General features: G+C 42.8%; 19 protein-coding genes, 2 tRNA genes and 1 pseudogene (1 of these 22 only partly in view). 7 read left to right on the top strand and 15 right to left on the bottom strand.

Features of this window, described 5'->3' with window-relative positions; all coding sequences use genetic code 11:
• Positions 1 to 701: 701 nt before the first annotated feature.
• The 6 genes and pseudogenes from RMX98_RS10415 to RMX98_RS10390 form a co-directional block, all read right to left on the bottom strand.
• Complete coding sequence (locus tag RMX98_RS10415; RefSeq protein ID WP_322680947.1) at positions 702 to 5,030, bottom strand: amino acid adenylation domain-containing protein; 4,329 nt, start codon at positions 5,028 to 5,030, stop codon at positions 702 to 704.
• Positions 5,027 to 8,437 (bottom strand): amino acid adenylation domain-containing protein, encoded by a 3,411-nt coding sequence (locus RMX98_RS10410; protein ID WP_322680946.1) that lies wholly within the window; start codon positions 8,435 to 8,437, stop codon positions 5,027 to 5,029. Before RMX98_RS10410 ends, RMX98_RS10415 begins: the two co-directional genes overlap by 4 nt.
• Before the next feature lie 60 nt (positions 8,438 to 8,497).
• The gene (locus tag RMX98_RS10405) at positions 8,498 to 9,373 is read right to left on the bottom strand and encodes a TIGR04325 family methyltransferase (protein WP_322680945.1); all 876 of its coding nucleotides are present in this window, start codon (positions 9,371 to 9,373) and stop codon (positions 8,498 to 8,500) included.
• Between the two features lie 66 nt (positions 9,374 to 9,439).
• Complete coding sequence (locus RMX98_RS10400; RefSeq protein ID WP_322680944.1) at positions 9,440 to 14,347, bottom strand: aminotransferase class III-fold pyridoxal phosphate-dependent enzyme; 4,908 nt, start codon at positions 14,345 to 14,347, stop codon at positions 9,440 to 9,442.
• 12 nt (positions 14,348 to 14,359) lie between these two features.
• Positions 14,360 to 16,399 (bottom strand): annotated as a pseudogene (locus RMX98_RS10395) (non-ribosomal peptide synthetase); the annotation flags it as partial.
• A gap of 5 nt (positions 16,400 to 16,404) precedes the next feature.
• Positions 16,405 to 17,583: an acyltransferase gene (locus tag RMX98_RS10390; RefSeq protein WP_322680942.1), complete on the bottom strand. Its 1,179-nt coding sequence runs from the start codon at positions 17,581 to 17,583 to the stop codon at positions 16,405 to 16,407.
• A gap of 352 nt (positions 17,584 to 17,935) precedes the next feature.
• Here RMX98_RS10390 and RMX98_RS10385 point away from each other — a divergent pair, with 352 nt between their 5' ends.
• A complete protein-coding gene (locus tag RMX98_RS10385; RefSeq protein WP_322680941.1) occupies positions 17,936 to 18,205 on the top strand; it encodes a hypothetical protein in 270 nt (89 codons plus the stop codon).
• A gap of 152 nt (positions 18,206 to 18,357) precedes the next feature.
• Complete coding sequence (locus tag RMX98_RS10380; RefSeq protein WP_322680940.1) at positions 18,358 to 19,992, top strand: alpha-D-glucose phosphate-specific phosphoglucomutase; 1,635 nt, start codon at positions 18,358 to 18,360, stop codon at positions 19,990 to 19,992.
• Positions 19,993 to 20,346: 354 nt separating this feature from the next.
• On the opposite strand, the gene RMX98_RS10375 is transcribed toward RMX98_RS10380, so the two are convergent.
• The 8 genes from RMX98_RS10375 to psb34 (RMX98_RS10340) form a co-directional block, all read right to left on the bottom strand.
• Entirely contained in the window at positions 20,347 to 23,019 is a 2,673-nt protein-coding gene (locus RMX98_RS10375) for an alkaline phosphatase family protein (RefSeq protein WP_322680939.1), read from the bottom strand.
• A 427-nt stretch (positions 23,020 to 23,446) separates the two neighbouring features.
• Positions 23,447 to 28,219, bottom strand: coding sequence for an esterase-like activity of phytase family protein (locus RMX98_RS10370; RefSeq protein ID WP_322680938.1), 4,773 nt, complete (start codon positions 28,217 to 28,219; stop codon positions 23,447 to 23,449).
• Positions 28,220 to 28,683: 464 nt separating this feature from the next.
• A complete protein-coding gene (locus tag RMX98_RS10365; protein WP_322680937.1) occupies positions 28,684 to 34,128 on the bottom strand; it encodes a phytase in 5,445 nt (1,814 codons plus the stop codon).
• 109 nt (positions 34,129 to 34,237) lie between these two features.
• Entirely contained in the window at positions 34,238 to 39,193 is a 4,956-nt protein-coding gene (locus tag RMX98_RS10360) for a putative Ig domain-containing protein (protein WP_322680936.1), read from the bottom strand.
• Positions 39,194 to 39,632: 439 nt separating this feature from the next.
• Positions 39,633 to 40,421: a COP23 domain-containing protein gene (locus RMX98_RS10355; RefSeq protein WP_322680935.1), complete on the bottom strand. Its 789-nt coding sequence runs from the start codon at positions 40,419 to 40,421 to the stop codon at positions 39,633 to 39,635.
• A 232-nt stretch (positions 40,422 to 40,653) separates the two neighbouring features.
• Positions 40,654 to 41,400 carry a Uma2 family endonuclease gene (locus RMX98_RS10350; RefSeq protein ID WP_322680934.1) on the bottom strand — a complete coding sequence of 249 codons (747 nt, stop codon included), beginning with the start codon at positions 41,398 to 41,400 and terminating at the stop codon, positions 40,654 to 40,656.
• A 500-nt stretch (positions 41,401 to 41,900) separates the two neighbouring features.
• Entirely contained in the window at positions 41,901 to 42,071 is a 171-nt protein-coding gene (gene psb34, locus RMX98_RS10345) for a photosystem II assembly protein Psb34 (protein ID WP_292736552.1), read from the bottom strand.
• A gap of 237 nt (positions 42,072 to 42,308) precedes the next feature.
• Positions 42,309 to 42,479, bottom strand: coding sequence for a photosystem II assembly protein Psb34 (gene psb34, locus RMX98_RS10340; RefSeq protein WP_322680933.1), 171 nt, complete (start codon positions 42,477 to 42,479; stop codon positions 42,309 to 42,311).
• 459 nt (positions 42,480 to 42,938) lie between these two features.
• Between psb34 (RMX98_RS10340) and RMX98_RS10335 the strand changes: the two genes are divergently transcribed.
• Positions 42,939 to 43,022: transfer RNA gene (locus tag RMX98_RS10335), tRNA-OTHER, on the top strand.
• An 84-nt stretch (positions 43,023 to 43,106) separates the two neighbouring features.
• Here RMX98_RS10335 and RMX98_RS10330 read toward each other — a convergent pair.
• On the bottom strand, positions 43,107 to 43,247 hold the full coding sequence (locus tag RMX98_RS10330) for a hypothetical protein (protein ID WP_180277454.1): 141 nt from the start codon (positions 43,245 to 43,247) through the stop codon (positions 43,107 to 43,109).
• A 94-nt stretch (positions 43,248 to 43,341) separates the two neighbouring features.
• Between RMX98_RS10330 and RMX98_RS10325 the strand changes: the two genes are divergently transcribed.
• The 4 genes from RMX98_RS10325 to RMX98_RS10310 all read left to right on the top strand — a co-directional run.
• A complete protein-coding gene (locus RMX98_RS10325; RefSeq protein WP_012407952.1) occupies positions 43,342 to 43,542 on the top strand; it encodes a hypothetical protein in 201 nt (66 codons plus the stop codon).
• 472 nt (positions 43,543 to 44,014) lie between these two features.
• A complete protein-coding gene (locus RMX98_RS10320) occupies positions 44,015 to 44,737 on the top strand; it encodes a hypothetical protein (RefSeq protein WP_322680932.1) in 723 nt (240 codons plus the stop codon).
• Between the two features lie 32 nt (positions 44,738 to 44,769).
• Positions 44,770 to 44,838 (top strand) — tRNA-Leu (locus tag RMX98_RS10315).
• 535 nt (positions 44,839 to 45,373) lie between these two features.
• Positions 45,374 to 46,594: the 5' portion of a vWA domain-containing protein gene (locus tag RMX98_RS10310; RefSeq protein ID WP_322680931.1), read on the top strand. Its footprint extends 213 nt past the window's final position; 1,221 of the gene's 1,434 nt are visible here — the first part of the coding sequence; the start codon lies at positions 45,374 to 45,376; the stop codon falls past the right edge of the window.

The raw sequence follows: 46,594 nt of genomic DNA, 5'->3' as shown, positions 1-46,594 counted from the left end.
CAAACCCCTCTTCCCCCCACGTTGTAACCCGCCCAAACCCTTATATTTTTGATTCATAATAGGGTATAGCATATAGCTTTTTGCCTTCGGGGCTGACTGTTATTGATTAGTCACTAGCAAGTCCATCGACACCATTTGTATCATCTGTTTGAACTTCTACGAAATTCAGGATTTTCTCCGTCATAATTTTATTTATTAATGCTTACTATTTGTTCGCCCAATTTATTAAATTAAATAAACAATTGACTTCAGTAAATTCACTAGTTTAATTAATATCTAGTCCATCTAATAGCCCAGGATTAAAGAATCCCGTTCCTCTACCATAGTGAGGTTATTTTATTTGGTTAAGTAATTATTTGAATTTAGTTAATTTATTAACAAAGTATAATAAGAAACACAGGTATTGGATAGATCAAGATAATAGCTCAGTAAATCAACTGAGTGAATTCCAATTTAGGACTCATGCAAAGGCTTTATTGGCGATCGCATTGACATATATATCAAGCTATTATCTGCAAATAAAAAACCCCATCCCGCAAGCGAGATGAGGTTGGAAAGCTATAACTAAAGCAGAATTCAGAGATAACTCCGATCGTTTGCTGAAGTTGGGAGAGTCAGAAGTCAGAAGCAAAACAGTCTCTAAATGTGGCTTTGAGACCCAAGCTTTTTAACTTACTGAGTTACAAAATGCTGTATCTGATCTACGAGATCCGGCGCGAAGTACTTAACTGAGCATTATTAAGGCAATCATTTAATTTTTTAGACAAAACTAAAACATGGGGTAATGACATGATGCTATCGTGCGAACCAGGAGTTTTGTAAATTTCTATTCCACCCGTAGCTAATTCTTTCCACTTCTCCATGAGATAATACTCTTCTACGGGTCTTTCCATTGCCCAAAAAAGCGTTACCTTACCATTATAATCTTTAGCTATATAAGCTCTTTGTGCTTGAGTATTAGCATCTCGAACAGCTAAATCTAGCACAGAAATAGGTAAAGGTCGTTGCATCTTCAGGTGAAGCTTGTAAACAATTTCCCTCAGAAAATTTTGCAGTCTGTGATTGACCCGATCAACAAAAAAAGTGAGTTGCTGTTTTGGTTCTAAGCTAACAATGTGACTCGTATTCCTTTTGATTATGTCTTGCCAATTAATTAGGAAATGACTAAAACGCTTTTTCAATTTATCCCAGAAAGAACGTTTAATATTTCCACCTGATTTTACTTGGGGAGGGTAGCAATCAAATAAAGCTAGCAATTCTACCTTTTCGCCTTGTATTTCAAGTTGCCTAGCCATTTCAAATGCTACTGTACCCCCAATACACCAGCCACCTAATAAATAAGGGCCTTGAGGTTGAATAGTACGTATTTCTTTGATATAGTGGGCTGCCATATCTTCTATGCGATTATAAGGAGCCTGTTTTCTATCTAAGCCTTGTGCTTGTAGCCCATAAACTGGCTGATCTAAATCTAAATTACCCAGTAGTTCGCGGCTGTGGAAAAGATTACCGTATAGTGAATGGATATAGAAAAAAGGCAGTTTAGAACCCTGTAGTTGAATAGGAATTAATGAAGACCAAGGTGTTGAGCATCCTTCTTGGCGGAGAATATTAGTTAGTTGCTCAATCGTAGGCGCTTGAAAGAGGATAGCTGTAGGTAGATTTTTGTCAAATATCTTATTAATTTGAGCAAACAAGCGTATTGCTAGAAGTGAATGTCCTCCTAAATCAAAAAAGTTGTCTTTGATGCTAATTGGATGAATGCCTAAAACATTTTCCCAGATTTTAGTTAACTGAAGTTGCAATGAATCTTCTGCTGTGGCAAAGGTTTTTTCTATCTCAACATTAGTGAAGTTAGGCACTGGCAAGGCTTTGCGATCAACTTTGCCATTAGCATTAAGTGGCAGAGAGTCTAGTATGACAAACGCAGAAGGCAACATATAATCGGGCAGCTTTTCCTTGAGAAAGCTGTGTATTTCATCCCTAACAATAGTTTCACCTGGCTGAGGAACAAGATAAGCAACGATCAATTTATTGCCAGGAACATCTTCTCTAACAACAACGACATTTTTTTGTACTGCTGAGTGTTGACCCAGCATTGCCTCAATTTCTCCCAACTCAATACGGAAGCCACGAATCTTTACTTGATGGTCTAAACGCCCGATAAACTCAATATTGCCATCTGGCAAGTAACGAGCTAAATCGCCAGTTTTATACAGACGCTCCGATTGAGATTCTACATTTTTAAAGGGGTTGAAAATAAACTTTTCGGTGGTTAATTCTGGTCGATTGAGATAACCCCTAGCTAAACCATCACCGCCAATATATAACTCACCTGGTATACCAATCGGTACAGGCTGTAAGTTGTTATCCAGTATGTAAGTTTGTGTATTGGAAATAGGGCGACCAATGGGAACCGAAGCATTAATTTTAGTATTGCTGTCTAAAGAATAGCAACAAGTAAAAGTTGTGTTTTCCGTTGGCCCATAGCCATTAATTAGGCGACAATCTCCGCCTGCTTGCAAAAGTTTTTGGATGTGAGGGACAGATAAAACATCTCCACCAGCTAAAAGTTGGCGAACTTGTTTCAATTCTTCAACATACTCATCTACCATCAGGTTGAAAAGACCAGTTGTTAACCACAGTATCGTTACACGGTAATATTTTAGAGCTGCTGCTAATTCTGGTAGTGACACTGCGTGAGGTGGCATGAGTACTAGCTTGGCGCCGTTGAGGAGACATCCCCAAATTTCAAAAGTGGAAGCATCAAAGGATATGGGCGCTAACTGTAAAAATACATTTTCCGCACCTATATTAATGTAATTGGTGTCTTTGACCAAGCGCACGACACCCCGATGTACGACGGTAACACCTTTGGGGATGCCTGTAGAACCAGATGTGTAGATTACATAAGCTAAGTTTTCAGGGGTAGTTTGGGTAACTGTATTCTCCTGACTATATTGAGCGTAGGCGTAGCCCGCACCTCGGCTCATTTCGGCTACGCTCAATGACCAACGCTCAGTGACCGTCGTAGACATCGCTTCAGCATCACTATCTAAATAAACCACCTTTGCTCCACACACAGGTAGTTTTTCGATTAGATGCCGTTGAGTGAGCAAGATTTTTACTTGAGCATCTTCTAACATCAAGCTCAGGCGCTCTTGGGGGTACATGGGATCTAAAGGAACATAAGCTCCACCTGCTTTGAGAATACCCAGTAACCCGACTATCATTTCGAGCGATCGCTCTGCACATAATCCCACCATTACCTCTGGCCCTACACCCAGGCTTTGCAAATGGTGTGCTAACTGATTGGCTTGTTTGTTCAACTGTTGGTATGTCAGTTCTTGTCCTGCAAATACAACTGCTACCGCATCTGGTGTACTTTCAACTTGTGCCTCAAACAGCTGATGAATACAAGCCTGTTTCGGATAGTCGGTTTCAGTATTGTTCCACTCTACAAGTAACTGCTGCCCTTCAGGTGGTGTTAATAGAGGTAACTCCGAGATGCGTTGCTCTGGATTAGCAAGAATACCTGTAAGCATTGTTTGGAAATGTCCAAGCATCCGAGCGATCGTGGCTGCATCGAATAGGTCAGTATTGTATTCAAAGGAAGCTCTCAATCCTTTGCCTGTATCCCGCATCACCAGGGTTAAATCAAATTTCGTCGTACCACTGTGGGTGTATCCAAAGGTGGAGGCAATTTTCAAACCTGGTAGTTCTCGCTCTGCTCCCTTTGTCCAAGGGGGGTTCATGGCGAACATTACCTGAAACAGTGGTGAATGACTGCGATCGCGTTCTGGTTTGAGTTCTTCCACCAGTTTTTCAAAAGGTAAATCCTGGTGATCGTAAGCACCTAATGCTACCTGACGCACTTGATCGAGTATTGCCCGAAAACTGGGATTGCCGGAAAGGTCAGTCCGCATTACCAAGGTATTGACAAATAAACCCATCAATCCTTCGGTTTCTACCTGGTTGCGACCGGCAATTGGGGAGCCAACAAGAATATCCTCTTGTCCTGTATAGCGATAGAGCAATACCTTGAAGGCTGCTAATAAAGTCATGAACAGTGTTACGCCTGACTGCTGACTCAAAGCCTTGAGGGCATCAGTCAACTCTTGTGGTAGCATTTGACGGCAGATTTCGCCTGAGTAAGTTTGGACAGGTGGCCGTGGACGATCGCTGGGCAGTTCTAGTATAGGTATATTGCCACTTAGCTGCTGCTTCCAATAATCAAGCTGAGATTTTAGGACTGAACCTTGCAACCACTGACGTTGCCAGTGAGCGTAGTCAGTATACTGGATAGGTAATTCCGGTAATGGGAAAGATTTGCCAGCAGCAAAGGCTTCATAGAGTGCTGTGATTTCCTGAAAGAAAACCTCTGAAGACCAGCCATCCGCAATAATATGATGCAGGGTCAGGAGCAGTATATGCTCCTTTTCAGTTAGGCGTAGCAGTTGAAAGCGAAACAATGGCCCTTCCACCAAATCGAAGGGTTGTTGAGCTTCCAAGGCAGCCAGTTTTTTGTCTTCAATTTCTCGCTGTTCTAGAGGCAAGTGACTCAAATCGAGAAGCGGCAGATTCAGGGTTATATCTGGAGATATGATTTGGCTGGGCTGCCCATCTGTTGATGTAAAGGTAACTCGTAAGATTTCGTGGCGGCGGACGATTTCAACTAGACATTGCTCCAGTAGTACAACATTAAGTGAACCTGTGAAGCGATAGGCTAAGGGTACATTGTAGAGAGAGTTACCAGGATCAAATTGTTCTAAGATCCATAAGCGTTGTTGAGCAAAAGAGAGAGGGAGTTTATTATCTCTGATGGTCGGTAATATCCGAGGAAGATTGTTACTACTAGCAGAGTTAGCCTGGAGGAGAAATTCTAGGATTTCGGCTTTCCGTTCTCGCATCTGTGCCAGTAAATCTGGTGTCAAGCTCTCCTTAGCGGCTCGATAGCGCAAGCTACCGTCTTCGACCCATAATTTCACATCTAGATGACGTAGTTCTGATAAAAACTGATGAATGGTTTTCATAGTTGTCCCTCTTCATAGTCGCTTATCGTCTCGATCTGAGAAGCTTGAGAATTTTGCGCCGCCCATTGTAGTGTTTCAATTCGTTCAGCTAAATCAGCGACAGTTGGTACTTCAAATAAGTTGAATAAAGGTATTTCTACTTGAAAGGTTTGACGCAACCGCGAAGTAACTTGAATCGCTAGTACTGAATGTCCTCCTAACTCAAAGAAGTTGTCGTGAATGCCAATATTTTCTAAGTTGAGGACTTGTGCCCAAATGCCAGCAATCTGCTGTTCAACCAAGGTGCGGGGTGCAACATAACTCTCGCTCAGTTCTGGACGAGCAAAATCGGGTATTGGTAGAGCCTTCCGATCTACTTTGCCATTAGGAGTAAGGGGCATCGCATCCAGCGTTACAAAGGTTGTAGGCACCATATAATTTGGTAGCTTTTCCTTCAAGAACTGGCGTAATTGTGGAATTAGCTGATTATTTTCTGCTTGCTGTTGTATGGGGCTATTGGCATAAGCATTACCTAAAGTCTGGTCTTGTAAAGATTCTGGTTTAGACAGTAAGTCCCACCTTTGATTCCAAGCTTGAATATGTTGAGTACTGCTAGCAGACTCCGCTAAAGACTTAACTGGCGATGGTGTATTTGGAACTAGATAACCAACTAATGTTTTCTCATTTGGGATATCTTCTCGCACAATAACCACAGCTTCTTTCACAGCAGGATATTGAGCCATCACCGCTTCAATCTCACCCAATTCAATCCGAAAACCGCGAATTTTCAACTGATTGTCAATTCGTTGCAGATACTCAAGATTGCCATCGGTGCGATAACGAACTAAATCACCTGTTCTATAGAGTCGAGCATGAGGTTCTTGGCTGAATGGGTTGGAAATAAAGCGTTCTGTAGTTAGCTCAGGTCTATTTAAATAACCCAGCGCTACACCTGCACCACCGATATAAAGTTCACCAGGAACTCCTACAGGCACGGGCTGCTGATAAGCATCTAATAGATAAATTTCAGTATTGGCGATGGGCTGACCAATCAGAGGGATTCCGTCTGCTTTTATTTGATAACAGGTAGACCAGATTGTTGTTTCGGTTGGCCCGTACATATTCCAGACACTGTGGGCACGATTCACCAGTTCCTTAGCTAAAGTAGGTGGTAATGCTTCTCCACCGCAGAGAATCTTGAGTTGTTTGGAACCTTGCCAGCCAGCCGCCAGCAACAATCGCCAGGTTGCAGGAGTGGCCTGCATGACTGTTATTCCTGAATTGTTGAGAGTTTTGAGCAGTTTCTCGCCATCTGTAGCCACCTCACGGCTGACTATCAGAGTAGTTGCCCCCACGATTAACGGCAAGAATATTTCCAGAACGGCAATATCAAAGGAAAGAGTGGTGACAGATAGCAGAATATCTTGCCGTGTCAACCCTGGTTGCTCACGCATACTTGCCAGGAGATTGACAACATTTTGATGAGAAACTTTTACTCCCTTGGGTGTTCCTGTGGAGCCAGAAGTGTAGATGACGTAAGCGAGATTCTCAGTAGTTGCTAGGTAAGCGGGTTTGTGAGTTGGATAATGGGCAATTTTTTCTTTATCTGTGTCCAAACAAACTACCTCTACCTGATTTTTTACTAAATCAAGTAGGTTAGCTTGGGTAAGTAACACGGAGACTTGAGCATCATCAAGCATGAAGGTCAAGCGTTCTTTGGGATAGGTGGGGTCTAAGGGGACATAAGCGCCACCCGTCTTGAGTACACCTAATAGAGCGATCGCTATTTCTGTTGACCGTTCCAAGGAGATGCCAACTAGCACTCCCGGCTTGACTCCCAAGGTTTGCAGATAATGAGCAAGCTGATTGGCACGCTGGTCAAGTTCCAGATAAGTCAGTTGTTGATTTTGAAACACAACAGCGATCGCATCTGGTGTTTGCTCGACTTGAGTTTCAAACAGCTGATGAATCGATTTATCTTCAGGATAAGCTGTTTGAGTATTGTTCCATGCTGCTAACAACTGTTGCTCAGTTGTTGGCAAGATTGACAATTTGGCAATAATTTGATTAGGGTTAGCAACTATACTTGCTAAGAGAGTATCAAACTCTGCCATTCGGCGACGGATAGTATCAGCATCAAATAAGTTGGTGTTGTACTGACATTCCAGGGTCAGCTGGCCACGTAATTCTGTAGCATTGATAAATATTTCAAAATTCTCAAATGCGCGAGGATTAGAGAAAAACTCTACCTCCAGCCCTGCAAATGGTAAACTGTTTCCGTCCAAGCCCTGATCGAGATTAAAGGTGATAGGTACTAAGGGAATACGACTAGAATCCCGTGGAAACACTAATTTTTTGACCAGACTGCCAAAGGTAAATTGTTGGTGGTCGTAGGCATCTAATACAGCAGAGCGGCGCGTTTGCAAGTAGTCACTAAAGGATTTTTCTCCATTAATCCGGCTACGCAAAGGTAGTAAATTAACACAATGTCCAACGAGATTATACTGTCCTAAAGCAGCTTGTCCTGCTGCTGAAATTCCCACCACTACGTCGTCTTGTCCTGTTAGGCGGTGAAGCCACACCTCGAATCCTGACAAGATGGTAGTCATAAAGCTACAACCAAGTTTTGTTCCTAGTTGTTTCAGTTTGACAACTAGTTCGGGATTTAAACGCCAATCTTCACGCGCAGCATTAAAAGTTCTAAATAATGGACGAGGGTGATCGCTGGGGAAATCTAGCACAGGCACAGAATCGGAGAATTGATCTAACCAGTATTGTTCTATAGCGATCGCTTCTACACTTTGGGCCTCTTCTTCCTGCAAGATCGCATATTCACTGAAGTAGTCTGGTTCTTCCAATTCAGGAACAATACCCTGTTGCAAGGCAGAGTAGAGTTTACCTAAATCTGGCATCAATACTGCCCATGACCAACCATCACAAATAATGTGATGGGCAGTTAAAATGGCTAAATGCTCTTGCGAATGCAATTTGACAATTTTTGCCCGAAATAGAGACCCATGTTCTAAATCAAATGGTTGCTCTACCTCTTGTTGCCAGATACTAGCTATTTTTGTCTCTTGCTCTTGTGGCTCTAAACCAGAAACATCAATGACGGGGATTTCTATTTTCAGGGACGCAACAATGCAGAGTGTATTACCATCTGTGCTAAAGGTTGTCCGTAGTGCTTCATGACGTTGGACTAACTGTTGCACAGCAGACTGGAGAGATTCTACATCAAGGTTTCCTTTTAGTCGCAGAGATTGGGACTCGTTATAAGCACAATTGGCACTGTCTCCCATTTGTACAGAAGCCCAAATTTCTTTTTGAGATTCGGTTGCAGGGGCAGTTAATAATAACTCTCCACCTGAAAATGGATCGAAATCAACAGCATTTAATCTAGATTGGTAATCTACAGGTGATAAGCTCATAAAAATCTCTTATTTTCTCAGTTTATTCAGTGTGGTGCAATTTCAATCTGTCTTGACAAACTATTGAGGTTCAATAAGTCGTAGATAAAAACCGTAATAGTTACGTACAAAACGCTCAGGATGAAACGGAATATAACAGCTACGGTTCAATGTCCAAGTATCGATTAATTCGTAGCCAATTGAGGCTAAAGATGCAATAAACTCAGCGCGATTCTGGATTTTATATGGGCAAAAAGCGTAGCCAATATTTTGTAATGTGATAAACGTTTCCCCATCGTAAAATGGTACTCGGTTAATCAAGATATGCCGTGGTTTTGTCTTCAACTGTCCCAACATTTCAGACAGTGATGGTTCTATATATTGCAAAGTACCGCAAGTGAGTAATATTTCTGCACCTTCAGCATCTGCAAATTGCGCTGTAAAAGACAAACCTGGGTTATCGGCTTTTCTTGCCAATTGTTCTCCCGCTTTAATCACCTCTAATACATCACAGACTTTCCATCGGAGATCATTAGGATATTGCAGAAATTTTTTGTAAGTATAATAAGCATGTCCTACATTACCGCCCAGGTCAAAAATAGTTGAGCTGTTAGCGAATGCAGATGCAAGCCAGATAAGAACCGGATAATCTTGGGGATTGAACTGATCTGGCTCCCAAGTAGTGGTCAACTTTGCTACTGAACGGTGATTATGAATTTCAGGTTGGTTATAGCCAGCCTTAGCACCTTTAGGAGTTGCTTGTAACGCATCTGCAAATGTATTATGTATACCTCGACACGCAGTAATGTTTTGGTTAAATAACCAATAGTATTGGTAGTAATCTGATAAGATTGGGACTTTTGTGACAATTTTTTTGAAACTTTGCTTTAGCTGCTTTACCCTTTTTTGTCTTAGCTGTGTGAAATTATTTTTATCAAACGAAGCTATCAAAGTCATATCAAAACCTTAATATCGGAAAATTTTTTGCTACTGTTTCGAGAAAAATGGCTGTTTCAAAACACTTTAGGAAACACTGGCGACTTGTAGATATTTGCCAGGTCGTTCGGTGTCGGGAATATACCAGGCGGGGTTTCCTTCGGGATCTCGTCCTAATCTGGCATCAGGTTGTGGAGGACGATTACGTAGACTGTTATTGCTAACTTCGCGATTTGTTACTTCTATAGTTGGTGCAGACAAGAAGCCAGCAGACTGCATTTCGGCAATAGTCTCTTTAAAAGCTGCCATTACTAAAGCCAGATCAGCTTCGGAATGGGCTGTGGTCAAGAAGCAAGGACGGTGATCCCAAATATGTACTCCTTTATCCCGGAGCAAGTAATACAGCAAATCTCCGTAGGGGAACTCTGGTAAAGGCTTCACCATAAAGAGGGAGCCAAAATTATAAACTGTGAACGGTGCTTGAACTTGCTGGAAATAACCCATGAGTTCCGCTACAAACTTATCGGTTCTTGCATTGAGATTTTGCTGCAAGCTGGGGCCACTTTGTTTTAAATGTTGAAGTACTGCTTTGGCGGCTGCTAGTGCTAGAGGATGGCGGACGAAGGTGCCAGCAAAGTAAGTCACGCCTACCTCTGGAACGGAGTCATCCCCAAACTGCCAAAACCCACCATCTAGAGCATCCATATATTGTGATTTGCCAGCAATGACTCCAATTGGTAGCCCACCGCCCACAATCTTGCCGTAGGTTGCGATATCAGCCTTTATACCGAAATGTGCTTGAGCGCCACCTTGATGAATTCTGAATCCGGTAACAATTTCATCGAAAATCAGAGCAATACCAGCTTTTTCAGTGAAATTACGCAATTGGTGGAGGAATTCCTTGGGTTGGTATTCAGGGCGACGGCTTTGCACAGATTCCACCATCACTGCTGCTAACTCATCAGCCCGATTTTTGAGGATTTCTAGAGACTCAGGCGAACCATACTCTAACACCAAAATGTTTTCTACCATCTCAGGTGGGATACCAGGAGCAGCTGGAATTGACCGGAGTTTCTTTGTACCCCGAACAATTACTTCATCCAAAATACCGTGATAAGCTCCAGAAAAGATGGCGATTAAGTTGCGTCCTGTGATGGTGCGTACCATCCGCATCGCTCCTAGAACTGCTTCTGAACCTGTGTTGCAAAAGGCTACTCGGTCAAAGTTTGTTACCTCACACATTAGCCGCGCCACTTCTCCAACTAAGGGAGTTTGCGGCCCAATTTCCATGCCGAGTTTCAGTTGTGCTTCAATTGCTTCAGTAATGAAAGGTGGCGACCAACCAAATAAATTCAAGCCAAAGCCGTTGCTTAAATCGACATATTCATTGCCATCAACATCCCAAAGTTTAGAACCTGATGAACGAGACACCACGATGGGATAAACCATCTCTTTCATCGTCGGGTTAAAGCCAGAAACAGTTCTTGGATCTGCTAAATAAGGGCGATGAGATTGAGTAAATTCTTTGGATTTTTGAGTCCGTTGTGTATATCTTTGGATAATCTTGTCTAGATGAGTGCGTTGTTGCGCTGTCAAGGTTTTAGTCTGGGTCTTTTCAATTCGAGCTGCCGCACCAAAGGGCTTTTTAGCACCATTTGACTCTGTATCTACCAATGCTGATTCTTTGCTGGTTTGGGTTGGGAGGATAGATACAGTATTTTGTGGCTTGATATGATTATTTTGAGATGTCGCCGCAGCTACAACTGGAATTGTTACAGATTGACTGTTGTTACCCAATAGCGCCAATTGCTGGCTCATGATTTGTAGCTGCTGATTAATCACGTTTTCTAGAACACTAGATGCAGCAGGTTGGGGAGAAATCTGAGGTGCAGATCCATTGGTATGAACTTCATGCACTACTAAAGTGGGTGATGTGGTTACAGGTTCTGGCAATGGTGCTTCTGGAATGGCGTTTGCAACGGTTTCTGTTAATCCTAGTGCAGATAAAGCTTCAGGAGACAAGCCTTGATTAATGAAGTCAGCCAATGTTCCTAAATTTGGGCAAATTTCTAGTAAATGCCTCAGTGTGACTTTAACTTTAAATTTTTTCTTCAAAGCTAGCCCAACTTGCGTCAGAGATAAGGAATCTAATCCCATTTCTAAAAACGTTGTCGAGTCGTCAACACTAGCAATTTCCAATCCTGAAGTTTCTTCGATAGTTTCTTTGAGCAGTGGAATAAGCTTTTGCTGAGGGGATGTTGTCATAGTTTGAGCCTTTTCTAATAACTGAGGATTTGGAAGTTTAGAAGTTTCTGCACGATTAGGATGAGGTGAAGGATCAATCCAGAAGCGTTGGCGTTCAAAGGGATAAGTAGGCAGAGGAATTCGTTGTCGCGTTTCTCTTTGATAAAAGTTCCTCCAGTCAATAGATACTCCTGATAACCACAGTTGTCCTACTGCCTTGAGTAATGCTGTCCATTCGGCTTCATTCTCAGCGTTATCACTTAAAGAAGCAACTGTAATCTGTTGTTTAATATCTTTTGCTTGTTGGCGGGCTAAGGTCGTCGTTGTGATTCGCGGCCCCACCTCTAACAGCACGCGTTCTGGCTGCTGCCATAGAGTTTGTACGCCTTCGGCAAATCGCACAGTCTGGCGTAGATGTGTAGCCCAATACATCGGATCGGTTGCTTGCTGGGCTGTAATCCAGTCGGCGGTAACTGTAGAAACAAAGGGAATTTGGGGTGGTGATAATTTAACCTTTCCAACTACCTCTGCAAAGGGGTGAATGATGCTATCCATCATCGGAGAGTGGAAAGCGTGGGAAGTGTGTAAATGGCGACAGACAACTTCTTCGCTTTCTAGTTGTTTTTGCAGAGCCGCGATCGCCTCTGTGGGGCCAGAAACTACACACAGGGAAGGGCCATTAATTGCAGCGATCGCAATTTCTGCACTCAATCGCGGCTCTACCTCTTTGGCTGGTAAACGCACTGAGAGCATTGCCCCTGGCGGTAATTCCCACATTAAGCGACCGCGAGTTGCCACCAATGTCAGCGCATCTGCTAAGGTAAATACACCTGCTATACAGGCGGCAACAAATTCGCCAATACTGTGCCCAATCATGGCTTGGGGCTTGACTCCCCAACTTTGCCATAGTTGCGCTAATGCGTATTCAATGACGAACAATGCTGGTTGGGTACAGCAGGTTTGCCGCAGAGAAATAGCCGCAGTTTCGCAATCGCTTGCGACTGGATACAGTATTTCTCGTAAATCCTTGCCCAGCAAAGGTTTAAGGATTTCAGCACATTCATCTACTGCCTCCTGAAACACAGGTTCGCGGTTGTAGAGATTCAGTCCCATGTTCACATATTGCGACCCTTGTCCGGGGAACATGAAAACAACGGCTGGATTGCGGATTTCTAGATGACGGGTATTTACTTGATTTGGATCTAAAGATTGCAGGGCTGTGATCGCATCTGTGATATCGTGACAAACTATACTGCGTCTGTAGTTAAAAGCTTTGCGCCCTCGCTGTAAAGTATAAGCAACATCAGCTAAATTAATTTCGGCATTGTATTGTAAATGCTGCTGCAAATTTACTGTTGCAGTTTCTAAAGCTTTACTAGTTTTTGCCGAGAGCAACAATAGCTGTTGTGGGCGAGAAGATCCTGAACTTTGGGTTTGTGGCGCTTCTTCTAGCACAATATGAGCATTAGTCCCGCCGACACCAAAGGAACTCACGCCGGCTCGTCGCGGAGTTTCACCCTCTAACCATTCAGCTAGTTCGGTATTTACATAAAATGGGCTGTTGGCAAAGTCAATCTTAGGATTGGGAGCCTCAAAATTTAAACTAGGTGGAATCTTTTTATAATGCAGGGCGAGAGCGGTTTTAATTAACCCTGCGACCCCAGCCGCCGCAACTAAATGCCCGATATTGCTTTTAAGAGAGCCGATTGCACAAAATTGTTTAGCATCTGTATGTATACGAAATGCTTGCGTCAGCGCTTCAATTTCAATCGGGTCGCCTAAAGGTGTAGCTGTACCGTGAGCTTCAATATAAGAGATAGTTTCTGGGTGAAAGTTGGCATAAGCTTGCGCCATTGCAATCGCTTCTGCTTGTCCATCGACACTGGGAGCCGTAAAGCTTACCTTATCAGCACCGTCATTATTGATACCAGAACCGCGAATTACAGCATAGATGCGATCGCCATCATTGAGTGCATCTTCTAAGCGCTTGAGGACAACTAGTCCTGCGCCATTGTTGAACATTGTGCCCTGAGCGTTGGCATCAAAGGGACGACAATGCCCATCCCCAGAGAGCATACTGCCTTCTTGTGCTAGATAACCGCTATTTTGAGGTGTAGTCATAGATACACCACCGGACAAAGCCAAATCGCACTGATAGCTGGTTAAGGCTTGGCAAGCCTGAATGACTGCTACTAAAGAAGTGGAACAGGCTGTATTGACGCTGACGGCTGGGCCTTTGAGGTTGAGCTTATAAGCAGCACGAGTAGTTAAAAAGTCTTTTTCATTGGCTAACATCGTCTGGAACTCACCGATGCGATCGACAATTTCCATACGTCCAGCAATGTGGTTAGCAAAATAAGTATTTTGCCCACAACCAGCGTACAAACCAATCAAACCCTCAAAAGACTCTGATTCATAACCAGCATTTTCTAGAGCTTCATAAACCAACTCTAGAAAAACTCTTGCCTGTGGGTCCATAACCACAGCTTCTAGGGGATTAATACCAAAGAATGCGGCATCAAAGGTTTCTCCCCCAGAAATGATTCCTCTAGCTTTTACGTAGCTAGGATCTTTGCAAAGGTTCGGGTCAATACTAGGATCTAGTTCTTCATCTTCAAAAAAAGTCGTTGACTCTAATCCCTCACATAGATTGCGCCACAACTCATCGACATTTCCAGCACCAGGAAATCTTCCCACCATGCCAATAATGGCAATACCATCAATAGGATCTTGGTTCTCGGATGCTTGCATATTTACCATTGCTTAAACACCTTGTTGATGATTACGGCGACGATTACGAGCTGCTTGTTGACGTTGGGCGCGATTTTGCAGCTTGTCAGAAGACGGTTGGCTATGCTGGTTTGAATCTAAATATTTTGCTAAAGAGCCAATCGTTGAATACTGAAATAGCTTCACAGTAGGTAGCTCAATACCAAGTTCTTGTTGTACTCGTACTGCAACTTGCAGAATTGAGATTGAAGTTGCTCCCAAATCAAAGAAATTATCATCAATTCCAATGCGATCGATTTTGAGCAAATCTGACAAAATACCCGCCAGCAGACGCTCTAAATCGCTTTGGGGTGAAATATACGCTTGTTCTAGTTGCGGACGTTCTCTACTTGGTGCTGGCAATTTCTGTCTATCTAATTTGCCGTTTACAGTCAAAGGCATTGATTCTAATAACACAAAAGCTGATGGCACCATATAATCAGGTAGTCGCTGCTCTAAGAAGCTACGCAATTGATTGGATATGTAGCTACTGTTCTGATGAGGAACAACATAAGCAACTAACTGCTTTTCGCCTGTTTCTTCTTGGCGAGCAAGAACGACAGTTTCGCGAACTTCAGGATGTTGAGCAATTTCTCTTTCAATTTCCCCTAGTTCAATTCGGAAGCCACGAATCTTCACCTGATGGTCAATGCGACCGAGATATTCTATATCTCCATTGGGTAGATATCTTGCTAAATCACCTGTTTTATAAAGCCGCGCCTGCGGATTGTTACTTAAGGGATTAGCAATAAAAGCTTTCGCAGTCAAATCGGGACGATTGAGATAGCCACGAGCTAAACCTGCACCACCCACATACATTTCACCAGGAACACCAACGGTAACTAACTGTTTATGCTCATCTAGCAGATACAATTGCAAGTCAGGAATTGGACAACCAATCACACTCCCTGCTCCTGGCCTCAAGTCATCTTCTGTTATTGGACGATAGGTAACATGAACGGTAGTTTCTGTAATACCGTACATATTTACCAACTTTGGAGACTCATACCCGTGACGAGTAAACCAAGGCTTTAAGCTTTGAATTTCTAATGCTTCCCCACCAAAGATTACCCAACGCAGAGCTAAGTTCCCAGAATCAGCAATTGTCCGTTCTGTGTGGATTAATTGTTGGAAAGCTGAAGGAGTTTGATTGAGAACTGTAACTTTTTCTTTGCAAAGTAATTCATAGAAGGCTTCAGGAGAACGGCTAACTAAATATGGCACCACAACTAACCGTCCGCCGTAAATTAATGCACCCCAAATTTCCCACACAGAAAAGTCAAAGGCAAAGGAGTGAAACAGCGTCCATACATCTTCTTGATTAAAGTGATACCAATGTTCAGTAGCTTTAAATAAGCGCACAACATTGGAGTGATTAATTAATACACCTTTGGGTTTACCTGTAGAACCAGAAGTATAAATTATATAAGCCAGGTTTTCAGATGTTACTGAACTGGTGGGGTTTTCTGAACTGTATTGAGATAGGATTTCTTTGTCAGAATCAAGGCATAAAATTTGAGTATGGTTTTGAGGAAGATTATTTAATAAGTGTTTTTGTGTTAGCAATACTGAAACTTGAGCATCTTCTAAGATAAAAGCGAGGCGCTCAACTGGATAATTTGGGTCAAGTGGTGCATAGGCTCCACCCGCCTTGAGAATACCCAACAATCCCACTATCATTTCTATGGAGCGTTCTACACAGATGCCAACAAGGACATCAGACCCTACACCTAAATTTTGTAAGTATTGTGCTAGTTGATTGGCTTTGATATTCAACTCACGGTAGGTTAACTGTTGGTCTTCAAACACCACGGCTATAGCATCAGGTGTCAGTTCTACTTGTGCTTCAAACAATTGATGAATACACGCTTTCTGAGGATAATTACATTCGTCAATTAGGTTGTTTTCAGATTCTTTAAAGATATCTAATGTTAAATTATCTCGTTTTAAGTTATTTTCTGATAGTGAGGTTTGAGGCTCATTTGCCAGTATTTCATTTTTATTTTTAGCCAATGGATCGGTTATTGATTTCATATTTTTTAATTTCCGCAAAAAATATATTCTTTTGCAAAACGTGTGGTTTTTAAGTAATGCTGCATTTTTAACTCAACAAATTTATAGGTTAGCGATGCAGTGAATGTAACTACTAAAATATACAAAACCAGAATTATTACTGACTGAAAAATATTAAAGTTTGTTCCAAAATTTACATGAAAGATACTTTTGTATATTAACGATATAGATTTTTGAATAAACCAGTGAACCATGTAAATAGAATAAGATATTGTTCCGAGATAAATTAGTAACGAGGAATTTAGTGTATTTAAGATAATGTTGTTATTTTTCGTATTGATAGAAACAGATAAAATCAAAAGGGAAAACGCTGGGATTATTAATATATCCTGATAATCATAATGCATCACAATTAATATCCATAACAATGAGAAAATTACAGTAAAGTTCAGTCCTAGATATTTTCGATAATTAATATTACGGTAAACTTTATAAGTAAGAATCCCAATTATCCCTTCTAAAGTACATCTACCTATTGAAGGTATACCGATAAAATCCAGATGTCCATAGGTGAATTTTATTAAAAATAGTAAACATATCAATGAACTTAGATAAATCACTAAATCATATATTTTTGGAAGCTTCAATAAGAAAAATAATAATAAAGGTAACAGTAAGTATGTAATCCATTCTGCACTGATTGACCATGCAGGCTCATTCCAATACGTTTTATCTCCAAATAATGGTGGAGAATTTAAATCTAAGGCTTGAATCATAAAAATGTTACTAAAAAGAGCAACAATGTTTTGAGTACCAGTAAAGGGAAGCGAAGATTGATTGGCAGCGTCAAAAATTGGTTTACTTTTTAATAATAGAAATCCTAATTTCAAAAACTCAACCCCTAAAAACAAAAGAATTATGAATATATGTAAAGGATAAAGTCTAGTAAATCTTGAATATAAAAATGCTCGGTAGTTAGAAATACTAACTTTTGTTGTGAAATTGTTAGCATAAACATGAGTTAAAATAAAACCGCTCAAAATAAAGAAGAAATCAACACATAAATATCCATTAGAGAAAAATTTACTATATGAAGTTATACTCATACCTAAATTAGGTATAAGAAACCTAACATAATGATGTATGACAATTAATATAGCTGCAATACCACGCAAGGATGTTAAAGGTTTTATATGTTTAACCATTGGTATTTTTACTTATAATTTATAGTTAGCTTGTAAGCTTTTAAGTTATATTAAAAGACAAATTTCGCAACAAATTATGCCGCAATCTTACAATGTTTGTATGAAAGGGTACTGACTTTAAGATTTAGTTCTCCTATTCTGACCTATTTCCTCAAAATCGTAGTTATTTCCAATACATCTTCATTGAAAATTAAAACTTTAGAGATGTTTGCAATGGGAGTATTAACTGTATGTTCGCTTATTTTGAGAGGGTAAGAAGAAGTAATGCCTTAAGGAGCAAGGAAAACAGTGATTTTCCCAGCCGATGAATCAACACGGTTTAGTTATATGATGTTCAATAAAATTGTTACAATTGCTACGTTACTTATACTGCACACGCAATTTATCCACTTGGGGAGACTCCAAACGTTCTCTACCAAACACCGTGCGTTGCTTGCTTCTTTGCAGGAGTGCGCGGACTCGTTGGCATAACCTAGAGAAGAGGCTGCTCTATACAGGACATGGTTTCTCCTTCTCCCAAATTCGGATTAAGATATTGCGATCGCGTCTAGATAAATCGCTGAGTGTTATTGGTTGCAGATGTAAATACATATTTATTTTTTTGAATGCTGCGATCGCTTGAGCATTTACACCGACTGGAGTAACTATTCTACCGCGTGTTTAATGCGTCATCATCTGGGATTAAGGGCAATGTTGAATTTTATGACTCGTGGCAATTTTTTTTGTAACAAACTTATGTAAAGCTGTAAAAGAAAAATGTCTTGTTAAACATCTATGAACATCCATCAAGTCTCTACCACTCCCTTAAGCGACCAAAAGCCTGGTACTTCTGGGCTGCGGAAAGCAGTTAGGGTTTTTCAACAGCCCCACTACCTAGAAAATTTTATTCAATCCATCTTCGATTCTGTAGGGGACTTGCGCTTTCAAACCCTAGTCCTGGGTGGTGATGGTCGTTATTACAATCGCCAAGCCATTCAAATCATTTTGAAAATGGCTGCGGCCAATGGCATTGGACGGATTAAAGTTGGTCAAGGGGGGATTTTGTCTACTCCTGCAACTTCCGCGATTATTCGCAAGTACCAGGCTTTTGGTGGCATCATCTTATCTGCTAGCCATAATCCAGGCGGGCCAAATGGTGACTTTGGTGTGAAATATAACATTAGCAACGGCGGCCCAGCACCGGAAAAAGTGACAGAGGCTATCTACGATCGCACTAAAGTGATTGATAGCTACCAAATTTTAGAAGCACCAGATGTAGATTTAGAAACTTTGGGTGAGTCACATTTGGGAGAGATGGTAGTTGAGGTGATTGACTCCGTACAGGATTATCAAGAGTTAATGGAGTCGTTGTTTGATTTTGAACGGATTCACCAACTGTTCATCTCTGGAAATTTTCGGTTTAGCATCGATGCTTTACATGCGGTGGCTGGCCCTTATGCCCATACCATTTTTGAGCAACGTTTGGGCGCACCAGTGGGAACTGTGCAGAATGGTAAACCCCTAGAAGACTTTGGGGGCGCACACCCTGACCCAAATTTAGTTTATGCCCATGAGTTGGTGGATATTTTGTACGCAGAGAATGCGCCAGATTTTGGAGCAGCTTTTGATGGAGATGGCGATCGCAATATGATCTTAGGGCGTAAGTTCTTTGTCACACCTAGCGATAGCCTCGCAGTATTAGCCGCAAACGCCAAGCTAGTCCCTGGTTATAGTGAGGGTTTAGCCGGAGTAGCGCGATCAATGCCTACTAGCCAAGCAGTAGATCGAGTGGCTGCTCAGATTGGCATTGAATCCTATGAAACACCCACTGGCTGGAAGTTTTTCGGCAATCTCTTAGACGCGGGTAAAGCTACTCTCTGTGGTGAAGAAAGTTTTGGTACTGGCTCTAACCATATCCGCGAAAAAGATGGGCTATGGGCTGTGCTGTTTTGGCTAAATATCCTAGCAGTTCGGCAGCAATCTGTTGAGCAGATTGTACGAGAACACTGGCAGACTTATGGACGCAATTATTACTCCCGCCATGACTATGAAGAGATACAGACAGAGCAAGGCAACACTTTAATAGAAAGACTGCGTTCTTTATTGCCAACTCTCAAAGGTAAGCAATTCGGTAACTATCAAGTTGAATACAGTGATGATTTTAGTTATACCGACCCTGTTGATGGCAGCGTTAGCGAAAAACAGGGTGTTCGCATTGGCTTTACTGATGGCTCCCGCATTGTGGTGCGACTTTCTGGTACGGGTACTCAAGGTGCAACCCTAAGAGTTTATCTAGAAAGCTACGAGCCAGATCCCGCAAAACATGACCTTGATCCACAGCAAGCTCTTGCTTCTTTAATCAATATTGCCCAGGAGATAGCCCAGATCCGCGAACTCACAGGACGGGAACAGCCAACTGTGATCACCTAGTATTTTCTTAAGCTAGTTTTGAGGTTTGTAGTAAGCATTTTAGTGCTTAGAAAATAACGACGCTTTGTGCTTACTACGAACTTGCTTACCATTGCCATTAGTTGGTGTTAAGTATAAGAAAGAAAAACGTAGACGCAGAATAGCTTGTCGCAGGCTAACCTATTCGCCTTAGCATCTCCCCTTAGAGAAGGATGCATTCGCGCCGCGTCTCGTAGAGAAAAACACAAAGAAAGAAATAAAATAGTACACTATGGCGTAAATTTGCCTACCTTTAACCAGTTGTTCTGAGTTACTTGTCTAGTTAATTGAGATGGTAGCTAGATTTACGCCATGCTGTACTAGTCGTACTTCACATTAACCTACAACACTAGCAGAGAAAGTGAAATCATTTGCTGTAAGGCTAGTTGATGTAATTCCAACTAATGAAACCAACTCTGTATTTCCGGTTTTCACTAAGGTGTCGCTACCTTGTTGCAACAGTGTTAAAGCACTAAATTGACTAACGCCAATACCACCAAGTCCGATTTTATCAATGCCGATCGCAAAGTCAGTCACGATATTCTTGCTAGGCAGACTACCATTAGCAATCCAGAATTGGTCAGCACCAGTACCACCACTGAGGCGATTGCCGCCCTGTTGACCAGCAAATAGCACATCATCACCATCGCCACCAAACAGCGAATCATTCACACCGGAGAAGAGTTTGTCATCCCCAGAGCCACCGTAGAGACGGTTATTGCTACCGTTACTGGTGAGGGTGTCGTTACCTGAGCCACCGAAGGATAATTGACGCGAACCCTCAACTACTGTCAAAGTATCACTACCTGCTGCCCCAAACAAATTGTTATTCCCATTGGCTTCAACTACGGTAACTTCGTCATCACCAGCACCACCATCAGCATTAGTGTTGTTAGCAGGGCCATTTGTGCCAATCAAGACTTGATCATTACCGTCTCCTGTGGACACTGAGGAACCACTGCCAACCACCACCGTGTCATCTCCCTTCCCAGTCAGAATTGTGTTACCTTTATTACCTTCTACAAAGTCTGCTCCGTCACCTGTAAACAAGGTTTGATTTGGCTTGAGGGTGACATCATCACTATTATTAGAACCAAATTGAAGGTCTAGTGTTGTTAGTCCAACAGTGCCACCATCAAACCCTGCGGCTGTAAAGTACTGAGTATTGCCTACACTCTGAGAATCTAGAATTGTTGCTTGACCATTAGTAGTTTCTTCTGAAGTCAAGACTTGTTTAGTGGAGAGAACTGTATCTGGGCCTCCCACCAGTGCTTCTGTAATCGCACGACCTTTCAAATCGCCATTACTGGGAATTTCTAACCCTAGAATCCGAGCAAGTGTAGGCGTTACATCAGCATTACTAACGGGTGCATAGTCCACATAGCCTTGTTTAAAGTCAGGGCCAATAGCCTCCATATTATTGAAGGTATCACCTCGACCAAAGCTACCATGCATTCCCTGTCCTTGCTGCAAAGTTGTGTCAGCAATCTCTACCTGAGCTTGAGGGTTATTTGGGTTATTTGGGTCGGTGCTAAAGGTTTTGAAGTTGATCACAATAGATGGAACTGGTGTTTTAGCATCACCTTTTAGCCCGATCGCACTCAGAGGTAAAGCACCTGGGATGTCTCCATAAGCATCGTCTACAAAAATACCACTGATGTAGTCCTTTTGTGAGAGCAAATTCACTACCTGTTTAGCGAAGTCAGCATTGCCATTAGGTAAATAAATTAAGTCAGAACCACCATTGGCAGCTACAACTATCTTTGCGCCTGGATCGAGTTGGCCATTAATTACCTGACCTGTACCACCAATTACACCATTTCCAGAAACAGAATGTTGACCTTTTGTAGCATCGACAGTCGCATACTGGATCTTGTTGAGGTCTGGGGGGAGAGTTGTAGGGTTAGGATCGTATAAGGGTAGACCGAGATCGTGAGCCAAATCAATCGCCACAAAGCCTACTGGTAGAAATCCCGGATTTACGTCTGCATAAGTTTGGGTGGCAGCATAACTTGTAGTTTTTGTCCCTTGGCTATCAATAGCTTGTTTACTGATGGTAGAAAAACCATGGTCGGAAGTAATAAAGACATCAGTAGTCTTGTCTAAGCCTGTACTCTTGAGATAGTCAAGAAGCTGCTTTAAATTATCATCAGCATTTTTGACCCCAGCTTTTGAAGTAGGGCCATTGATACCTGGTGTTAAGGTATTTAAACTATCACCCTGGTTGTGTTGACTACCATCGGGATCTCTTGACCAGTAAACCAATGCGAATGGTTTACCATCTTCCTGAAACTTGGGTAAAATTACTTTGGTAGTGGCATCTGCAAAGTATTGTTGTTGAGCCACATTGGCATTCAGCGTGCCAGGAGTTGTATTATTCCCAGCTGGTTGGACTCGTGGTGTGGGTTTTACATCCAGACCAGCAGCTTGTAAGCGGTTGACAATATCTGGATCGAGTGGAACAGCAGAAGGCGAACCAGCCTTTGTAGTCGGCGGTGTTGCACCATTTGTACTGTCATCAATAATTATTGTATTGGGAGTAGGAATAGTACCTGTAGTACCACCTTCTCGGTTAACTTGGGTAACATCTTGGATGGCAACTGGCCCTAATTTACCAACTGCTGCTGTGTTGAAACCCTGCGATCGCGCGTAAGCTAAGAGTGACTCTTCATCTAAAAAGTTGTTTCCGGGAAACTTTTCATCGATATCTCCCAGAACCGCATCATTTTCAATGAATGGCGTGACGCTACCATTGGCATTAGGGCTAGGAAAACCAGTGTAGATAGTATTACTAAAGTCTCCTGTATCACCAAGATAATGCCCCGTGGCGATCGCAGAAGCATTTGGGGTGGTGAACGTGGGAAACAGCGAATGACTATTGGCGAAAGTAACTCCCTGCTGACGGACACTATATAAAGTCGGGGTATCAATTGGGTTTACAGAACCGTTACGCAATCCATCTGCAACAAAAATAATGACATTTCTACCGTTGCTATTTGTATCAGTCACGACTACTCCTTAAGTATTATGAGCTACGAGCGATGCCTACGGCTTGCTACATCTACGCAGCAATTGTGTGTCTCTAGACTGAGCGATTAATTACACTCAAGCAAGCAAAAAAATTATTGGCTACAGAAACCTAGTAGTATTTGGCGACAAAATGCTTATTATTCGCACAAATTAGTGCAGACAATTAAATGAACTCAATGGGTACTGTCTCAAAAGATAGTTGTTCCATGTTTAAGGAAAGTTATAAACAAGTTAAGATTTGGGACAAAAAAGAAGGATGTTATGAATAAAAAGCTCCCCGACTTCTTTAAGAAGTTGGGGAGCTGAGCAAATAAAATAAGATTGCTATATCACTCTCCTGCATTCGCAAAATCACTACAGCTTAGTTAATTTTGAATGTTAAATCTAAGCTGTAATCATCTTTCGGCTAAACGACACTAGTAGACAAAACGAAATCATTTGCTGTGAGGTTTGTTGATGTAATTCCCAGCAATGAAGCCAACTCTGTATTTCCGATTTTTACCAACGTGTCACTACCTTGTTGCAATAGTGTTAAAGCACTAAATTGAGTTACACCAATACCACCAAGCCCGATTTTATCAGTGCTGATCGCAAAATCAGTCACGATGTTCTTGCTAGTTGGCAGACTGGCGTTAGCAATCCAGAATTGGTCAGCGCCAGCACCACCACTGAGGCGATTACCGCCCTGTTGACCAGCAAATAGCACATCATCACCATCGCCACCAAACAGGGAATCATTGACATTAGAGAAGAGTTTGTCATCTCCAGAACCACCGTAGAGACGGTTATTGCTACCGCCACTGGTGAGTGTATCGTTACCTGAACCACCAAATAATGATTGACGAGAACCTTCAATTACTGTGAGAGTATCATCACCTGCCGCCCCAAGTAAATTATTACTACCACTAGCTTCCACTACGGTAATAACATCATTACCATTGCCACCGTCAGCAGTAGTATTTTGAGCTGGGCCGTTTTGACCAATAAATATCCGATCATTACCCTCTTCTGTGGACACTGAAGAGTCACTACCGACTAGCACCGTATCTTCACCGTTTCCAGTACGGATTGTGTTACCTTTAGTGCCCTCTACAAAATCTGCTCCGTCACCTGTTAATAAGGTTTGATTTGGCTCAACGGTAATATCATCGCTGGTAGTGGAGCCAAAATTAATTTCTTCAGCTTGGGGTTGACCTAAGCCAGGAGCAAGGTTAAGGGGCTTCTCCAATTTCAGTAGTAGAATTTCATTGTTATCTATGACTGGATTTTGAGGATCATTCCCAGGACGACCGATAGAGAAGGGATAATTGTTGTCATTAGCTACCAAAATGGTGTTTTTGTCAACAACTAAAACATTTTCAATGGTTTGGAATGGGAAGTCGAAGGTAGTCTTACCATCCCCATTCAGGTCGTTGGGGTCTTTGATATTTAACAAGTCTGCAACTTCTTCTTTAGCTACATAGCCATTAGAATCTGTTTTAGACAAATCTATTTTGTAGATCCTCTTAAATTTAGCCGCAGCCCCTTGATTGTTATCGCGTTCAATAACTAGGTACTCATTATCATTAATGACTGCTAAATCCCCAATAGAATTTGATGGATTATCCAATCTGTAGTAACGTAATTGATTGCTGTATTTGTGGCTAGCTAAATCAAATTCGTTAATCCGTAAAGCACCAGGAGTATCGCCTTGAACAGTACCTTCTAGGAGGAAATAAAGCTTGGTTTTGCTGGCGTTGATTGCTCCACCTTCAAAACCTTTGGAACTACCCAAGTTAGCAAAAGCATCACCTGAAAGCACATCGGGATTTTGTGGCGATCGCACTACATTATATTGAGGATCATCTCTGAGTTGATCTCGTACTTTATCCGCGATATCTGGGAAATCACTAAATAGCGCGTCTACACCTAATTGATAGAACTGCTGAATTTCTAGCTCTAGCTTGCCTTTGTAATCTGCTGCTAAATACTGATCTTCCGCCCGGAAGGTATAAGGATGAACCTGTAACCCGGCGTTGTGAGCATCTTGAATTAAGGTTGAGGGAGGTAATGTTGTTTTATCAGCATCATTAACTGCTCCATCTCCATTCACATCATCGGCTTTGCCATCACCATTAGCATCAGTACCTTTGACGCTAACAATCATCCGCTTCCAAGGGCCAATGCCATCGGCATAAGTAGCAACTTCAGCCAAGCCTTCTGGAGTTCGCAAGTCGCCATAAGTGCGAGTGTCACCACTGACTTTCAAATCATAGGGCTGACTTTCGATAATTTTGCCATTGATATCAATGTCACTTGCATCTAGAAGTTGAACTAAAGGAATATCCACCCCAGCCGCAGGCATAATGGTATCATGCAATTCTTTGAGATTGCCAACTTCAAAGGATTGGATGAAGATGCGACTGGGGTCAGTGAAGTTATTTGCCTTGAGCGTATCGATTAGTAACTGACTGATGTTTCTGTTAACTTTGTCTGTCGTACCTACATAAGTAGCTTCGTTGGCAAAATAAGTCGGATGCTTAGTTTCAGGGTAGATGCCAATCTTTTTACCTGTTGTCGCTTCTACATCCTTAACCAAATTGATGATTTCCGTGAAGGTAGGAATTTCAAATTGATCGTCAAAGGAATGATCGCGGAAAGGTAGACGTTCTTCTGCGCGTAAAGTTTTGATTTCGGCTAAAGTGAAGTCTTCAGCAAACCAACCTGTAATTGTGTTTCCATCTAAACTTACTGTTTTCTTGCGATCGGCAAACTCTGGATGTTTGTAAACATCTGTAGTTGTATTGTTGAAATTGACAGTACCATCAGCGTTCAAAACTGCTAAAGCTGGCTCATGGCGAGCAATTAGCACCCCATCTTTTGTAACTACCAAATCAGGCTCAATGAAGTCAGCGCCGCGCGTAATTGCTTGCTTATAAGACTCTAAAGTGTGTTCTGGACGATAGCCACTTGCACCTCTGTGGCCAATGACTTTAGGTGCTTCTCCATCTAAAGTTTTGAATTTGTCGGGTGTAGCGATCGGAGCTTCTAATAACTTACCAGTAGCATCAAAATGTAATAGGTAAGGGCCAAACTCGTCTCCCACCCAGATTGTCCCGTCTTTATCAAAGACGAATGACTCTACGTCAAAGTCTGCACCAGTCAGCAATCTTTGAGTAGTTCCCTCATTCACAATTTCAAAAGGAACTTTATTGTTAGGGTCAGACAATTGAATGTAGTCTAAAACTTTAACACTGCCGTCTCCATTCTCCGTTCCCTTAAAATTCGGGTCTAGACGATTGATCCGCAGCAGAAAGTCTTCACTATTATCTTTGCTACCGTAGCCGTTATCTGACAGGAAGTACAAAGAGTTACTGTTAGCAAATTGGACACCACTAAAGCCTTGTATTGGCTGTCCTGGGAAAGGCCCGGTTCTGCCATTGGCTGAAACATCTTTACCAGAAGCTGGCCCATCACTAAAGGTATCAGCAGGTAAAGAAGCAAAACCGACTAACTCAACTTTTGGCACTATTGAGGCAAACATCGTTTGGTAGATGTGGGTTTGATCGTTTAAACCCGCAATTCCTGGAATATCAGAACCGTAGGCGTTATAACCTTTACCTACTAAGCTATTTAACACTTCAGAACCAGCACCTTGGTAGTAAACAGGTACGGGACGGTTGGTGTGAGTTCCCCAACCATACTTGACAGTGGGATCTGACCCCCAGTAATGTCCAGCTTCTGCTGGAGTATCCAAATTGGTTAATGCTTCAGCACCTTGATTTTTTACTAAAGTTGGAAAGTTACCGTCGAGAGTCAAGTAGTGATCGTGGTCAGCAGTAACGATTAGTAAGTTTTCATCCCAACCACCATTGTTATCGATCCAGTCAATCGTAGATCCAACTGCCTTATCGAAATCCAAGGTGGTACCGATCAAGTTATCTATATTGTTATCATGGGCAGACCAATCGATATCTCCACCTTCAACCATTAACCAGAAACCATCGGGGTCTTTACCTAATACATCTAATGCAGCGTTTGTCAAGTCTTTTAGGGTTGGGTTTTCGTTAACCTCTTTGGCGATGAAAGATGCATCCGTCTCTCCCGGAAGCAGTGGACGTGTGGTGTCCACTTTGGTGTTATCACCTTGGTTAGTGAAAACGCTGAACATATCTAAACCAGTGGTGCTGTAGTCGCCGTTGGCAGAACTTACAGGTAAATTACCATTTTGACCACGCGCACCGTATAGACCGAAGAGGCGATCGCCTTTTTCTGGATCGATTGTCGCCGCAGTTTGGGCTAGTTTTTGGGCGGCATTTTCACCCCGCTCCAAAAAAGTGTAATCGTAGATGTTATTAGTTGGTTTAGTGCTAAGTTCTGTGTAGGTGGATTGACTAATGTATTCATTGCTCGTATTCGGCTCAACCCCGTTTGGTAGTAAATCTCCAGGAGCAGAGAGTGGGTGTCCACCACCAAGTAATACTGTTGGTTGATAGACACGGAGTTGCTGTTGCAAGATGTTGTCTAATGCCGGATAGTCAGCATCATACTTGCTGCGACGGTTAACGTTGGCAGCAGCAGCAGCAGGTGTTGCATGATCGATGGGAACTGAAGTTACCAAACCAGTTGATTTACCAACTTCGTTTGCAGTTTTGAGAATTGTTTCTAGAGGATTCTCGAAAATATCAACGCCAACAGCGTTGTTATAGCTTTTAACGCCAGTGTATAGAGTTGTTGCGGTGTTTGCAGAGTCAGGATAGCTGTACTTAATATATTCGGGGTCATTACCGGGAGTCCAAGGGTTAACGCCACCTTTGGTAGGGTTATAACCTACTAGGTTCCCAACAGCACCATCACTGACTTTTGCACCACCTGTTGGGGTATTACCTTGGTTAAAAGTTGGATCGAAGGTGAAACCAGGGCGAACCTGGCTCTCTCCGGTGATGGGATTAGTCCCGTCAAGGGCGGAATTACCAGTATTAAAAACTCCATTACTATCAGCGATCGTTGTTCCATAGGTGGTTGCCAAACCGTAGCCTTGGAGTGTTTGAAAGTTAAGTCCTTGACCCTTACCTTGTGTATAAAAATCACTTAGATTAGCACCTGTCTTACCATTTTGAATCTCTTTATAGATGGACGCAGCACGAGCCATTTCCCAGCCCATACCATCCCCAATCATAATGATGACGTTCTTAGCCATGAAAGAGAATCTCCCTGTGTTTAATTGTTGAGATGGTCTTCGCTCTAGTGGAATCAAAAAAGTAATATGGTGAGGAAAAACTAATAGTTTTTGCTTCAAATGTGTAATTGACTTGTAAGCTTGTTGACTCTGAACTATTAAATGTCAACCACCACTATAATTGACATCTCACCAGAGCTTTGAAGTAACAAAATTGACAATATTAGTTTCACCTTAATTAAGATACACAGCACAAGTTGTGAAAATATTGTGGAATGGTTAAGAAACCTTGTATTGCAATCTTTTGCTAAGAACTTTTTGGATATTTTTGATAATATAAAAAGGTTTTTTTAAAGACTGATATTATCTATCTTTAGTAAGATGAAAATCTATAAATTTTATAAATTTTCACAATAAATAATCAGTACAGCTTCATTAACTTTGGCTATGTAATGAAGCTGTAACAATTAGGCTACGCCAACAGGCTAAACTACACTAGCTGAGAAAGTAAAATCATTTGCTGTGAGGCTAGTTGATGTAATTCCAACTAATGAAATCAACTCAGTATTTCCTGTTTTCACTAAAGTGTCACTGCCCTGTTGTAACAGTGTCAATCCACTAAACTGAGTTACGCCAATACCACCCAGCCCGATTTTATCAATGCCAATCGCAAAATCAGTCACGATGTTCTTGCTAGTTGGCAGACTGGCGTTAGCAATCCAAAATTGATCAGCGCCAGCACCACCACTGAGGCGATCGCTACCTCCTTGACCAGCAGATAGCACATCATCACCATCGCCACCAAACAGGGAGTCATTGACATTAGAGAAGAGTTTGTCATCGCCAGAACCACCGTAGAGACGGTTATTGCTACCGTTACTCGTGAGGGTGTCGTTACCTGAGCCACCGAATAATGATTGACGAGAACCTTCAATTACTGTGAGATTATCATCACCTGCCGCCCCAAACAAATTATTACTACCATTGGCTTCCACCACAGTAATAACATCATCACCACTGCCACCATCGACACTGGTATTTTGAGTCGGGCCATTTTGACCAATAAATATGCGATCGCTACCATCTTCCCCGAAAACTGAAGAGTTATTCCCTGCAAGCACTGTGTCATCTCCGTTTCCAGCTAGGATTGTGTTACCTTCAGCACCTTCTACAAAGTCTGCTCCATCACCTGCATTAAAGAATTGTCCTGGCTCAAGATTGACAGTATCGCTGTTGCTAGAACCAAAACCGTTCGGGAAAGTAGGCTCTACACCTGTTAGGTTATTGGGTAATTCGAGAATACCCAGTTTTTCAGCAGCCGTATTACCTGTAATATTGAAATCGTTGTCGTTAATCAAAGCTAGAGTATTGGGTGCTACCAATGCTAGACCTTCTAATTTTTCCACCCCGGTGTAACCCAACTGAGCAGCATTAGCAATTAAACTCTTGCTGACAGGGGTAATCTTGGCAGCAGCTAACTCTGTAGAGGTAAGTTGTTCAATAGTCTTACCAACTGGCAAGGTAAAGTTAGCAGGATTGTTGATGTTGGTCGCCCCAGCTAAATCAATTTGGTAAATTAGTTTATTGCCAGCAGATGTACCATTATCATCTCGTTCAACTACTGCAAATTTGCCGTTACCCAAAGAAACTGCATCGCCAATCTTATCGGTTCCCGGTAAACCTTCTAGGCGATATAAATACTCTCCTGTTACCTGCTTAGTGACAATATCAAACTCCAGAATTCGCAGGTTGAGAGAAGCTTTGGAAGTCGCATCATTGGCGACATCTGGATTATCGATCGCACTTTGAATAAAGGCATATAATTTATTACCTTCTAAAGCGACAGCTTCAAATCCTCGGTTATTGCGGCGTTGGGCATAAACTGCTGGCAATACCTCAGTGCCAAAAGTTCCAGCTGTTCGATCTGGGTTGGTTGCTGTGGCAGTTCCTTGAGGAATAAAGCGGTCAATCAGCTTTCCATTAGTGTCAAAGTGGTAAATTGCCGGACGGTACTCATCCACCAACCAGTAATCTCCATTTTGGGCAACTACAATGCCTTCTAAATCAGCACCCAAAGGATCGTTAGGTAGAACATTGTTGTCTAAGTCAACGGCAATTTCATCTGTGTAGGCTAAACCGTTTCCTACAGCTTGCAAGTTAGGCAATCCCGTTAATGGGGTCGTTCCATCTTGGCGAAATAGTTCTGTTCTGTTGGTAATGTTGATTTCACCTGTGGTGCGGTTGAGTTCAAAGCTGACTATTTCTGGTTGGAAGTCGGGTAATAAAAATGGTCTTTTGACACCATCAGGTTCTCCATTGGGGCCACGATCTGTGTTGGTGACAAATTTCAGGTTGCCATTTGCTGCAAACCCTTGGAAATACAACCCAGAAAAACCACCCAAGAAAATATCTTGATTTTTAGAGGTCGTGCCTAGTTTGGGTAGGTTTTCAAATTCATAGATAGTCAGCTTGGGTTGGGCAACAGGATTGCGAGGATCGTAACTAGTGGTGTCGATATTTAGAGAATTAGGGAAGGCTTTGGCGATATTTTCCCAAGGCACCAGCTTAAAGTTAGAGTTGACATTTTCGCCATCGATGGTCTTGGCAGGTTCGTTGGAGCCGTCTTGAGTGACAAATAAACCAAATGGGAAGTTAGGCCCTAGTGGCACGTTAATGACATCAGCACCATCTGACTCTTGCACGCTGTCAATTGACCCATTGTTACCAATGGCAAAGTTACCCACGTATTCGTTGTTACCTTCACGTGTGTAGGCAACAAAAGTGCTATCGCCTTGGCTGGATGCTAACAAGTAGCCTGTGCCGTTTTTGCCGTAGTAGATAGTCAATCCTTCGGCATCATCGGTGAGGTGAGAACCACCCTCAAAACGGACGCGATCAATCAGCTTGCCTGTTGTGCTACCGTTCGGTTCAGCCTGGAATTTCCAGATGCCCACATCTTCTTGGGCGATATAGAGAAAGCCGGTTTCTTGGTCAACCACCATACCCTCTGTTTGGGGGGAACGTCCTTCTGTGGTGGGCGAGGGGATGGTGAACTCCCGTACTAGTTCCGCTCCAATTTGGCCATTACCTTTATCAATCAATTTGAATTGAGCTATATCTCCAGTTTGGCGGCGACTGGTAAAGACATAGTAATCATTAGTTATAGGGCTACGGTATAAGGTAAGTCCGTAAGAACTACGAGTTGATGCAGAATAAGGAGGTTCAAAAGGTGATGCTTGGAAGATTGTACCAATATTGCTATCGGTGATATCTTCTAAATATTGACCGGGGGTGGTGGGATTGGGGTTGATTTTGAAGATTGCTAGTTTATCATTTTGGCGATCGCTAGCTACGGCTATATCAATAGATTGATTGCCTAATTTAAAACCGTATTGCAGGTCAATATTGTTGTAGCGAATGCCACCAGGATTAACTGTCTGCAACAAGTTACCAGACAAGTCATAAACCCGTAATCCAGCATTTTTGACTGAGGTTAGTACTAAGCTATCGGCGGCATTTGTGGCATTAACATAAATGGCAGGATCATCAGCATCAGCGTTTTGATCTACAGCAGGTAGTGTTGGATCTTCATCGTCAAATAAATCAGGACGAGTTTCTACTGTAGGTGCAGCAGTGGGAACCAAGTCTGCACCCAAAGTCAGGATTTGAGTATATTGACTACCACTAAAGTTGTTGTCACTCACCAGCACAATGGACTGACGACCATCTGCTAGTTTGGGGCCAAAGGCAAGACCTTCTATATTATCTACTCCTGTAATCGGGTGATTTGCATCAGTAGGCAGATTCAGGTCAGTTAAATTCAACAGCAGGCGTTTTTGGGCGGGTTGGATAGCTGCTAGTTGTTCAGCACTCAATTTATTGAGAGAATCGTAGAAACTAATGTCTGTTGCACCTTGCAAAGAAACTTCGTAGATTTTGATGGTGTTGCCTACACCTTGTGCAAAGGAACGTTCTAACGCCAGTAATGTGCCACGATTATCTATTGCTAATAAATCCGCTAAACCATTGTCAGCAGAACCTGTGCTGGGATTGGGTGGTTCGGGAATTGCATCAGTGATATAGAGATATTCTTTTTCTGGTTGTCCAGTAACCAGATTGTATTGCAGAATTCGGGAACGGCTGCCACTGGTGAGCGAAGCCTTTAATCCATCTTGGGAGAGGGCGTTTTCGGTGGCGGTGAATAAGGTTTTCTGGTCGGGTGTAATGGTGAGGCTTTCAAAAGCTAGGTTATTATAAACGCCTGATGTCTGCGTATCACCTGCATTTATAATCCCATCGCCGTTGGTATCTTCAACTACTGGCAAGAATTTGCTGGGGACAGGTAGGGATCTGACTTCTTGCCCCGTTGTCAGCGAAAACTCTTTAATAAAGGGATTGGTAATGCGACCAGCAGTAGGATTAACTTCACCTTCTGAAGAGATGAAAACAGTACCATTCTTAGTTAAAGCGATACCTTCTGGATCGAGGCTGTTAAGGGCAAAAAAGTTGCCACTGGTATCTTTCAAAGGTGTGACATTAGTAAAAGTCACTCCAGAATCGGCAGTGAAGGTATAGAAACGGGCAGGGGCAACTTGGGAGCGATCGTCTGAGATTGCATAGTAGCGGTTGTTAACTGCATCGTAGGTGACACCAGAAAGTCCTCCTAATGGAGTCTGTACCCCATTTACAGTTCCCGCCGCACCAGAGGGAATAAAGCCTGTGACAAAGGTAGTTTGTCCCAAAAATCCTACATTAGGAATGGTTTTACCTGCTTCAGTTGGCCCAGTTTGCACATCTGCAAACACCAAACGATGGTCAGAACTGGGGAACGGGAAAGTACCAACTGGGGAAAATGTCGGATCGGTATCCAGTGGCCAAAATACTCCTGAGTCGGCAATTGTCAGGTTAGCGGAAGGTAGCACATAGTCAGTCCGCAGGTTTCCGGGAGTCGTATCAGCAAAGTCTGCGGTGTCGAAGCTCGGATTACCATTTTGGCTAGCGTTTGCCCCAGCTTGTAAGCCTGCTTGTTGGCGACCACCCAGACTGGTGGGAATAACATTAGTATTGATATTGGGATTTTGCAATAGTTGGCGAATAGCGTTGTCAAAACTATCACCATCCAACGGATCTGCATTTTGATCGCCCACAATTACAAAGCTTGATCCAGCATCAATACCGCCTGTTTTACCCTCATCATCGTAAATGTAATTACCTTTACCTGGGGTAATATAGTCCGCCCAAAAACGGATCTCGTCGTGGTTGCGTTTGCCGTTGCGGTCTTCCGCGCCATCAAAGGTTGGGGGTGTAGGGTGGCTGGCGAGGATGTGAATTGTCTGGCCGTTTACCTGAATCGGTACATCCCAATGACTTTTGGAGGAGAGGCGTAGAACTGCCAGTTCATCCTCAGAATACCAATCATTTGGCTGTGGTGTTGTCGGATCGTCGGGAAGTAAGGCATTTGGCATATCCTTCCAAAGGAAGTTTTGGAAGGTGCGAATATTGGCAGTGTCGATGGGATATTTAGACAGCAACAACATCCCGTATTGGCCAGGGAAATTCCCAAATCCGAAGGCATCATCGCCGTATCCTGCTGCACCTGGGGTTGTAACTACTGTGCCGTTGTTGTTCAAGTCAAACCCAGAAGCAATACCCGTATTGGAAGGAGCGATGTAAAAATAAGGGTAATCAACAGGAGTTGCACCATTCTGGCTGACGGCTAAGTAATTTTGCCGGAATAGTTGAACTGCCTCCGGGGAGTAGTCAAACTCGTTAATTAGTAACACATCCGGGTTATTACGCTGGATGATTTCTGCAACTGCCTTTGCTTGAGCATTGTCAGGGGTAGAAAGATCGCTTACTAACTCACCTTCAGCGTTCCGATTCAAAGAAGCATTGAACTGGGAAAAGCGAATTGTATTATTTGTTACCATGTTTAATTATGAGATGGATTCTAGACATGAGACTGCTTTGAAAATTGGGAATAGAGAACCGCAGAGGCGCAGAGTACACAAGAGTTGTCGGAGTTCGATTAAATCTGCGTTAAACAAAGACAAAACGAGTATCTGTTGCCAAATTGGTATTGCGGTTTAACCCGTTTTCTACAACAGCAATCAATTCCGTTCCATTGTTGGTGAAAATGCCTACATCCGATTTAACTGACCCTAGTGAGTAATTGTTAGCAACTCCCTTAAGCTGAATCCGATCGCTTGCTTGAAAGTTGAGAATATCGGCATAATCAGTGTTACGGGAACGAGTATAGAAAACTGAAGTGGCATCACCTAAAACGTAAGTATCTGCACCTTGTTCGCCGTTGAGGAGGTCGATTTCGTTTGTGCCACCACCCCAACCAATCAGGCGGTCATTGTCATTGCCCCCAGAAAGTGCATCACTGCCAAGTCCACCTAAGATTGTGTCATTGCCATCGCCACCAAGGAGTACATCTATGCCTCCCTTGCCATCAAGGTAATCATTGCCCGATCCACCGTCGATTAACTCGCTGGTATTAGTGCCGATGACGCGATCGCTCCCAGCCAGAGCATTGACTATGTATTTGTTCAAACCAGTAAGTTCGCTGACAAAGATGATATCGTTGCCAGATGTCGCTTTGTTATTGGCAACAGTTAAGTCAAAGGTGTCGCTAACATTACCGCCATTGCCATCAGCAGCAGTAACTGTGACTGCAAAAATCCCAGTTTGGGAGACAGTACCGGATATCACACCTGTGTTAGCAACGATACTAGAGCCAGTGGGTAAGCCAGTAGCGCTGTAGCTGAGGGTGTCGCCTTGATCTACGTCAGTAAATTTATTGCTGACATTGAAAGAGAAAGCTTTATTCGTAGAGATGATTTGGTCATCAATCGGTTGTACTACCGTGGGGGCATTGTTTGCAGCTAGATTAAACCGAGCTAAACTAGGGTCATGATCGCTATCCTGGTCAGCAAACTCGGAGTTGATGTGAACGACATCATACCCATCCAGCTTACTGAGCAAATTTTTACTCACTAAAACGTGGTCAAGTGTTTGGGCGTTGCCTTCAAAGTTGTAAGTGTAACGCTCGTTTGCAGGTAGGGTTTCAATTAGAGAAGTCAGTCCAGCGCTTTCTAAAATGCTGACGGGGTTGGAGAACTCAAAGTCATTTAAATCACCCGCTACTACTACATTGGCATTGGGATTAATCGCTAAAATACTTTGAACAAAGTTTTTCACTACCGTAGCTTGTTGCTGACGCTGCACTTCACTAGTGAGGGTTGGCGGTTGATTTGGCCCGTATAGAGGTTGGTCGCCACCTTTAGAATTAAAGTGGTTGCCAATTATATAAACAGTTCTCCCGTTGAAAGTAAATTCACCAACTAACGGCTTACGACTGCTAGTAAAGGCGGAGTTGGTGGGGTCAATTAAACCAGGACTATTAGAAACTGTAGGAACACCAGAAACGTTAGTGACTGTGGTGTTGGAGGTGGAAGTACCGCCGGGGCGATCTACAAAGCTGACACGATTGGGATTAAACAAGAAACCCACTCGGATATTTCCACCAGGTTCACCGCCATTAGTATCGTCTACTGGGTTGATTTGGCGATATTGATATGTAGGGCCACCAGCTGCTGCGATCGCATTAATTAATGTTTGGAAGGTAACGCTAGCATCAACTACACTATCATTCGTCGGCCCGTTATTGTCCTGAATTTCTTCGAGACTAATGATATCTGGTGATTTTAGGTTATTAACAATGCGGCTAGCAAGGTTGTTAAATTTGGTTGCACCATCGCCGGGGTCAAGGTTTTCGACGTTGAAGGTAGCAACTGTTAATTGGTCAGTGGTGGGAGTTAAATTAGTAACTTCCTTAGTCAGCGTATTAGAAGTCACGCTTACCGAAGTTGGCAGAACTTCGTAGTTGCTGAAACTATAATCAACTACACCTGTAATTGTGCTGAAAGTAGCACCAACGTTAACCTGGGGTGAGCTACCAGAGGTAAACAAAGTATCATCAATTTGGATACGCTCTGGATTAAAATCATTGGGACTAATCACGACACCACCGCGTGCTGTGCGTCCGGTGGCATTAGCGCCATTATCTGCCAGTAACCAAATCTCCCCAAAAGAATTAGTCGGACTAACTGCTACAGGATTATTTATCTGTACTCGCATTGCTTCTAAACTTTCGTAGAAATCAATGCCATCTTGGGCGGGGTCAAAGGTGGTTGTTCCAGTTTCGATATTACCAGTCGTGTCGTTGTCGATTACCGACGTTGGGATAGTTCTACCGCCATTACCCAAAATCGTGGCAGTTGGTAAAGCATTACCACTGGAAAGTTTGGCAATTGTGGGGCTAATAATTTCAGTGGTAGTCAGGTTGGCGCTGGTAGCACCACCAGGACGAAACTCGCTCACCGTACCGCCGACTAGTACAGAGTCACCCACTTGCACAGTTGGTGCTGATGAGGTAAAAACAAAAATACCTTCAGAAGTGCGATCGTCGCTATCGGGGTTCGGGTCTTGCAAATAGAAGCCATTAGATTTTATAACTGTGACAATTCCCGCGACATCAGCGACTTTTTGCCCGTTTAATGGAGAGATGTGAGATGCACCTTGGATGTCGTGAATCCGAGGAGTCAGGACTACAGCGCCGAGTGTAATACTATCGGTGCGGAACTTTTTGAAGTTGTTCTCTGATAAATCTTTGGCTGCTGTACCGTCGTTGTAGAGAACGCTGTTGCCATCATCACTGACGAATTGAATTTGAGACGTATTGGTTAAGTTATCAGGGATGGTAATAATTCCTTCCGGGTTGAAGCTGGCAGGAAATGTTGCTGCACGTAATTGCGGAGCGCTGTTGGGGTTGCCATCCCAAGTGTAGAGGCGGAAATCGTTGGGGGCTGCTCCTGCATCTCCTGCTGGGCCAGCAATAATCACGTACTGGTTATTGGCATTCTTGCGAATTTCTCGAATACCTCGACCACCTAAATCCAATTCGATGGGAGCGCCAAATTGTGCCGAGCCTTTTGTACCACCACTGCTAGCTGATATCAGACTTGCGAAGTTGGTGACGGGAACGATGAGTGCATTGGAGCGTCCAGAGGGGGGAACTTGGGGTGCGCGGAAGGCGATATAGGCTGTGGTGTTGTCGGGGGCAATTTCCAAGCCTTCAATGTTATAGCCGTTTGATTGCTTTGACCCGACATTAGTTGCAGCGCTAGCAGCCAATCCGTAGTAATTTGCTCCCTTCCCGTGACCATTATTGACATCCCAGTTAATGATGTCTTCCTTTAAAAAGTCGTAGCGACCAACATAACTGAGTGTAGTAGATGCTCCCGTACCAGTAATGTCTGTGGCAAAAATGCGATCGCGGTTAGGGCGATTTTTCCCATCATCGCTATTGCTTTGCGATCCTAGCCAGAAAATGCGTAGTTTACCGCCGTAGGCATCGCCTACTTTGGTAGAAGCTTCGAGATCCACTTCTCGTAACACGCCAGAACCATCAGTCTGTGTCAGTCCTAGAGAACTTGTAAAATCAAAGCCAGTTACCGGCAGTCCCGACTTGCTGGAATCGTAGAGGTGCAAAACTTGATTTTCGTCATCCGCTTCTAAGAAAAATGTCCCGCCCACGGGGATAGCTGTAGAAGCATCACTCGTACCCGTTAAAAATTGAGTTGTCGCAGTACCATCATTCGCCGATGCTGCGTAGGCGATCGCATAATTAGCAGTACTAGCACCATCACTGACGCTGACTGTAATATTAGCATTACCAACACCTACAGGATTAATTTTCAGATTGCGGCTGACTCCAGTCCCAGTGAGGGTTAGATTCCCGTTAGGAACCACTGCGGCATTACTGCTTGTAACTGTGACGGTCAAATTTTCTACAGGGGTATCGGAGTCAGCGATCGTAAAGTTTACGCCCAGTGTCTTGGCCGGATCGTTGGCATTACCAATCACGCCGCTAATTGCCCCCGTCCCTGTAGTGGACACACCGTTAGCATCTAACAAATCTGTGGTGCTGGCTGTGTCTAGTTGAATAGTTGGCGCTTGTCCCACCACTACATCATTATCAGTAATAGTGATGTTTTGAGTAGTAGTACTGCCGAGGCTGATACCAGGGGAAGGGTTGCTGATGGTTAAAGTAGCGGTTTCTGTACCTTCAATCACAGTATCATCGACAACGGTGAAGGTGATAGAACCTGCGGTTTGTCCATCAAGAATTGCGATCGCAGTGTTGCTGAGGTTGTAATCTGCTGCTGTGATACCAGTTCCAGTTACACCTAAGCTAACTGTTTGATTACCAGAAACAGCACTAGAAGCAGTAGCGGTGACAGTAATTTGCGTTGTACCTGCTTCAGTTCCTGAGTTAGTGCTGACGGATAAGTTTACTGTGGGATTTCCACTGGCGATCGCAAAGTTTGTAGTATTCGGAACTGTCGTAGTATAGTCACCATTAACGGTATCGACTGTCCAATTGCTGACGTTGTTAACAAGCAGTTTGTAGTTTGCAAAACTGGATTCTCCACTGCGTGCGCCATTGTATACACCGTAATCAGCGCTACTATTGAGCAAAATTGAATTAGTCCCAATAGTTAAACCCGCAGCAGTTAAATCAGTTGTTCCTTGCGTATTAGTATCATTTGATATACCTGACAAGAATACAGTCGGACTATTGGCATTAGTGCCGAGATAAGCATAAACAGTATCACCAGATGCACTCAGACCGTAGTTAGAACTGCCAGAAACGCTAACCCGACTAAATGTACCGATTGATGCTGCTAAATTAGTAGCATTGTCTATTGCGCTGAAGCGAATTACAGTACCAGCAGTAATTGTATTAGCTCCTGAGTTCCACTGAAAATAAGACTCTCCAGTGTTAAAAGCTGTAAGGCTGGTAGCTTCGTTATCAGTAAAGTAAATGATAGTATTCGGGTCTATATCTACAAACGTGACAATAGACCAGCCATCTTCGTCGGCATTGAAAGAGATAAAAGCAATATCGCCTTGTGTCAAAGCCATTAATAATGTCTCCTTTAAGTTATTTTGTGTTATTTGAGAATCAGCTAAAAAGCCAGTATTCAGAAATAATTTGCAACCGGAATCAAGTCATATTGACAATCGCAATATCACTATCAAAAAAATTATTTTTTAGTCAAACAAGCTACTTTTTTTACTAGTGTTAATCTATATTCAGCAAACTCAAGTTATCTCAGTAACGTTAAGAAACAGCTAGCAAAAGGTTAAAAAAACAAATATTTGGTATAGAGTTGGGCATCTGTCTGCCCATAAAACAATACGCTTGGATTAAGCATTTTTCTCTCCCCCTGCCTACCTCAACAGATTATTTTCTTAACTGAACTGTATTAGCCCATAAAAAAGGCGGACAAGATGCCCGCCCCACAAAAGTAGTTGGATATTTTTTATTTGAAAGTCATTTTGTATTAAAAACCACCATTGCTTAACGGAAATTACCAGGATTTAGACGAGCACCGTTAGGCTGAGACTGACGACGAATTGCAACTCCCTTCCGTAAATTATTTCCAGTACCGCCATCTTGGCGATCGAGGAAAGGTTTTAAATTAATCCCACTTCTAGATGAACTAACCCGATTATTACCATTGCCGAGAAGTGTACGTCCTAAATTATATATTTCGTTGCCTCCACTACTGCGATCGCCATAGGTGTTAACGGCGATAGTCTGTTGTCCACTCTCAGCAGTAGTCAAGTTCTGAAAAATGCTATTGCGGATAACGTAGGGATCTTTCCCACGCGGGACTGTCAGCACAATTCTACAGGTTGGATTAGTTTCAGTTGTGACGCAGACAATATTTTCGTTATTTTCTACGGCTGTCTGGAGTTCTTGTAAACCATCTGGGCGATACTGTTCCAAGCGACTGGCAATTGCTGTACAACGCCTTTGTGCATCCCAACCACCGCCCAAAGCCGCAGGCGCTGCCCAAGGAAAGAATTGCCCTGGTTGACTTTGTGGCTGATACATAACAGTGTACTGACCATTGTAACTCTGACAGGTAAACCGAGTTGTACCGTCAGCTGAGGGTGAAGTTGGTATACCTGTCGATGTGTCTATTGGAACAGGCGCTGATGTGCCGCCTGATGGTACTGTTGGTACTACTACACCATCGCCATTGCCAGTAGAATCATATTGCGCCATTGCTGCCGAATTGCTCAGACACATAGATAAACCAAGAATACCCAAAGACATAAATCGCAGCATTTGTGATGACATAAATCATCCTCCAGTAGAACTAAGTAGGGAATCGATAGTTTAAGTGACGAATAATTCTGGCTTTTGATTCAGCAAAAACCTATTTTTTTTCCTCTCTTGCTTTTTTCTCTGCAAATAGCTTTTTCACGCGTACTTGAATTGTTTTATGATGTCCACTCCTGCGTATGCGTAACGGTTGTAAGACTTATTTGCTTAAACTAAGTAAAATAATTGAAAATTTTATTTGTATATGCTAAGGCAAATTATTTGGATCGATACCTTGAGATTGCAAATAGGCAATTAGCCGTTCTTTTTGCTGGCGTTCCTGTTCGGCACGCTGGCGTTCCTGTTCAATTTGTTCCACTGCCCAAAGCAACAAATTACCTGCCTTATCCCACCAGCGCAACCAGTAACCAGTTCTGGCTTCTTTTGTTCCTTGCCAAGTTCCCAGAAATAAACCCATTGAATCAATCCAATGACGACCATTTTCATCAGGTTGCTTTAACTCGTAGCGCCTGTTTTCGAGTTGGTAAAATTCTAATAAACCACCATTTTGGTCAAAAATTATGTAAATTGGAATTTGAAGAATCTGCTCGTAAAAAAACCATTTTCCTGGTGGATAGGTTCGCTTAAAAGAGTATTCTCCACCCTCAATGTCAGATAGAAATTCCATGACAATTGCCGGAATATCTCCATCTAAATTGGGTGTATAGCTTTTGCGTTCTCCTAAAACCTGATTTACGGATGGCACATAAACCCAGTCGGGTGCTTTAGCAATAAATTGACCGTTTATTGTTGCACAAAGTCCAAAATTTGAGGCTATCAACATCTGTGGTCGGATGAAACCACTTATCTCAAGGCTTTCGCGCAAAGCACCAGCCAATAGTGGCTGACCTGTATTTTCCACTGGTTCATCCTCTAGGTGAAAATCTGCGGGTAATGCTTCCCAAGATATTACCAGTTCTGTTGAAGATTTAGCTTCACCGAGTTGGGTTGACATAAAAAACCCTTTTATTGATTTGTCTTTATTTTATGGCTGACCAGTGGTTTGTTGCTGACGGGGCGACAAAAAAAGCTAGGATGCAGAAAAAATAAGTTTCATAGCCCTTTGACTCCGTTGATAATACTTACGCTGATTGCGACTCAATTAATTATGGTTGTGAATTATTTTAGAGATTTGTGCTGAGATATTAGACTTCTTGGCATTTGTCGGGAAAAGGGTAAGGGGAAAGGGGGAAAGGTTTGTTATTTTCCCTTTTCCCTTTAACATGAGTCCCTTTTCCCACCTCTTGCAAAAGTTCTTTTTGCAAGAGGTCTATTGGTCATCAATGTTGGGTTTTGCTCCTCAACTCAACCTATAGGCTAATGCACTTGTTTGACAATATAATACACTCGCCGTTTGGGATGGATAAAACACAAAAAACCCCGACTAATTTAGCCGGGGTAAAGTCGAGAAGTGAGATTAACGATGAGATACTGCGATACCGAAATCAAAAAATCTTAGCTAACACTAAAACCAACCAAAACTAAAGCGGTGACGATTAAAGTTGCAAAAAGACTCTGTAAAACGTATTTACGTTGTTCCCAAATTGCCGGGTACTCAGCGTAGTACATCTTGGGTTCTGCTGCGTAGTTGTTGAGAATTCCGTCTTCGTTAGTGGTGGTGTACATAGTTTTTTCTTTTCTTTGTTTTGTTATCTTATGTAACTAAATATAACGATTTTGTTACAAATAGTCAATAGGACTTGACAAATAAAGATTGATGTTATCTATAAAATTAACTTATCAACATACTACCTACTGCTGTTTGGGATATGTAAAACACAAAAAACCCCGGCGAAACTAACCGGGGTAGCAGAGAGAAGTATGAATGACAATGAGATACAGCGATATTGAAATCAAAAAATCTTAGCTAACACTAAAACCAACCAAAACTAAAGCGGTGACGATTAAAGTTGCAAAAACACTTTGGAAAACGTATTTACGTTGTTCCCAAATTGCCGGGTACTCAGCGTAGTACATCTTGGGTTCTGCTGCGTAGTTGTTGAGGATGCCGTCTTCGTTAGTGGTGGTATACATAGTTTTCTTTTTTTTGTTTTGTTATCTTATGTAAATAAATATAACAATTTTGTTACATACTGTCAATAGGACTTGACAAATAAAGACTGATGTTATTTATAAAATTGACTTATCAGCGATCGCCCTACACCTCCACTTGAGCCAACTGAGGCGGATACAATTTGGCAACAGTCTTTGCCAGTTGGGATTTTGACTCTATCGTTATGAACATTCGTGAATGGAAGTCACACCGCAATCAAACAGTGCGTCAGAAAACCAAAAAGATTAATTAACGAGAGATTGACGAAATCGATGTAGCATCTTTCCAATTCTCTGCTTTCGATGCGTGTACAAAATTTGTAGTATCCCCTTGACATGATGTAGAGTTTATACTACAAATGTAGTATAGAAAGAAAAGCCTCCTCAAAAGGCAAAACTAAAACCTCTCAGAAGCTTGACAATTGCATAGATGCCACTTTTGGGGCCGCGATTGGTGTTCGACTGCTCCGAAGCCAACAAACGGACGGTTGCAGGATTCGGGTTCGATTCCCGACGGCTCCACCAAACTTGACTACGGTTGAAGTTGTGTAGACGCTTCCTTCGCAAGATTGAGAGCATCGCAATCGTGCTTTCCTTGGGTCTGTAGCTCTAACGGTAGAGTTCCCAGATGTCACTTGTGCCCTGACAGAAAAAGCTTACATACTTGCTCAATGGTAGAGCGATCGTCTCTAAAACGATAAGTTGCAGGTTCAATTCCTGCGGTGTAACCACAGCTTTTTCAACTTGCACGAGGTGTGAGTGTAACTCTCACAGGGAGGGTATCGGTTCAATCCCGATCAGATCCATTAATATCAATTCGTAATTACAACAAGAGGTGATTGCAATGGTTCATATTCGATTTGAAGGACGTTCTGTTGATGTGCCAAAAACCCAATTGGGAATTGCAGCAGGGATGAATGATGTAGCAGTGAAGGAACGGGTTGCTCGGCATTTAGATGTAAATAGCGATCGCCTTTCTGCTTACGTAATCGATCGCCGTCCTAGTGGCGATTTGATCGTTCGCCCTGAAGCTGTCTATGGTTAACTTTCCAAGTCACCCGTGCCCCAACACAAGAAGCATACATACACATTCATAACGGCCCTAAGGTAGTAAAGTTCGAGCGATCGCACTAAGCGAAGCATGATTTCTAAGTCTCTTGCAGATTTAGCGTGCGTGCCCACTGCCAATATTTGGTAAGAGCGGCCGTAGCTGTAAAAAGCTTTTTGAACTTGCACGGAGTGATTTAAGACTCAATTCCGCGCCCTAACTTGTGAAGTCTACACACACTCCGGCAACGGAATGCAGGTTCGATTCCTGCCGCTCCCGCTAATGGGAGCGTAGCCAAACTGGTAAAGGCGATTGTAAAAACTGCTTTGCTAACTTGTGCGGAATTTCAATTATTTGAATTGTATTTATCTATAACCTTTACTCAATACGGAGGTGAGTTCAATGATGTTAGCTAACTCATGTTTAATAACAACTCAATTAGTACAACTGAATTTAAACAACATGAGATATGAGCGAACATCGTTTGAGCGAGATTGTGATTGAGCGTCCTCGCGGTGGGAGGAGAATTAGCCTCAAAAAGGTGACTGGCTTTAAGAAGCAATTATACAAAATCACCCAGGATGCAATTCAGGATGGATTGTTGAATCCCTACTTGATTAAACCAATAAATAAATCTAAGTATCTTTCAGACCATCTCGGCCCTCTGCGTCGATTTTTGCGATCGCAAGTCGGACAGCCTTGGAATGACGTTTACAGCCAACTGTGTCAACGATTAGATCCCAATACAATGGCAGGACAGCATGTTATCGATCATGTATGGGACTACGTTGAACGCCATGTGGAAATAATTGATGGTGATTTTTATAGCAAGCCTTATCAAGGGTATCGAAATCAGCTAGATGTAAGCTATCGTGATCGCTTCTATATCCATCCTGAAACCGGAATTCTTTGTGCAGTCGAGAAAGTACCTCGAAAGCAGAAGCAAAAGCAAGAACAAACCGATATTCTCATCATTGATAATTATCATGAATACCAGAAGCTAAATGAGATTTGGTATTTAATTACCTTTGAAGATTTGCCATTGCCACCAACTCATTATGTGACGGATGCTGTCAAAGGTATAATTCATCGTTCTGTGGCATATACAGGTCGAATGATTTACGCTGTTAGTAAAAAGCAGTGTAACAAGAAAGAAATCCGATTTATTTTAAATCAACTTTCTAAAATCTAAAATTTTCACTTCGTGCCCTAACTGAAAAAGCTTACATACTAGCCGAATGGTAAGGCACTTGACTTAAGATCAAGCAACTACGGGTTCAAATCCCGTGTGTGAATCAACAGCTTTTTCGACTTGCACGAGGTGATTTTATTTCATTTAAATATGGAGGTGAGAACGATGAAAAAGATTAATTCTTTCAACATCGAGCCTGAAGATTTCGACGATTTCTGCTTTTGAATCATCGAGCAAACGTCGTCGTGGCTACCCATCTGAAAAAGCTGTTAAACGTGGCAATCGCCTTGTTCATGGCGATAAGGAACTACAGGAAAAGCTTGGTAACAATGACCTTTGTCTTTGTGGTTCTGGTCGCTGCTTTCAAGAAGTGCTGTCGCAATAGCGGCAGATATGATGGCAGCTTACGCAGCTACTACTTTTAGGGAGTAAGAGCAAATTCGATAATTTTCCGCTCATTACCCAGTCCCTAATCCTTAGTCCCTTTTACTTGGCAGTTGTTGCCGCGCCCTGATCGCAGAAGCTTACATAATTTTGCACAAATTATACACAATGCTTCTACAACTTGCGCGGTGACTCGATCGCCCCGCGTGCAACATCTGCCTCCTCATCCATCACAACTAGAGGAGGTTCATAATGAATACCGCAGAACGTGACCTGCGTTTGGAAATGCTCAACAGTTTGCTAACAACTCCTCACCGCAAACTTGAGCAAGTCGCAGAAATTCATCAGTTAATTGTTGAACTCGATCCCATCTTCTACGGACACCTGGCAGTTTGGTATCAGCGTCATGGAGATGTCCGCGACCACAAAGAGGTGTTTATTGCTCATTTGTTAACCAGCAATTTGACTGAACACCGAGATGCTGGATTTATGATGCTGCAAGAGTTTCCGCCTTATCAGGTGGCTCGTGTGGTGGACTTCATGAAGCAGCAGCAAAATAAGCTGCCTCGTTCCGCTCGGACTGCGGTACGGCGTTACTTAAAGACACGGGAGAGCAATCCGGCTCTGTTCGATCGCGCCGCTTTGCGAGGTCGTAAGGCAATGAAGCACTTATATGCTTCACTGCACATCAAGCCAAATGAACGGGCAAATGCGATTTTGTTTGGCGATACTCCTCCAGAGGGTTCTTTAGCAAATGTGCTGAAGCAGCTTGCTAAGGCAGAAAATGCCGCAGAACAGGCACGGCTGATTGTGGAGTTCAAAATTCCCTACGTGATCGCAGTTGGTACAATCAAGCAACTTACACCTGTTGTCTTGGTGGCGTTAATCAACAGCATGTCTCCTCAAGAAGCGATCAACAACCTCAAGTCTCTCCAGACGAGAGGTGCAATGGATCATCCAGAAGTTAAGAAGTTGATTGATTCCAAACTAGAAGCAGCGTCTAAGAGTACCCGTGTCTCAGCATTCAAAGCACAGGTTGCCACAGACGCAGGAGATTTTGATGCAGACACGGTTGCTCAACTGGAAAAGGTGACTAACGAACAGGTAAAGCGGCGTGGTGCGATCGCTCGTCCAACTGCTTTATTAGTAGACAAATCTGGTTCAATGGAAAATGCGATCGCCATCGGTAAGCAACTCGCTGCCCTAATCTCTGGTATCACTAAGGCAGAACTATTTGTCTACGCCTTTGACACCATTCCTTACGCTATTACGGCAAAGGGCAAGGAGTTAAGCGACTGGGAACGCGCCTTCCAGCACATTAAGGCAGGCGGTGGTACTAGCATCGGCTGTGCATTGGAAGCAATGCGGAAGAAAAAGCAGGTAGTTGACCAGATAATTTTGGTGACGGATGAGGGTGAAAATGCGGCTCCTTACTTCGGTGAAGTCTACAAGAACTACTGCCGTGAGTTGGCG

Source organism: Nostoc sp. DedQUE02 (assembly GCF_034531035.1).
In the GTDB taxonomy this organism is placed as follows: Bacteria; Cyanobacteriota; Cyanobacteriia; order Cyanobacteriales; family Nostocaceae; genus Nostoc.
The sequence above is the reverse complement of the archived record's forward strand: the minus strand, read 5'-3'. Positions and strand labels throughout refer to the sequence as shown.

Bases quoted from the DNA above. Each gene is read 5' to 3' on its own strand.
- RMX98_RS10360 (WP_322680936.1), bottom strand. From the start codon at position 39,193: ATGGCTTTGACACAAGGCGATATTGCTTTTATCTCTTTCAATGCCGAC.
- RMX98_RS10405 (WP_322680945.1), bottom strand. From the start codon at position 9,373: ATGACTTTGATAGCTTCGTTTGATAAAAATAATTTCACACAGCTAAGA.
- RMX98_RS10370 (WP_322680938.1), bottom strand. From the start codon at position 28,219: ATGGCTAAGAACGTCATCATTATGATTGGGGATGGTATGGGCTGGGAA.
- RMX98_RS10380 (WP_322680940.1), top strand. From the start codon at position 18,358: ATGAACATCCATCAAGTCTCTACCACTCCCTTAAGCGACCAAAAGCCT.
- RMX98_RS10410 (WP_322680946.1), bottom strand. From the start codon at position 8,437: ATGAGCTTATCACCTGTAGATTACCAATCTAGATTAAATGCTGTTGAT.
- psb34 (WP_292736552.1), bottom strand. From the start codon at position 42,071: ATGTACACCACCACTAACGAAGACGGAATTCTCAACAACTACGCAGCA.
- RMX98_RS10355 (WP_322680935.1), bottom strand. From the start codon at position 40,421: ATGTCATCACAAATGCTGCGATTTATGTCTTTGGGTATTCTTGGTTTA.
- psb34 (WP_322680933.1), bottom strand. From the start codon at position 42,479: ATGTATACCACCACTAACGAAGACGGCATCCTCAACAACTACGCAGCA.
- RMX98_RS10320 (WP_322680932.1), top strand. From the start codon at position 44,015: ATGAGCGAACATCGTTTGAGCGAGATTGTGATTGAGCGTCCTCGCGGT.
- RMX98_RS10325 (WP_012407952.1), top strand. From the start codon at position 43,342: ATGGTTCATATTCGATTTGAAGGACGTTCTGTTGATGTGCCAAAAACC.
- RMX98_RS10350 (WP_322680934.1), bottom strand. From the start codon at position 41,400: ATGTCAACCCAACTCGGTGAAGCTAAATCTTCAACAGAACTGGTAATA.
- RMX98_RS10400 (WP_322680944.1), bottom strand. From the start codon at position 14,347: ATGCAAGCATCCGAGAACCAAGATCCTATTGATGGTATTGCCATTATT.
- RMX98_RS10390 (WP_322680942.1), bottom strand. From the start codon at position 17,583: ATGGTTAAACATATAAAACCTTTAACATCCTTGCGTGGTATTGCAGCT.
- RMX98_RS10365 (WP_322680937.1), bottom strand. From the start codon at position 34,128: ATGGTAACAAATAATACAATTCGCTTTTCCCAGTTCAATGCTTCTTTG.
- RMX98_RS10415 (WP_322680947.1), bottom strand. From the start codon at position 5,030: ATGAAAACCATTCATCAGTTTTTATCAGAACTACGTCATCTAGATGTG.